This window comes from Pseudomonas sp. FG98 (assembly GCF_057808595.1).
The window spans coordinates 1-57,217 of the sequence record NZ_JBMDIJ010000029.1 but is presented as its reverse complement, the minus strand read 5'-3'; the positions used below and the strand labels follow the sequence as shown (position 1 = coordinate 57,217).

The following is a 57,217-nucleotide window of genomic DNA, read 5'->3' as shown; positions in this document are numbered from 1 at the left end:
CTTGGCCCTTCGGGCTTCCATCCTCACGCCTCCGGCCTTCGGCCTGCGCGCTCCGCTTGCCGGTCGTTCCATGGCAACCACTGCGGCTAGCTCAGCAACCATCGGTAGGAAGCGGACGCCCCAATGGCCTATCCGCCACCAGGCCTTGCCTGCAAGGGGCTTTCGCGGCATATCCTCACTCGCTGCGCTCCCTGCGGTATTCCACGGTCCCCTTGCACGCGGCCTGGCTCTGGATAGTCCTGGCTTACCGCGTCCTACCGAAGGCTGCCGAGCAGATCCACCCAGCGGTGGCGCGCTTCCATTCCCAAAGAGCAGGGCGGCATCCGCTTCGCGGCTGCTGCTTTGAAAAGCGTTTGTTTCCCGCGCCCAAACGCTCGGCATTAAAGCAGCTCGGTAGAGCCGTCAAGCGTACGGCGCAGAAAAAAGCATGATTTCTCGCACGCGAGAATGTGCGACAAGCGGTCAATTTAGATTTGACCAATAGTTGACTTTGGTTAGGCCCTTTGCGATACTAAACCTGTCGAAGCAATCCCGCTTCGATAGCCTGGAATCCAGCGGCGGCAACCGCTCCAGGGTAGTCGCGAAGGAGTTTCACACATGAATATCACCGCTCAGGCCCCCGCAGTCAGCGCCCACAATTGGCTCACTACCGGCGACTTTCTGAACTTCGCCAAAAAGATTTGGGCGCCGGTCGCGTCGAATAGCGAGGCGATGGAGCGCAAGGTTGATGACCTGTACGGCGCAGCATGCGAACGCTTCCCTACCTATGACACGATGGTGCATAACGCCTTCTGTGCGAGCATGGACGCAGAGTTCGGCGCCGATGACCAGGCCGAGGGAGTGGCAGAAATCTTTGCGTATGCCCGCGAGGCTTACGGCTATATGTCTGCCAGTGAAAACGAAGCACAACGCCAGGAAGACGCCGACAACGGCCTTTGCTGGCACGGCCTGGACAGCATGACCTGCCCTTGCGGTTGCTTCGAAAACGACTAATCCAGACGGAAAAGGAGATTCATCATGGCCCGTGGCGTAAATAAAGTGATCCTGGTTGGGACTTGCGGACAGGACCCCGAAGTCCGTTACCTGCCAAACGGCAACGCGGTAACTAACCTCAGCTTGGCCACCAGCGAGCAGTGGACCGACAAGCAAACCGGGCAGAAGGTCGAGCGTACCGAGTGGCACCGCGTCTCGCTGTTCGGCAAGGTGGCCGAGATCGCCGGCGAGTACCTGCGCAAAGGTTCCCAATGCTACATCGAAGGCAAGTTGCAAACCCGCGAGTGGGAGAAGGACGGCATCAAGCGTTACACCACCGAAATCATTGTCGACATTAACGGCACCATGCAGTTACTAGGCGGTCGCCCGCAGAACCAGCAGCAGGGCGGCGATCCGTACAACCAGGGCGGCGGCGACCAAGCACCCCGCCAGCAGGCGCCACGGCAGCAGCGCCCACAGCAGCGCCCGCCAGCTCAGCAGCAAGCGCCGCAACCTGCACCACAGCCAGCAGCCGACTTTGACAGCTTTGACGACGACATTCCGTTCATGGACCCGTACCGTTTCAGCTGGCAGCTTCAGTAAACACCCGCAAGACCAGGCCCGGCGCAATGTCGGGCTTTTTTCTGCGCGACAAACGGTCAAATTAGATTTGACCAATAGTTGACTTAGGTTCGAGCCTTTGCGATACTAACCCTGTCGAAGCAATTCCGCCTCGACAGCCTGGAACCAGCGGCGGCAACCGCTCCAGGCAAATCGCGAAGGAGATTCAAAAATGCGTCTATCCAGCAATTTCCGTAACCCTTGCATGGTCCGCAGCGACAGCCCACTGACCAATGACGATATCGCCCGCGTAGCGCCCTCGATCTTTGCCGAGGAAGCTCACGAAAGCCGCTCCGATCGTTACCGCTACATTCCCACCGTCGACGTACTGGAAGCACTGCGCAGCGAAGGGTTCATGCCGTTCATGGCCTGCCAAACCCGCGTGCGCAACACCGACAAACGCGACCACACCAAGCACATGATCCGCCTGCGCCACGCCGATACCATCGTGGCCAAGGAAGCCAACGAAATCATCCTGCTGAACAGCCACGACGGCACCAGCAGCTACCAGATGATGGGCGGTTGCTTCCGTTTCGTGTGCGCCAATGGCCTGGTGCTGGGCGATGCCGCGCTTGATCAAAAAGTGCGTCACAGTGGGCGTCAGGATGTCATCGGGGAGGTGATCGAGGGCGCCTATGAAGTCCTGAATCACTTCCAGCTGATCGAAGAACAGCGCGAAACCATGAAAAGCATCCAAGTGGGCGGCGACCTGCAGCACGCCTTTGCCGAGGCTGCACTTGCCTACCGTTACGACCCGGCAGACGGCCCGGCTCCGGTGACCGCTAGCCAGCTTCTGGCACCACGCCGCCGCGAAGACGCCACCAATGACCTCTGGTCGACCTTCAACCGCGTACAGGAAAACACCATCAAGGGAGGGCTGCGAGGCCGCAACAAACAAGGGCGCCGCACCAGCACCCGTGCCGTTTCCGGCATTGACCAGGACGTGAAATTGAATCGCGCCCTGTGGGTACTGGCCCAGCACCTGCGCCAAGCCGCCTAACAGCCCCAGGCCGGGCGCCCAGCGCGCCCGGTCTGCACCATGCAGGGAGATCGCAGCCATGCAAAAAGTTTTCTATGTACCCGGCCAAACCGCAATCATCGACTATGCCCGCCAGATCGGCCCCAATGCTTGGGCCGCTCGCGCAACCTGGCTGATGCTGCCAGAGATCCAGGTAAGGCACCCCGGCGCTGTGCTGGGCGATGAAGTAGGCTTTCTGCAAGCGCAGGAAGCCGCCCACGGCACCCAGCCGGCGCGCATCACCGAAACCCGGTATGACTTCGCGCTTAGCCGCGCTCAGGTGCTCGACTACAACGCCGGCGAGGCCGGCGATTCGTTCATACTGCAAGCCCCCGAGGTTGGCGACCTGGTGCGCGTGTACGCCCGTTCAAGCGGTCGTTACTGGACGTTCCTAGCGCTGCCGACCATCACGCATTGCGAGATCTGGCAGCGGATTCACCAGCAGGGGGCCGCGGCTGATTGACTACCGACACTAGGAGCTGATGAATGCAGCCGATGTACACCAAAGAAGAATGGAAGAAGGTTGCGCCCCTGTTTGCTTCCAAGCGCCTGGCCATCTCGACCGTCGAGGTGGCCAAGGCCGTTCTGGTCGATGGCCAGCGCATCACCGACGTAGCCGAGGCCAGGGGGATGACCAAGCAGACCGCGCACGCAGCGGTAAAGCGTGTGCGGAAAATCCTGGAAGAGCAGGGCGCCGGCGAGCTGGTCCCCGTCCTGGTGTGGCTGCCCCCCGAGTTGGCCGAACAGGTGCGGGAAATGGCCAAGCCATTCCCCCAGCCTGCCGCCCAAAAATCGAAGTGAAGAATCACAAGGAGAGACGAAATGTCGTCTGATGAACTCATTTTCCAGGCTGACCGGATTCACTCAGTTTCCATTCATAACGTCACCCTGGTTGCTAACCAGATCAATGAGGACGGGAAAACGGCTGACCTGGTTATCGAGTACCAGGGAAAGCAGCACACGTTGCGCGCCGCTCATTACGTGAATGAGAGTGACGTAGGCAAAGTGGGCTATGTACTGCCAGCGCATTTTGCGTCGTCGGCAGCAGGGAATGGCACCATGATTTTCCGGGCCTACCAGGATCAAAGCCTGCGCCGCGTGTACGAGCTGGACACCACGAACGATGAATTTCAGATGGTGCCGCTTAACCATGGGAAGTGGCCGCACCACCGCGCTCATTTGACATGCGGTTGGCGGTGCGACAGTCGACCTACCGGCTTTCTCGCACCGGCAGGGCTTGTGCCTGGTGCCAAAGGCGAGTTCGTGCCGGATGAAACAGAAGTTGTTTCCGTACGCATTCCGCCTGAATTCGAATGGGAAGCACGCCGGCATCAGATGAAACCTGCGGAACTGCTCGAAAGCTTTATTGGCGACCTGGCCGGCATCCAGAACTTTGGCAACAGGCCCCGGGCTGACCGCTTCGGCAGCAACGGCAGCGACGAACGCATGCTGGCTGATCACTGGCTGGAGCGGGCGCATGGTATGAAAGCTATAGACCCGGACCAGATGAATCAGCAGGCCGAGGAAGCAGAGGAATGGGATGCACAGCAGGACGAATGGTCGGAGCTGCTGGGCGAATACGCTGATCGAGGCGGTGATCCTCGCCAGTTGCTGGAAGCCGTTGACGGTGTGCTGACCAAGCTGGACGAGTTGGGGCCTGATTTTGTGCTGGATCTGCAGGCCGAGGTTGAAGCGACTCAAACCCTGCCCAAACTCACCGAGTTGAATCCCTCGCAGCTGGCGTACCTTGAGAAATGGCTGGCCAGCAACGGCCCGAACAACCTCCTAAAGTGGCCAGGTTGGCATGACGCCCGAGTTGGCCAGGCTCCGAAAGACGTTTGATTCTCCCTCTTGTGCGTGCCCCCTTCGGGGGGCGGCTGTCGTGAACCAAGCCCCGGCCAAAAGCACGCCGGGTCTTGGCCCTTCGGGCTTCCATCCTCACGCCTCCGGCCTTCGGCCTGCGCGCTCCGCTTGCCGTTTGTATCGTACGGCCGAGGGGGCAACTCCTTACCCGGCCTCACGGCCGGGATGGCCCATCCCACCTGGTAATCAAGATCGAGGGCGAGCCGGCCAGCAGGCCGGGCGCTGCAGCAGCTCGCGTGGGGAGCAAGTGCATGGCTCGGGAAATCGCCCTGCAGTTGCCCACCGCCCAGGCGATGATGCGCACCTGGTCCGTGGACAACTGCACCGTTCGCTCTGGCCCTTGTTGGGGCCCCGCTCACTGGACGATTTTTGTGTGTGGGCTGGGCGACTGCGCAAGAGCGGCCTTCGGCGACCAAGGGCTGCGCCCTTGGATCCGCAAGCCCAACGCGCCGGCCTCCGAATGGATGCCCTAACGCATATATGCGTTAGGGCTTGAACCGGCGATGTGCTACGCAGTCATCGAAGTCATCCCGGTAGCGGACCCGGATCTCTGTCATGGCCATGACCAGGGCTTGCACCATCGGCTCCAGAGTCGCCTCCAGCTGATCCAGGATCTCAGGACCGACCTTTGATTTGTTGGCGGCTGTGCGCCCTTCCGTTGCGAATTTCTCCAGCGCAATCCGTACGTCCACCCCTCTCCCGAGCAGCTTGGTGCAGAGGTTTTCTGCCAGGGTCGGAGTTATGTCCAGCCCGTTCAGCCGTTCCACCTGCAGGAATGAAAACACCAGGTCGCGCTTGCAGCGCTTGTGCGCTGCACCGAGTTCCGCGCCGCAGTGGCTGGCCATCTGGCGCAAGCTGCCTTCCCGATTTTCCAGGTATCGGCGGTAACCATCGAGCCGGTCGGCGTACGCCGATTTGGGGGGCATAGAGAAAACGGAAAAAATCGTACGATAAGCCCTGCTGACAGCCTGCAAGCCCTTAGGTTGTGTAGTCGGTGTCCGAATGGGGTATACCCTAACTTGATGTCAGGCAGGGCCGCGCCGCTTCGTCAGAATAGAGTCTGCTTTCCCATTTTTTGACACATGCCCGCGAAGGTTATAGATTTCAGCCTGACAGAAATGGGCTTTGAGGCACAACGGAACAGAAAGTGCACTTAAGCCGCCTTCAACCAAGGAGACATCGTGCAGGGGCACCGCATCGGCTACGTCCGGGTCAGCAGCTTTGACCAGAACCCGGAACGCCAGCTGGAACAAACCCAGGTGAGCAAGGTGTTCACCGACAAGGCATCGGGCAAGGACACCCAGCGCCCCCAGCTCGAAGCGCTGCTGAGCTTCGTCCGCGAAGGCGATACAGTGGTGGTGCACAGCATGGATCGGCTGGCCCGCAACCTCGATGACCTGCGTCGCTTGGTACAGAAGCTGACTCAGCGCGGCGTGCGCATCGAGTTCCTGAAGGAGGGCCTGGTGTTCACTGGCGAGGACTCGCCGATGGCCAACCTGATGCTGTCGGTGATGGGGGCCTTCGCTGAGTTCGAGCGCGCCCTGATCCGCGAGCGGCAGCGTGAGGGCATCGCCTTGGCCAAGCAGCGTGGCGCGTACCGGGGCCGCAAGAAAGCCCTGTCCGATGAGCAGGCTGCTACCCTGCGGCAGCGAGCGACGGCCGGCGAGCCCAAGGCGCAGCTTGCCCGCGAGTTCAACATCAGCCGGGAAACCCTCTACCAGTACCTCCGCACGGACGACTGACACATGCCGCGTCGCTTGATCCTCTCGGCCACGGAGCGGGACACCCTGCTTGCGCTGCCGGAAAGCCAGGATGACCTGATCCGCTACTACACCTTCAACGACTCCGACCTGTCGCTGATCCGCCAGCGACGCGGCGACGCCAACCGCCTCGGCTTCGCCGTGCAGCTCTGCCTGCTGCGCTACCCCGGTTACGCGCTGGGAACCGACAGCGAGCTGCCCGAGCCGGTCATCCTGTGGGTGGCGAAGCAAGTCCAGGCCGAGCCGGCGAGCTGGGCAAAGTACGGCGAGCGCGACGTGACCCGTCGCGAGCATGCCCAGGAACTGCGCACCTACCTGCAACTGGCCCCGTTCGGCCTGTCCGACTTCCGCGCCCTGGTGCGCGAGCTAACCGAGCTGGCCCAGCAGACCGACAAAGGCTTGCTGCTGGCCGGTCAGGCCCTGGAGAGCCTACGGCAGAAACGACGCATCCTGCCGGCGCTGAGCGTGATTGACCGGGCCTGCTCGGAAGCCATTGCGCGAGCCAATCGGCGGGTCTACCGCGCCCTGGTCGAACCACTCACGGACTCGCATCGGGCCAAGCTGGACGAGCTGTTGAAGCTCAAGGCCGGCAGCAGCATCACCTGGTTGACCTGGCTGCGCCAGGCACCGCTGAAACCCAACTCTCGGCACATGCTGGAACACATCGAGCGGCTGAAGACATTTCAGTTGGTGGACTTGCCCGAAGGCCTGGGCCGGCACATCCACCAGAACCGCCTGCTCAAGCTGGCCCGCGAGGGTGGGCAGATGACGCCCAAAGACCTCGGTAAGTTCGAGCCGCAGCGCCGCTACGCGACCCTGGCCGCCGTGGTGCTGGAGAGCACCGCGACCGTGATCGATGAGCTGGTCGATCTGCATGACCGCATCCTGGTCAAGCTGTTCAGCGGCGCGAAGCACAAGCATCAGCAGCAGTTCCAGAAGCAGGGCAAGGCGATCAACGACAAGGTGCGCCTGTACTCCAGGATCGGCCAGGCGCTGCTGGAAGCGAAGGAAAGCGGCAGCGACCCCTATGCCGCCATCGAGGCGGTGATTCCCTGGGACGAGTTCACCGAGAGCGTCAGCGAGGCCGAGCTGCTGGCCCGGCCGGAAGGCTTCGACCACCTGCACCTGGTCGGCGAGAACTTCGCCACCCTGCGCCGTTACACGCCGGCCTTGCTGGAGGTGCTGGAACTGCGCGCCGCGCCGGCCGCGCAAGGCGTGCTGGCAGCCGTGCAGACCCTGCGTGAGATGAACGCCGACAACCTGCGCAAGGTGCCGGCCGATGCACCCACGGCCTTCATCAAGCCGCGCTGGAAGCCGCTGGTGATCACCCCGGAAGGCCTCGACCGGAAATTCTACGAAATCTGCGCCCTGTCCGAGCTGAAGAACGCCCTGCGCTCCGGCGACATCTGGGTCAAGGGCTCGCGGCAGTTCCGCGACTTCGACGACTACCTGCTGCCGGCCGAGAAGTTCGCCGCACTCAAGCGCGAGCAGGCCCTGCCCCTGGCGATCAACCCGAACAGCGACCAGTACCTGGAAGAGCGTTTGCAGCTGCTGGACGAGCAGTTGGCCACCGTCACCCGCCTGGCCAAGGACAACGAGCTGCCCGATGCCATCCTCACCGAGTCAGGGCTGAAAATCACCCCGCTGGATGCGGCGGTGCCGGATCGGGCGCAGGCGCTGATCGACCAAACCAGCCAGTTACTGCCGCGCATCAAGATCACCGAACTGCTGATGGACGTGGACGACTGGACGGGCTTCAGCCGCCACTTCACCCACTTGAAGGACGGGGCCGAGGCCAAAGACAGGACGTTGCTGCTGTCCGCAATCCTCGGTGATGCGATCAACCTCGGGCTGACCAAGATGGCCGAGTCGAGCCCCGGCCTGACCTACGCCAAGCTGTCCTGGCTGCAAGCCTGGCACATCCGCGACGAAACCTATTCGGCGGCCTTGGCCGAGCTGGTCAACCACCAGTATCGCCACGCCTTTGCCGCCCACTGGGGCGACGGCACGACCTCATCCTCCGATGGCCAGCGCTTCCGCGCGGGTGGCCGGGGCGAGAGCACCGGGCACGTCAACCCGAAGTACGGTAGCGAGCCGGGACGGCTGTTCTATACCCATATCTCCGACCAGTACGCGCCGTTCAGCACCCGCGTGGTGAATGTCGGCGTCCGCGATTCCACCTATGTGCTCGACGGCCTGCTGTACCACGAGTCCGACCTGCGGATCGAGGAGCACTACACCGACACGGCCGGCTTCACCGATCACGTCTTTGCCCTGATGCACCTGCTAGGCTTCCGCTTCGCGCCGCGCATCCGCGACCTCGGCGAAACCAAGCTGTACGTGCCGCAGGGCGTGCAAGCCTACCCGACGTTGCGCCCGCTGATCGGCGGCACCCTGAACATCAAGCACGTGCGTGCCCACTGGGACGACATCCTGCGCCTGGCCAGCTCGATCAAGCAGGGCACCGTCACCGCCTCGCTGATGCTGCGCAAGCTCGGCAGCTACCCGCGCCAGAACGGACTGGCCGTGGCCCTGCGCGAGCTGGGCCGGATCGAGCGCACGCTGTTCATCCTGGACTGGCTGCAAAGTGTTGAACTGCGCCGCCGCGTGCATGCCGGCCTGAACAAAGGTGAGGCGCGCAACTCGCTGGCCAGGGCGGTGTTCTTCAACCGCCTTGGGGAAATCAGGGATCGGAGCTTCGAGCAGCAGCGCTACCGGGCCAGCGGCCTCAACCTGGTGACGGCGGCTATCGTGCTGTGGAACACGGTGTACCTGGAACGCGCCACCCAGGGGTTGGTCGAGGCCGGCAAGCCGGTGGACGGCGAGCTGCTGCAATTCCTGTCGCCGCTGGGCTGGGAGCACATCAACCTAACCGGCGATTACGTCTGGCGGCAGAGCCGCAGACTGGAAGACGGGAAGTTTCGGCCCTTACGGATGCCCGGAAAACCTTAGCGTACGATTTTTTCCGAATTCTGCGGGCTCCCCTATCTCATCTGCGCAAGGCAGAACGTGAAGACGGCCGCCCTGGACCTCGCCCGCGAGCGCCAGGCGCACGAGGCCGGCGCGCGGACCCGCGCCACGGCCCACGAGCGGACGCCGCAGCAGGAGCGCCAGAAGGCCGCCAGAGAGGCCGAGCGCGGCCGTGAGGCTTGGACGCTAGGGCAGGGCATGAAAAAGCCCGTAGCGGGCTGCTACGGGCGTCTGACGCGGTGGAAAGGGGGAGGGGATGTTGTCTACATGGCTCTGCTGTAGTGAGTGGGTTGCGCTCCGGCAGCGGTCCTGATCAATCGTCACCCTTTCTCGGTCCTTCAACGTTCCTGACAACGAGCCTCCTTTTCGCCAATCCATCGACAATCACCGCGAGTCCCTGCTCGAACGCTGCGTCCGGACCGGCTTCGTCGAAGGCGTCTATCGCGGCCCGCAACAGCGGCGAGAGCGGAGCCTGTTCAACGGTGCCGCCGCGCTCGCCGGCATCGCTGTCGCCGGCCTGCTCCTCAAGCACGGCCCCAACAGTGAAGTAGCTGATTGTCATCAGCGCATTGACGGCGTCCCCGGCCGAAAAACCCGCCTCGCAGAGGAAGCGAAGCTGCGCGTCGGCCGTTTCCATCTGCGGTGCGCCCGGTCGCGTGCCGGCATGGATGCGCGCGCCATCGCGGTAGGCGAGCAGCGCCTGCCTGAAGCTGCGGGCATTCCCGATCAGAAATGAGCGCCAGTCGTCGTCGGCTCTCGGCACCGAATGCGTATGATTCTCCGCCAGCATGGCTTCGGCCAGTGCGTCGAGCAGCGCCCGCTTGTTCCTGAAGTGCCAGTAAAGCGCCGGCTGCTGAACCCCCAACCGTTCCGCCAGTTTGCGTGTCGTCAGACCGTCTACGCCGACCTCGTTCAACAGGTCCAGGGCGGCACGGATCACTGTATTCGGCTGCAACTTTGTCATGCTTGACACTTTATCACTGATAAACATAATATGTCCACCAACTTATCAGTGATAAAGAATCCGCGCGTTCAATCGGACCAGCGGAGGCTGGTCCGGAGGCCAGACGTGAAACCCAACAGACCCCTGATCGTAATTCTGAGCACTGTCGCGCTCGACGCTGTCGGCATCGGCCTGATTATGCCGGTGCTGCCGGGCCTCCTGCGCGATCTGGTTCACTCGAACGACGTCACCGCCCACTATGGCATTCTGCTGGCGCTGTATGCGTTGATGCAATTTGCCTGCGCACCTGTGCTGGGCGCGCTGTCGGATCGTTTCGGGCGGCGGCCGGTCTTGCTCGTCTCGCTGGCCGGCGCTGCTGTCGACTACGCCATCATGGCGACGGCGCCTTTCCTTTGGGTTCTCTATATCGGGCGGATCGTGGCCGGCATCACCGGGGCGACTGGGGCGGTAGCCGGCGCTTATATTGCCGATATCACTGATGGCGATGAGCGCGCGCGGCACTTCGGCTTCATGAGCGCCTGTTTCGGGTTCGGGATGGTCGCGGGACCTGTGCTCGGTGGGCTGATGGGCGGTTTCTCCCCCCACGCTCCGTTCTTCGCCGCGGCAGCCTTGAACGGCCTCAATTTCCTGACGGGCTGTTTCCTTTTGCCGGAGTCGCACAAAGGCGAACGCCGGCCGTTACGCCGGGAGGCTCTCAACCCGCTCGCTTCGTTCCGGTGGGCCCGGGGCATGACCGTCGTCGCCGCCCTGATGGCGGTCTTCTTCATCATGCAACTTGTCGGACAGGTGCCGGCCGCGCTTTGGGTCATTTTCGGCGAGGATCGCTTTCACTGGGACGCGACCACGATCGGCATTTCGCTTGCCGCATTTGGCATTCTGCATTCACTCGCCCAGGCAATGATCACCGGCCCTGTAGCCGCCCGGCTCGGCGAAAGGCGGGCACTCATGCTCGGAATGATTGCCGACGGCACAGGCTACATCCTGCTTGCCTTCGCGACACGGGGATGGATGGCGTTCCCGATCATGGTCCTGCTTGCTTCGGGTGGCATCGGAATGCCGGCGCTGCAAGCAATGTTGTCCAGGCAGGTGGATGAGGAACGTCAGGGGCAGCTGCAAGGCTCACTGGCGGCGCTCACCAGCCTGACCTCGATCGTCGGACCCCTCCTCTTCACGGCGATCTATGCGGCTTCTATAACAACGTGGAACGGGTGGGCATGGATTGCAGGCGCTGCCCTCTACTTGCTCTGCCTGCCGGCGCTGCGTCGCGGGCTTTGGAGCGGCGCAGGGCAACGAGCCGATCGCTGATCGTGGAAACGATAGGCCTATGCCATGCGGGTCAAGGCGACTTCCGGCAAGCTATACGCGCCCTAGGAGTGCGGTTGGAACGTTGGCCCAGCCAGATACTCCCGATCACGAGCAGGACGCCGATGATTTGAAGCGCACTCAGCGTCTGATCCAAGAACAACCATCCTAGCAACACGGCGGTCCCCGGGCTGAGAAAGCCCAGTAAGGAAACAACTGTAGGTTCGAGTCGCGAGATCCCCCGGAACCAAAGGAAGTAGGTTAAACCCGCTCCGATCAGGCCGAGCCACGCCAGGCCGAGAACATTGGTTCCTGTAGGCATCGGGATTGGCGGATCAAACACTAAAGCTACTGGAACGAGCAGAAGTCCTCCGGCCGCCAGTTGCCAGGCGGTAAAGGTGAGCAGAGGCACGGGAGGTTGCCACTTGCGGGTCAGCACGGTTCCGAACGCCATGGAAACCGCCCCCGCCAGGCCCGCTGCGACGCCGACAGGATCTAGCGCTGCGTTTGGTGTCAACACCAACAGCGCCACGCCCGCAGTTCCGCAAATAGCCCCCAGGACCGCCATCAATCGTATCGGGCTACCTAGCAGAGCGGCAGAGATGAACACGACCATCAGCGGCTGCACAGCGCCTACCGTCGCCGCGACCCCGCCCGGCAGGCGGTAGACCGAAATAAACAACAAGCTCCAGAATAGCGAAATATTAAGTGCGCCGAGGATGAAGATGCGCATCCACCAGATTCCCGTTGGAATCTGTCGGACGATCAGGGGTCGTTTGCGGGAGGGGGCGGAATCCTACGCTAAGGCTTTGGCCAGCGATATTCTCCGGTGAGATTGATGTGTTCCCATCCGAGCGGCGAAACATGGGCCAAGAGATCGGGCGATAGCAGCTTTCCATCGCGTTTCTGGTTTGCAACGACCTCGCCGAGCTTCATGGTGTTCCAGAAGATGATGATGGCGGCGAGCAGATTCATGCCGGCGATGCGGTAATGCTGGCCTTCGGCGGAACGGTCGCGGATTTCACCGCGGCGGTGGAAGCTGATTGCCCGCTTCAGCGCATGATGAGCTTCGCCTTTGTTGAGCCCGATCTGGGCACGCCGTTGGAGTTCGGCATCCAGAATCCAGTCGATCATGAACAGGGTGCGCTCGACGCGACCGACTTCCCGCAGGGCTGTCGCGAGCTCGTTCTGCCGCGGATAGGAGGCGAGTTTCCGCAGAATCTGGCTTGGCGCGACGGTCCCGGCAGCAATGGTGGCGGCGATGCGCAGGATGTCGGGCCAATTGCGCTCGATCATGGCTTGGTTGACCTTTCCGCCGATCAACGCTCGCAGGTGCGCCGGGGCGGCCGACGGATTGAACGCGTAGAGCCGTTTGGATGGCAGGTCGCGGATGCGCGGAGCGAACCGGTAGCCGAGAATGGCACATGCGGCAAAGACGTGATCGGTGAAGCCGCCCGTGTCGGTGAACTGCTCGCGGATATGGCGTCCAGCATCGTTCATCAGCAGGCCATCGAGGATGTAAGGCGCTTCGCTTGCCGTTGCAGGAATCACCTGGGTTGCGAACGGCGCATATTGGTCGGAGACGTGGCTATAGGCTTTCAGGCCCGGGGTATTGCCATATTTCGCGTTGACCAGGTTCATGGCCTCACCTTGCTCTGTAGCGACGAAGAACTGTCCGTCGCTCGAAGCCGACGTGCCCATGCCCCAGAACCGGGCCATGGGTAACGCTGCCTGTGCCTCGACCACCATGGCCAGCGCCCGGTCATAGGCTTCGCCCTCGACATGCCACCGTCCAATGCGGATCAATTCCCAGAAGGTGTGGGTGTTTGTCGCATCCGCCATTTTGCGCAAGCCGAGGTTGATCCCTTCCGCCAAGATAACGTTCATTAGCCCGATCCGGTCAGCGCAGGGTGCTCCTGTGCGCAGATGGGTGAACGCTTCGGTGAAGCCGGTCGCCGCATCCACCTCCAGCAGGAGATCGGTGATGCGCGTGGGCGGGATCTGCTTGTAGAGATCGAGCACCAGATCTTCGGCGCCTGTCGGCGCGGCGGCTTCGAGTTTCTCGATATGCAGAACGCCGTTTTCAATCGACCCGCCCGGGATCGTGCCTGCGCGAGCGGCACGGCCAAGCTCGCGCAACCGCATGTCGAGGCGAGCTTGCCGGTCTGCCAGCCATTCCTCCGGCCGCAATGGCACAGCGAGACGACCGCCTTCCGCGATGGATTGTGCCGGAACGAGTGCGTGTTTCAGATCGCCATAGCGCCGGGACCTAGTAAGCCAGACATCTCCGGAGCGGAACGCATCGCGCAGATGGAACAGCACCGCGATCTCCCATAGGCGAGCGTCGCCAGCCCTCTGGGCCCGAAGGTGGCGATGCCATTTCGAGCTGGGCCGCAAGAAGCTGGTCATCGCGGCATCGTTCAAACCGGTACGAAGGGCCGTCACCGCTTCCAGAAGCGGCAGTGCAACGGGCGCAGCTCGCAGATCGAGCAGGCGCAACATGCGTGGAGCGTATCGGCGGAAGCGGTGATAACCGTCGAGCACATGATTGAGCGGATCGTCGGCCATGGTGGCGGTCAGCCTGGTTGCCATTGCAACAAGGGTTTTTAAGCCGTCCCACCCTGACCCACTCGCGATGACATCGCCCAGCGGCTGGCCATCATCCTGTGCATCGACCAGGGCGCCCCCGATCTCGGCGAAGGATTTCAGGGTGTCACGCACCACCCCCGCTTCGTCTGCGACCTTTGCATGGCAAATACGCTCCGAAGCACGGTAGAGACGGCCGACGATCCGGTCGTGGGTTTCGACCACTGCGTCGGCCAACATCGCCTGCCATTCCGAGACGCAAACAGCCAAGATCGCAAGCCGCCTGTCCTCCGGGAGATCGCGCATGCCGTCGGCATAATACCGTTCACCCTGCCTGCGCAGACGAGTCACCCGATGGGCAGGAACGCCGGCAAGCAGATCCTCGGGGAGATCGATGCGTTGCAGATATTCGAGCCGGTCGAGCAGCCGGTTGGCCGACGAAGAGTTCGAGCCAGGCTCGAACTGGCGCAGCCACACAAAACGGGTCACCCGATCATCAGCCGTCTCCTCGAGCAATGCCAGCAACTGTTCTCGGATCGACATAGGCAGCCGACTGGCGATCCTCGTCTCGATGCGTCGCTCGGCATCGACGAGAGCCGCGGCACAAAGCCGCTCGATCGTGGATGTCGCGGGAAGGACAGTGCGGGTGCGTCGGCACTCGGCTACGAAGCGACGGGCGATATCCTCGTTCGACACCGCCATCTCGGCTTCTCGGAACAACCATTCCTTCAGCTCGCTCGCACCACGTCCGGAGAAGGTGCGGAAGCCGTAGAGCCCCCGTAACTCGGCAAGATGCTCGTGCCGTGTTTCCTCGCGGGCAGCATAGTCTACGAGATCGTCGGCACCCAGGCCAAGCTGCGCTCCGATAAATTCGATGACCTCTGCAGGGATCAGTTCGCCTGGAGCCAGCACCCGGCCGGGATAGCGCAGGACACACAATTGCAGGGCGAAGCCGAACCTGTTGTGAGCGCGCCGACGCAGCCTGATATGCCCAAGGTCTTCATCACTCAGCGTATAGTGCTTGAGCAAATCCGTCTGTGAAGTCGGCAAGCGCAACAGCGCGTCTTTCTGCCGATCGGTTAGAGTGACGCGACGCGGCATACATGTTCCTTTTTCAAAATCTGATAGCGTTCAAGACGCTTTGTTTATGAAGCTGGTTGAGATACATTTCCAGAGGTCAATGCAATCGTGGCCGAAGCGCCGCCTCAAACCAACGTTTGTGATACATGCTGATCGGATATGCCCGCGTCTCCAAAGCCGATGGCTCGCAGTCTCTCGACCTGCAGCACGACGCCTTGCGCGCCGCAGGTGTCGAACGGGACAATATCTATGATGATCTTGCTTCCGGCGGTCGTGATGATCGCCCTGGCTTGACTGCCTGCCTCAAGTCATTGCGTGACGGCGATGTGCTGGTGGTCTGGAAGCTCGATCGCCTCGGACGATCGCTTGCCCATCTGGTCAACACGGTGAAGGAGCTGTCAGACCGCAAGATCGGCCTGCGGGTTCTGACTGGAAAGGGCGCTCAGATCGACACCACGACTGCGTCCGGTCGCATGGTGTTCGGAATCTTCGCCACCTTGGCCGAGTTCGAGCGGGATCTGATCCGAGAGCGCACCATGGCGGGTCTCGCCTCCGCGAGAGCGCGCGGTCGCAAGGGCGGACGAAAATTCGCGCTCACCAAAGCTCAGGTGCGTCTCGCGCAAGCCGCCATGGCCCAGCGCGATACTTCAGTTTCCGATCTCTGCAAGGAACTCGGCATCGAGCGCGTCACTCTCTACCGATATGTCGGTCCCAAAGGCGAGCTCAGAGACCATGGAAAGCATGTTCTCGGACTTACGTAGCAACTCGTTTCTTTTCGCAGGTTGAGCCACCTCCGCGCTTCATCAGAAAACTGAAGGAACCTCCATTGAATCGAACTAATATTTTTTTTGGTGAATCGCATTCTGACTGGTTGCCTGTCAGAGGCGGAGAATCTGGTGATTTTGTTTTTCGACGTGGTGACGGGCATGCCTTCGCGAAAATCGCACCTGCTTCCCGCCGCGGTGAGCTCGCTGGAGAGCGTGACCGCCTCATTTGGCTCAAAGGTCGAGGTGTGGCTTGCCCCGAGGTGATCAACTGGCAGGAGGAACAGGAGGGTGCATGCTTGGTGATAACGGCAATTCCGGGAGTACCGGCGGCTGATCTGTCTGGAGCGGATTTGCTCAAAGCGTGGCCGTCAATGGGGCAGCAACTTGGCGCTGTTCACAGCCTATCGGTTGATCAATGTCCGTTTGAGCGCAGGCTGTCGCGAATGTTCGGACGCGCCGTTGATGTGGTGTCCCGCAATGCCGTCAATCCCGACTTCTTACCGGACGAGGACAAGAGTACGCCGCAGCTCGATCTTTTGGCTCGTGTCGAACGAGAGCTACCGGTGCGGCTCGACCAAGAGCGCACCGATATGGTTGTTTGCCATGGTGATCCCTGCATGCCGAACTTCATGGTGGACCCTAAAACTCTTCAATGCACGGGTCTGATCGACCTTGGGCGGCTCGGAACAGCAGATCGCTATGCCGATTTGGCACTCATGATTGCTAACGCCGAAGAGAACTGGGCAGCGCCAGATGAAGCAGAGCGCGCCTTCGCTGTCCTATTCAATGTATTGGGGATCGAAGCCCCCGACCGCGAACGCCTTGCCTTCTATCTGCGATTGGACCCTCTGACTTGGGGTTGATGTTCATGCCGCCTGTTTTTCCTGCTCATTGGCACGTTTCGCAACCTGTTCTCATTGCGGACACCTTTTCCAGCCTCGTTTGGAAAGTTTCATTGCCAGACGGGACTCCTGCAATCGTCAAGGGATTGAAACCTATAGAAGACATTGCTGATGAACTGCGCGGGGCCGACTATCTGGTATGGCGCAATGGGAGGGGAGCAGTCCGGTTGCTCGGTCGTGAGAACAATCTGATGTTGCTCGAATATGCCGGGGAGCGAATGCTCTCTCACATCGTTGCCGAGCACGGCGACTACCAGGCGACCGAAATTGCAGCGGAACTAATGGCGAAGCTGTATGCCGCATCTGAGGAACCCCTGCCTTCTGCCCTTCTCCCGATCCGGGATCGCTTTGCAGCTTTGTTTCAGCGGGCGCGCGATGATCAAAACGCAGGTTGTCAAACTGACTACGTCCACGCGGCGATTATAGCCGATCAAATGATGAGCAATGCCTCGGAACTGCGTGGGCTACATGGCGATCTGCATCATGAAAACATCATGTTCTCCAGTCGCGGCTGGCTGGTGATAGATCCCGTCGGTCTGGTCGGTGAAGTGGGCTTTGGCGCCGCCAATATGTTCTACGATCCGGCTGACAGAGACGACCTTTGTCTCGATCCTAGACGCATTGCACAGATGGCGGACGCATTCTCTCGTGCGCTGGACGTCGATCCGCGTCGCCTGCTCGACCAGGCGTACGCTTATGGGTGCCTTTCCGCAGCTTGGAACGCGGATGGAGAAGAGGAGCAACGCGATCTAGCTATCGCGGCCGCGATCAAGCAGGTGCGACAGACGTCATACTAGATATCAAGCGACTTCTCCTATCCCCTGGGAACACATCAATCTTACCGGAGAATATCGTTGGCCAAAGCCTTAGCGTAGGATTTCGCCCTCTCCCGCAAACGACCCCTATATCAGGATTGGCTGACAGCTCCCGCTGAGATCAGCAGTGAATTCATGACCCAGTATCCAGCCGATAGGCTCGTTGCCGATCCCCAGCCTTGAGTTAACGGCATGGTGTCCACCTATCTGGTAGACACCGTTTCCGGTCGTGTTTGCACACTTTGTCCCGGTGCCGCTCGGACATCCTGTCCTTCCTCCGCTGAGCCGCCCTGCTAATAATCCAGAGCTGGCAGATTATTAACAATTTTTTGGGTTTCGAGGCTCACGGTGACCACGCGCTGGAACAGCTCCAGTGGGTACTTGGGGTTGCCCATGGTTTCGACGGCCCAGTCGTTGGCGTCGTTGACGATGCCGCTGGCCTTGTCGGTGCGCACGGCCTGGCGTTCCATCACCCAGTCCAGCGCGGCCTTGCCGTTCACCACATAGTCCCAGGCTGCCTCGGGGATGCCCCGGAGGGTGATGCGGGGGTTGTAGATGACAGTGCTCTTGTCGCCCTTTTTGGCGAACTTCATCTTTTCCACGCGATAGTCAGCATCCGTCAGTGTGCCCTTGGCCTCGATGGTCAGCGGGTACGGCTCAACGGTTTCGTAGTTCAGGTGAAGATCAGCCAGGTCGCGGCCAGCTTTGCTGAAGGCCCAGAAGTCGGCAGCCCTCTTCACAGCCGGAATGCGTGGCAGCTCCTTGCTGAGGTTGTCGGCAAAGCGCTCACGGTAGTCCGGGGAATGTAGGATGCCGTAGACGTAGTAGAACAGGTCTTCTTTGCTGATGGCCTCGCCCGGATAGGCGCTGGCAAAGTGCGCCAGACCAGCATCGGTAATGGCGGCGCGGCGGCGCAAACCACCTTCAACTGGCTCTGCAAAAAGGTCGTCTTTGGACGCTTGGGCGGTTTCGTCGTAGAGATAGAGTGGGAAGCATTGCGTACCTCCATCTGTCTGTAGCTCTGGCGGGCAATTCACCATCAACGCAAGTTGGCCAACCTCGGCGGGGCGTTGCTTAACCATGATGAGCAGATTTTCTGCCTTGGCATCCGGGAAGATTCGCGGCATCTGACCAACACGGTGGACTACGTTCGAATCATAAGTGAAGGCTTGCTTTGTAAATGGCCGGTAGACCATGGTTCCAATACAATCTGGACGAAGCCTAAGCGGGGCGCCATCAGCGGCATTAGCAAATAAACTGCTAGTCCAACTAATGCGTGTCGCATCGCTGGATAACAGTGGCCTTACCTGGTCGATTCGCTCCTTTTTCGATCCTTGGAGTGATGCCGCACCAACGCGCTGAATCTCTGCGTTATAGAAATCCAGCATTGATACGACGTTGAGCTTCACCTTCGACACACTGGAGTTGATGACCCAGGCATCGCGTCCGGTCTCTAGCCCTCTGGAGTAGTTTTCAAAAAGCACTTCAGAACCTGTGTCGTCCTTGGCCCCCAGGACGATGAACTGACCAAAGCTATCATCACGCTGCTTTAACCAGTCACCATGCTCGTCCGGGATTACATGCTGCCAGCTTGGTATTCCGGCTACGCTGGCATAGCTGACGATCTTCTCCAGCTTTTCTTCGCGGCTGAGATAGTCGCCAATATCATGGAAGTGGATCTGCCCATGAGCCTTCGCTTCTGGGTTCTTTACCAACAGCGAGATAGCAATCGGGGCCCGGCTGCCGCTGCCGAAAATCTTGCCACCTTCCTTCCGAGAGGTTTCGCCGCTGGTACGTTGGTTGCCACGCAGATGGAACACATACAGGCTGGAGAATTCGTCTACCAGGCACTTTCGAAGACCGTCAGCAGTATTGGCCTCTACAAAACCAGCGTTGGTCACGAACCCGATGATGCCGGCATTACCAATACGATCACTGGCCCAGCGAATTGAGCGAATGTAGCTGTCATAGAGTGCGTTCTTATTGTTCGCGTCTGAACGAGCGGCATAGGTTGTTCGGATGCGTTCATCAAGGCTGGGGTAAGGTACATTCGCGTTGTTGGCATTGGCATCCCCTTGCCCCACAGAATAAGGGGGGTTCCCCACTATCACCCGAATATCCAACGCCTTCTGACGCTTGCGCCGGGCACTGTTGTCCTCCAGCAGCGCATCCACCAAATCGTCCTTCTCGTACATCTGGAAGGTGTCAGTCAGACAGATGCCTTCAAACGGCGTGTACTCGTCGATCACTTCGCCGTGGTAGGCCGCCTCGATGTTGATCGCTGCAATGTAGTAAGCCAGCAGCACCAGCTCGTTGGCGTGGATTTCGTGCTTGTACTTGTGTGGCAGCTCCTCCGGTTTGATCAGGCCCGACTGAATCAGGCGGGTGATAAAGGTGCCAGTGCCGGTGAAGGGGTCAATGATATGGACGCCCTTGCTGCCCAGGGTCTGGCCGAACTCCTGTTGCAACAGGTGATTGACGCTGTGGAGGATGAAGTCCACCACCTCGACCGGGGTGTAAACGATGCCCAGGCGCTCGGTCATTTTTGGGAAGGCGTTGCGGAAGAACTTGTCGTACAGCTCGACGATGATCTTCTGCTTGCCCTGGGCGCTGGTGATGCCGGCAGCCCGTTGGCGGACGCTGGCGTAGAACTTCTCCAGGGTGTCGGCTTCCTTGGCCAGGTGATGTTCGTGGAGTGCGTCCAGCACGCCTTGCATGGCCTTGGACATGGGGTTGTGGCTGGCGAAGCTGTATTCATCGAACAGCGCATCGAACACCGGCTTGGTTACCAGGTGCTGGGCGAGCATTTCGATAATCTCGCCATCGCTGATGCTGTCGTTGAGGTCGTCGCGCAGCTCGGCGGCGAAGGCGTTGAAGGCTGCTAGTTCCTGGGTGTTGGCCGGGTTCTCCAGAATGCCCTGAATGCGGTCGATGTGGGTGCGGGCGATCTTGGCAATGTCGTTGGCCCAGTCTTCCCAGTGATGGCGGTTGCCGCACTTCTCAACGATCTTGGCGTAGATGGCCTTTTCGATTTCACCCACTTCGTAGGTCAGCTCGGCCTGCTGGGTGAGCTGGCCTTCAGCATCGTGCTTGCTGCGTTTTTCGCCGATGCCGTACTGACCTTTGCCGGCCTTGCCGTTGCTGGTTCCGCTGGACTTCTTGGCCTTCTTGTCCACCTTATCGGTGATGGCGATGACTTCCATCTTGCGCGGGTCGGAGCCGATCAGATCGAGCTTGTTGACCATGGCGTCGAAGCTGTCGTCGTGCGAGCGCAGCGCCTGGAGCACCTGCCAGACCACCTTGTAGGTCTGGTTATCGTTGAGCGCTTCGTGAGGCTCCATGCCTGCCGGGATGACCACAGGTAGTACGACATAGCCACGCTTCTTGCCGGGTGCGTTGCGCATCACCCGGCCAACGGATTGCACTACGTCCACCTGGGAGTTGCGCGGGGTGAGGAACAGCACGGCATCCAGTGCCGGAACGTCCACGCCCTCGGACAGGCAACGGACGTTGCTGAGGATGCGACAGGTATTGGCGGGCGGCTCATCCTTCAGCCACTTGAGTTTGGCTTCCTTCTGGCTGGCATTCATGCCGCCGTCAACGTGCTCGGCCTCGCAGATCAGGCGCGAGGCTGCGTCGATGTTCTCGGACTCCTGGTAAGCCTCCACCACCGACTGGAACATGCTGGCGATGTTGATGGAGCTGACCTTGTGCTTGGTGCCTTTGTAGTTGGGCGAGATGACCTGGCAGAAGGCAACGGCGCGTTTCATCGGCTCATCATCGCCAATCAGCTGTTCGTGTAGCCCCTGCTTGGCTAGGGCCTTCCAGCAACCGACGATCTTGGCGGCGTCATCCACCTTGAGCTGGTTGTCTTCGTCCCTCAGTAGTTCTTGGAGGCGGCGACTCACGACGCTTTCTTCAACGGTGAGTACCAGTACCTTGTAGTCGGTGAGCAGGCCGCGCTGAACAGCCTCGGAGAAGTTGATGACAAACAGCTCTTTTCCATACAGGGCTTCGTCATCCATCGAGCAGAGCGTAACCTCGCCGCTCTCTGCCTTGATCTTCGCGTTGTCGCCGTAGATGCGCGGCGTGGCGGTCATGTACAGGCGTTTCGCGGCACGGATGTAATCCGCATCATGGATACGTACAAAATTGCTTTCGTCATCGTCGCCAAAGGTGGCACCCGTGGTGCGGTGCGCCTCGTCGCATATCACGAGGTCGAAGGCATCCAGGCCGTGATCATGTTGGGCGCGGCTGATCACGTCGATGGAGTGGTAGGTGGAGAACACCACACTCATGTGCTCGGCGTCGTGGCGCTTGGGCATCTCCGCTGCGAGCCGATCAGCCTTAGTGGTGGCCGGGTAGCGCAGCTCGTGGGTGAACACCTGTACAGCGTCATCTTCCACCTTGCGCTTCTTCCCAACGTCGCTGTCGGAGCACACGGCGAAGCTGTGAAGCGGGGTTTCGCTTTCCTGCGTCCATTCGGTGAGCGTCTGCGACAGCAGCGACAGGCTGGGCACGAGGAACAGTACGCGCTTGCCCTTGCCGGCGAGGCGCTCGGCAATCTTTAGGCTGGTGAACGTCTTGCCGGTGCCGCAGGCCATGATCAACTTGCCGCGCTCGGCATCCTTGAGACCTGCGGCCACCGCGTTCAGCGCGGTTTGCTGGTGCTCTCGCAACTGCTTCTTGGCTTTGAGTGCAACGGCTTGATTGGGCTGGTACTTCGCCCAATCGATTTGGCTGTCCTCCAAGGCTTGCAGGTCGATCTTACTGACCGGGGGCTGCTGGCCCTGCAAGGCATCCTCGGCGTGCTCGCTCCAGTTATTGGTGGTAGTAACAATGACGCGGTGCGAGAACGGCGCCTTGCCCGAGGCAGTGAAGAAACTGTCGATGTCCTTCTTCTGGACGCGGTAGTTCTCGGCGTACAGCTTGCACTGGATGGCGTGGTACTCGCCGGTTCCCTGGGTGCGCGCCACCAGGTCGATACCCGCGTCCTTGCCGCTGAGACCCTGCTCCTTAGCCCAATCGGCGTATGTCCAAACCTTATCGTACAGGTCACGGTAGGTGGCTTCGTTGCGCAGGTAGGCGCAGATCAGCTCTTCGAAGTAAGTGCCTTTTTCGCGTTCGGTGACAGAGGCGTCGCGGTAGGTGTCGAGCAGAGTAGAGAGGGCGGACATTCGGAATTCCCTTTGGGATACGGCTGGCGCGATGCTTGCGCCAAATGGCGCGAGTTTATCACCGGGCCAACTCGAATAAGGGTTCTAGCCCGCCAGCCATGCGTAATAGCGGTTAACAAAAAGGTGTGTTAACAGCTCATGCTACGTAACCTCGGCAGCCTTCGCTGCCCTGCTTCTCTCGATATCTGGATTGGCTGTCCTTTGTGACTTCCCCCGTGGAGCATATGAGGCTGCTGGCTGGCAGTTTGGAAGCCTCATCCTTTGCGCTGGGTTGGTCCTGCAGCTCCTAATCAAGGTTCGCCAGGACAATCCATGGCGACGACCTTAATCGAGGAGCTGGCCATGTGGGATGTAGAGCTTGAGCAGCTGACCTCCGCCGGCGACATGGCGTTTCGTTATGGGGGACGATAGAGAAAACGGACAAAATCGTACGCTAAGCATGCGACCTGTCAGGTTGAGGCCATAGAGGCTGGCGGCGAGCTGTCAGGAAATGCCGAATCCAGCTCTAGCTTGACGTTGTGCAGGCTGCCGGCCTGACGCCCGGTTAGGGTATACCCCATTCGGACACCGACTACACAACCTAAGGGCTTGCAGGCTGTCAGCAGGGCTTATCGTACGATTTTTTCCGTTTTCTCTATGCCCCCCGATTTAATGTCGTTCTCGTACAGCTGCAGCAAGTCGTCGCGTGACGGTATGTACATGGGAGGTGATCTCCAGCTGGTTCTTAGCCCTAACGCATATATACGTTAGGGCCTCACCGGCAGCAAGTCGCCTCGCCGGCAGCGGCCAGGCGGGGGCAACTGACGCCCTCCGGTTATCAGTCGTCCCCGCCCGGCTGGGCATCAGCGTCGGGCGGCACTTCCACCAGCTCGCCGGCCTCAAGGAAACGTACGTCGCAGTCCACACAGAGCAGCCGCCCGCTAAGGCCTGGCTTGCCCCACACGTTCAACTTGCAGCTGGGACAGGTGTACTTGCGCTTGTTCTTCGGATCCTCAGCCGGCGTTGCCGGCTGGATCAGACCCGCAACAGTCAGTGCCGGTATGTCGATGGTCGGATCCTCGGGCTGGGGTAAAGGCTCCCCACCTGGCCCGTACAGCTGCGTTGCGGACATTGGCACCCGCTGGGTGACGATATCGATCCAGGAAATCATGGCGCCGGTTGCGAGTAATTCGTCGCATGCCACATCGAAGGGACCGCCCTCGATGATGTAGTGCGTCATCTGCTGCCCGCACCGGCGCCCGCCAGGCTCACCCGTGTGCGAAGGCATCAGCCCGATGGCCTCCATTTTGTCGGCCCACTCGCGGTTGTGGTACCCGCCGCGAGACTTCTTCCCGAAGCAGTCCTGCCACTGGTGCGCCTGTTCATGCACCAGCGTGGACAGCGTTTGCTTGATGCTGCGATGCGCGAAGTAGGCGCAGTTCAGCGCGATTTCATCGCTCTTACCCGAGCCATTCCGGCGCAGGAAGCGCGATGGCGAGTAATAGCCGAAAGTGTTGGCCTTGCGCTGCAGGGTGAAGATGCAGCCGGGCAGCTGGCCACCGTATAACCGATCATTGAACCAGTCGTACGCCCCCTCGATTTCGTCATAGAGCAACTGGCTTGGGGTTGCGGACATGCGGCCTCCATTTCTCGCACGCGAGAATCCCCCCTGCTGATCACTCGGCGTCAGGGGGGTGAACGTTACAGACATTGTAACCTGTATCGTACGATACAGGTTACACATCAAAAAAAGGGGGCAAGCCCCCTCACCGTCCTACTAAGTAGGCGACATACACGATGGCGGCGCCAAGCGCCGCACCAATCGATAGCAGAGCTACCGAGTACCCAACCGCCCGGCGCTCAGCCTGTGCTGTCACCAGGCTGGCCGCACTGCGGTTGATCTCATTCCCAATCCGCGCTGCCGCTTCGCGTCCTGCCTGCACCAGTGCGTTGCGCTGTTCTTCCATCATCGACTCGAAGTTCAGCTGCGTCTGCAGCAGGACTTTGCCTGCTGCATCGCGTACGGCTTCGGAAGTCTTCGCCGCCAGGTCGGCGTCGACCTGTTCCAGGCGCCGCACGATGGCATCAAAGTCCTCCATCATTTGCGCGACCATCGCTTCGCGGGCCGTGGTTGGGTCCTTGGCCATCGATCACTTCCCCTTGCCGAACAGCGAGGCATATACCTGGTCAAGGTTGCGCGATGCCGACTTGGCCAGGCGCTGCGCGGAGATCATGCGCAGGGCGTGATCCTTTTCGGTTTCGTCCTTGGCATCGCGCAACTGGGCGCGATAGTCCGTGGAGTCCTCCAGTACCTGCGTGACGTTCATTTTCAGCGGGCGCAGGCGCTCGAAAATTTCGTTCGCGTACACCACAGCATCGCGCTTGAGGGTGAATTTCTTCTCGACTTCGTGGAAGCCGAACAGCGCCGCGAACGTCTGCGGGATATCGTCGGCATCATCGATCTGGACTTTGTTGAAGACGACCAAGATCTTTTTCGCCGGCACGCCGAGCGCGGCCAGGGTCTTGATGGTGTTGATGGTATCGACCTGCTGCTTTTTCTCCGGCACTGCCGGCACCAGGAAGTAATCGATATCTTCGTGGGAGCCGTCGTACTGGCCCATGAACTTGAAGAAGTCTTCAACGTTGGATGCGCCAACGTCGACCACAACCTTGTCCTCGGTCAGCAGTACCTCGGACAGTTCGCCAAACTGTTTGCCCTTGAGGCGTTCAATTTCGGCTGCGGTGTCCGACGCACCGGCGTTGATGGTTTCAATTGCAAACCGCAGACCGCCGATACGGGGCCAAAGCAGGTTATCGGAGAGTGTGGTTTTTCCGGAGTTGCCGGTGAAATTCACGGTGACGGTTCTCATGTGCGTTTCCTTCTGCTGCGCGCTGCGCTTTCATATCGATCCAAGTCCGAGGCGTTTTGATCGTCCCCGGGATTCATGAGCCTGCTCAACTCAGCCGGCCCCAAATGGGGCCGTTCGTCCGCGTCATGGCTCGGTTCTGTATCGTACGATACACCTCCTTCCTGTTCCGGCTCGACCTGCCGCGCTGGTTCCTCAAAATGTTGCGGCACTGGTGCTGGGCTTGCAGTCTTTGCCTGGTTTCCACGTTGGGCCTTGCGGTATCGGTACAGGTAGCTCTTGAGCGTATCCATACTGACCTCGATACCTTGCTCCTTGAGCACATCCAGAATCGCCTGGCGTCGTACACCTGCCCTCAGCTGCTTCTCGATCACTGGCATGACCTTGCGTATTTTCGCTGCCTTTGTCACTGGCTCAACCGCCATCAGTGCCTTCTCGATATCCTTGCCTGCCATTTTGCACCCTACCTGCACCCATATTGCATTTACCCTGTATCCTACTCACCCCCTACCTGTAGTCAAGCTATACCCCTTCTGCACTCAATCTACAGCCATACAGCACCCTTTCTGCCTACCCTTGTCCTCCGCTCGCTACGGCCTTCGGCCTAGGCACTAAAAACGCCCTTAACAAGAGCATCAATTTCGACCCTTAACAGGGTCAAAATCTCAATACACAACACGCACCTCCCTGGCGGGAGGTGGAAGCCGCGTCAGCCTTGAGCCTGAGCCGCTTTTCCAGAATTTACTACGTGATACGTTTGTATTACAAAGTATGCTTGCAGTGCAGATAAATCAAGGTTTTTGTGTGATACATTTGCATTACAGCGAATGTGCGTTACCTTTGGGCATGTCAAACCCCAATTTTCAAGGTGCATTTGAGGGAGCAACGTGGGCAAAACAGTACCCATTCGATTCAACGACGAGCAGCTGTCCAGGGTTGAAGAAGCGGCGGCACTCGCTGGCTATAAGCACCTATCGAGCTACATCCGCGACCGGGTGCTGGCCACAGACAAAGGTGGCCGGCAGGTGGATATGGACAGCTGGGCCGAGCAGCAACAGATCCTTGGCTTGCTCGAAACCATCACCCAGGAACAGGCACGGAGCAGAACCATTCAGGCCATCGTGGTCTATCTGCTGCGTCAAGGAACGGCACAGGGCAAGGTCAATGAGCTGCGCGCTCATCTCAAGCACCTGGTCAGCAGCGAGGATGCACTCGCAGCACTTTTGCCCGACCTGGCCGAGGACATTGAACGTCTATCAGGAGAGGACTGATGCACAAACAAGAGGTTGATTCCGCCGCTATGACAGCGGGCTTTGGTTTGCCGATCGCTGGCTGGTTGGCCGGCACCCAGCTGGCTCAGCTGCCACTGGCGCCGTTCCCTGCAGCGTTCAAAGAAACACTGCACAACGGCTGGCACGAACCTCTAGTGCTGGGTGCCACCATTGCCACCTCGGTTGTTGCTGCAGGCTTGTGTTACTACCTGTACGAATACTGCGACGACGGGTTCAGAGGCGAACGGTTCCAGCAATGGCTGCGTGGTTCTCGGATTCGTAACTGGCATTTCGTGGAGCGCAAGGTCAACGCTCGCAATGCCAAGACCAACCGTGAGCGCCGCAAAAAGGGGTTGGAGAATGCCAAGCCAATCATGGTCGGCAAGCTGCCGATGCCGCTGCACCTAGAAGACCGCAACACCATGATCTGCGCGTCCATCGGTGCCGGTAAGTCCGTGACCATGGAAGGCATGATCGCATCGGCATTACGGCGCAACGACCGCATGGCCGTGGTCGATCCCAACGGGACCTTTTACTCCAAGTTCAGTTTCAAGGGCGACTACATTCTCAATCCCTTTGATGCGCGCTCTGCAGGCTGGACCATCTTCAACGAGATCCGTGGCGTTCACGATTTCAACCGCATGGCTAAATCGATCATTCCGCCGCAGGTAGACCCCAGCGACGAGCAGTGGTGTGCCTACGCTCGGGACGTACTGTCCGACACCATGCGCAAGCTGATGGAAACGAACAACGCCAACCAAGATACGCTGGTCAACCTTCTGGTTCGCGAAGATGGCGACACCATCCGGGCGTTCTTGGCGAACACCGACTCCGAAGGCTATTTCCGTGACAACGCGGAGAAAGCCATCGCAAGCATCCAGTTCATGATGAACAAGTACATCCGCCCTCTTCGCTACATGGGTAAAGGTGACTTTTCGATTTATCGCTGGGTGAATGATCCCGACGCCGGCAACCTGTTCATTACCTGGCGGGAGGATATGCGCGACACCATGCGCCCGCTGGTGGCCACCTGGATCGATACCATCTGCGCAACCATCCTCAGCTCCGAGCCAATGACCGGTAAACGTCTGTGGCTGTTTCTCGATGAGCTGCAATCGCTCGGTAAATTGGAGAGTTTCGTTCCCGCTGCGACCAAGGGCCGGAAACATGGCCTGCGCATGGTCGGCAGTCTGCAAGACTGGTCCCAGCTCAACGCAAGTTATGGCCGGGACGACGCGGACACGCTGCTGTCGTGCTTTCGTAACTACGTCATTCTGGCGGCGGCAAACGCCAAGAACGCCGAAATGGCCAAGGAAATCTTGGGCAATCAGGAGGTCAAGCGCTTCCGCAAGTCTTGGACTGCAGGGCGCATGACGAGGGCCGAGGAAATCAAGCTGGAACCGGTCGTGATGGATTCGGAGATCTCGAACCTCAATGACTTGGAAGCCTACGTCAAGTTTGCCGAGGACTTCCCCATTACCAAGATCAAGACGCCTTACGTCGATTACAAAGAGCGGGCGCCGGCAATCGTCATTGGCCAAGCAGCTTGACGAGGTAAGCGATGTTCAACGTGACGCTGATCAAGGGTGACAACCAGTACGCGGCGGCAGGCTACTTTTCCAACGCCGATGACTACTACGCCAAGGAAGCCCCCGGCGAGTGGCAAGGTATCGGTGCCGAGTTGCTGGGTTTGGAGGGGCCTATCGACCAGAAGGAGCTGGCCCGTCTGTTCGATGGAAAGCTCCCGAATGGCGAACGAATGGCTAAGACCTTCGACAAGGAAACAGGCTCCCGTCGCATGGGCTTAGACCTAACGTTCTCGGCTCCTAAGTCCGTCTCAATGCAGGCGCTGATCGCCGGCGACAAGGATGTGATGGCAGCACACGACCGCGCAGTGACCAAGAGCATGGAGGAAGTCGAGCGCCTGGCCCAAACACGATTGAAGGTGAACGGCAAAACCATGCTCGAGCGCTCGGGCAACTTGGTGATAGGCAAGTTTCGTCATGAAATGAGCCGGGCCAAGGATCCGCAGATGCACACGCATGCCGTGGTCATGAACATGACCAGGCGGTCGGATGGCAAATGGCGCGCTTTGCGCAACGACGATATCTACAAGATCCAGCCGCAAGTCGATGCCATGTACAAGGGCATCCTTGCCCAGGAACTGCGTGCGCTGGGATATGAGATCCGGGTTCTGGATAACCAGGGCAACTTCGAGCTGGCCCACATATCGCGTGACCAGATCGAGGCGTTTTCCAGTCGTTCCAAAGTGATCGAGGACGCGCTGGCCAAGGACGGAAAAACCCGCGCCGATGCCACCCCGCTCGAAAAGCAGATCATTGCGATGGCCACACGGCCACGCAAGGACGAGCGCGACCGCCACCTGGTCAAAGAATATTGGGTAACCAAAGCTCGCGAGCTGGGCATTGATTTTGGCGCTCGCAGCCACCTGGACAATCGCGAATACGCGCCTCGCAAGGGCAGCCCTGCAGAATACAGCCTGCCCGAGGGCATCACGCCAGGGCAGGCCGTTGTCCAGTACGCCATCAATCACCTGACCGAACGTGAGCAAGTGGTAGGGGAAAATGACCTGCGCACCGTCGCCTTGCGACGTGCGGTCGGCCTTGCTACCCCTGATCAGGTAAACGAGGAAATCAAGCGCCTGGTCAAGCAAGGGACGCTTATCGAATCTCCGCCGACCTACCGCATGCCCAACGGCGACTTAGATTCGCCGGTACTGTCGCCTGCTGGCTGGCGGGCACACCTGCAGGAGCTGAAAGGCTGGAGTGAGAAACAGGCCCGTCAGTATGTAGACAAGGCTATCAAGCGCGGTTCGCTAGAGCCTGCAGAAAAGCGCTATACGACGCAGAAGGCCTTGAAGCGCGAGAAAGCCATTCTGGCTATCGAGCGGACAGGCCGTGGCCAGGTCACCCCGTTGATGACCAAGGAACAGGTGGCCAAGGCGCTGGAAGGGTCCACCTTGTCGGCTGGCCAATACCAAGCCGTTGAGGTGATCGTCAGCACCAACAATCGATTTGTAGGCATCCAGGGTGATGCCGGTACCGGCAAAACCTACTCGGTAGACCGTGCCGTCAAACTGATCGATTCCGTGAACGCCGCGATGGCCAGCCGGGATTCCCAACCGGGATCAGGGTACAGAGTTGTTGCCCTGGCACCGTACGGCAACCAGGTCACCGCCTTGAAGAACGAAGGGTTGGATGCGCACACGCTGGCCAGCTTCTTCCACACCAAGAACAAGGGATTGGATGCCAAGACCATCGTTATTCTCGATGAGGCCGGCGTGGTGGGCGCCCGCCAGATGGAACGGCTGATGCGGGAGATCGAGCAATCCGGCGCCCGCTTGATCCAGCTGGGTGACACCAAGCAAACCGAGGCCATCGAGGCAGGCAAGCCATTTGCTCAGCTGCAGCAAAACGGCATGCAGACCGCACGTATCAAGGAGATCCAGCGGCAGAAGGATCCCGAGTTGAAACTGGCAGTGCAGCATGCGGCCGAGGGGAAGCCCACCAAGTCCCTGGATCACCTGAAACACGTTGAAGAATTGCGAACGGCCACTGAGCGGCACCAGGCCATTGTCCGCGACTACATGGCACTGACGCCCGACCAACGCAAAGAGGTATTGATCGTTGCCGGCACCAACAAGGACCGGAAGGAAATCAACCAGATGGCCCGCCAGGCACTCGGGCTGCTGGGGAAGGGTAAACAGTTCGAAACGTTGAACCGTGTCGATTCCACCGACGCAGAACGTCGGTACGCCCCCAGCTACAAGCAGGGCATGATCATTCAGCCGGAAAAGGACTATAAACGGGCTGGCCTGGTACGAGGTGAGCTGTATGTGGTCGACCAGGCGCTGCCGGGTAATGTGCTTGTGGTCAAGGACCGTAGCGGCAACCGATACGAGTTCAACCCGAGACAGGCCACCAAGCTCAGTGTCTACAAGCTGGAGAAACCCGAGCTGTCTGTGGGTGACCTCATTCGCATCAACCGCCAGGATCCCAAGCTGGACCTCACCAACGGCGACCGCATGCGCGTAGTCAGCATCGAGGGCGGCGTGGTGCAGCTGGCTTCGCTCAAGGAGATCAACGGCCAGCCCGAACGCACCGTGAGCTTGCCGACCAACAAGCCGTTGCACCTGGAACATGCCTATTCCGCGACCGTCCACAGCGCTCAGGGTCTGACCAATGATCGCGTCATGATCTCGCTCAACACCAAGAGCCGCACCACCTCGCAGAACCTTTGGTATGTGGCCATCAGCCGGGCACGGCATGAAGCCCGCGTCTATGCAGACTCAATCAAAGGTCTGCCGGCAGCAATCGCCAAGCGCTACGACAAAACCACGGCGTTGTCGCTGCAGCAGGAACGCGAGCGGCAGCGTAGGGAGTCGATTCAACCGCGGAATGTTGCGGACGGCCAGGCGCTGGAGCGCAAGCAACGTACTCGCTTGGAAGGCCCGAGCAGCGGGCATCCCAGGATGTGAGTCAAACGCTTTTGGTGGTGCTGGCCAGCTTCCCACTATGCCCCGCCTTGTGCGGGGTTTTCAGTGGCGGGGTATCGGAACGTGGACGGTACGTGGTGATTCCAAGTTTACGCCGGCGCTTGAGGACTGCACTTGGACTTCTGCCGGCGAGTTGAGCAATCGCTGCATCGCTCAACACCCCTAGCAGGGGATCGAACACTTCGAGCGGATTGGTCTGCTGGTCACGGTGCGACGGAATGCCCAGGGATGACCGCCTGACCGTTATCGTTTGCTTGGCCACCCCTGCCAGCTGGGCCACATGCTCATCCGTGAACAGACCCAAGATGGAGTCATAGGCCTGCAGATGGCTCCCAATGCCAAGGCGTCGGCGCCGTCCTGCCACCGCGTGGATGCTAACACCCGCTGCAGTGGCGATCTGTGCGTCCGACCAGCGACCGAATAGCGGCTCGAATGGCCACAGCAGCTGATCGATTTCGTCATGAGTCATATCGAATATCGGGCAAAAAGAAAGGAGCCTACCCAGATTGTGTGAAAACACACTGATAGGTCCTAGACCAAACGCCCCGACTTGTTCGGGGCGTTTGTTTTTGTGCTGAAAAAAGGCTCCTCAGCCCATCAACTGCATCATTTTCTTGGTACCCAGTACGCTGATCGCCCGCTTGAGGTTGTATGCGGTCACGGCCAAGGCCATTTCGGCTCTCGTCCCTTCGAGTTGCCGTAGCAAGAACCGTCCGTTCCCAAATAGCCATTGTTTGAGATTACCAAACGGGTGCTCCACGATGGATCTGCGTCGTTCCATCATCTCTGGATGCAGTTGCATCCGCTTCGTCATTCGTTCAAAGGCTTCTTCTTGTGCGTGACGCGAGACGTAGCGGCGCTTGGCCGTCGTACATTGGGCTTTCAGCGCACATCCAGCGCAGTCGCTGATTGCTGCCTGGTAGATCCGGTCGCCTTTGTAACGCTGCTTCAGGGTTAGCCACTGGCCTGCTGGACATTGGTACCGATCGTGGTCAGAGTCGTAGGTAAAGTCTTGGCGTTCGAACAATGCCTCTCCGCCTGGGTTCGAGGTTCGGTTTGGCGGCACGTAAGCGGTAATGGAGGCTTCCTCACACGCCTGGAACTGTTGGCCGTTTGAGTAGCCCATGTCCGCAGTCACGGTCAGAGCGTCTTGCCCAAGTTCGGCTTTGGCTGCTTTAGCCATGGGTTCGAGCTGCTTACGGTCATCACCCTCTTGCGTCACCTCGTGATGCAAAATCAGGCAGTGTTCTGCGTCGACGGCAGTCTGCACGTTATAGGCAACACGCGCCCCCTTGGGCGTGCGCATCATCCGGGCATCGTTTTCGTGCGTGTTGAACTGCTCCAGCCCCATCGATTTCATCAAGGCTTGGCAACTGCGATTGTCTTGCTGCTTGGCCTCAAGTTTCGCCAGGGCCGCCTTGATCGCAGTGCGATCTATCACTTGCTCGCCCTCAGACTTGTCTGCGGCATCCAGGTCCGCCAGGTATTGGGCAATCCGCTTCTCCAGCTTCTCGTCCTGACGCTTGAGCTGGTTCAAGTTCAGGTGGCGTCGCGCGGAAGCGACTGCCTGAAACTTGCTCCCGTCGATGGCAACCAAGTCACCGGCAATCAAACCGGCAGCTCGGCAGAACTGTACAAAGGCTCGGCATGTCGCGACGAACGCAGCTTTGTTGTTCTTGCGGAAGTCGGCGATGGTTTTGAAGTCGGGTTTGAGCCGATTGATCAGCCACATCACTTCGATGTTGCGCTGGCATTCGGCTTCCAGGCGCCGGGACGAGCGAATGCGCTGGAAGTAACCATAAAGGTAGAGCTTTAGGTGATCGGCGGGGTCGTACGCGGGGCGCCCGGTGGCCTTGGGCTGAGTTTTCTCAAAGCCGAGTTGACCCAGATCCAGCTTGGCGACATACAGATCAATGACCCGTACGAGGTGATCTTCAGGGATCAATTCCTCCAACGAGACCGGGAACAGGCTGGTCTGGCTGCGGGACTCTCCTTGTATGTAGGCCATAACGAAAAATGCTCCATATCTTTCGATACGGAGCATTCTCTTAAAGGGCCGGGCAGATTGCTAGGTTTTCACACAATCTGTACCGGCTCCTTTCTCCTTTTTCAGCTACTACTCAAAAACCTTTGCCGCCGTAGCCTTTCGGTTGGTGTGAGGGGGTTTTTAGTTCGTGCTGCAGCTGGCGTTCTTGCACGATGCCAACGCCCGAGAACGGGTAACGGATCGACAGATCCTTGCCCTGGTGCAACAACCCAGCCTTGGCACTGCTCAAGGCCGCTCGCTCATGGGCAATATGGATAGTCTTCTGTCCGTCACTGACGGCCTGAATCACCTGGTTATTGTGGAAGGCGACTATCTTGCCGTCGTAGGTCTTGCCCTGCTCAGCTGCCTTGATGGCCGGCATATCCATTGGCTTGGCCATTGCCATCGCTTCACCGGGTTTACCAGAGGCCGCGCCGGATTGCTCAGCCTTGCGCAGCTCCAGCGCATCCTTGAACGAGGCTTTGAAGTCTGCAGCGCCTGGCATATTGTCGAACGGCAGATCCTTGTAATACTGCGTGCCCTCCTTGCCAACCTGCGCAAAGACACGAGCGGCTTGCCCGCCCTGTTGAACAGTCATCACGGATTTGTCGGAAAGCTCGGCCTTGAACCAGGCTGCGCCCGCCAGCTTTGCGTCGGTGAACGTTTCCGGTTCCCTGCCCTTTTGGAACAGCTGGTAAGTGGTGGTCTGATCAGTTTGCTTGTCCATGTGCGTGCCCTCTCAGTAGCTTGGTTTGAATGCTTGGCCCTTCTCCCACCGGCTCTGCCAGTGGTTCAGGTACTGCTCAGCGAGATCGGCGTCGTTCCAGACGACCAGTGCGTTCTCACTATTGTTTCTGGCAGCTGCAGCGGTGTAGTTGTAGCTGCCGGTTTCAACTGCCTTGCCGTCAATCACCATGAACTTGTCATGGTGGATCGCGTAGGCCTTCACCGTACGGGTTGGGATGCCGGCACGGGCCAGCAATGTCAGCGCATGTTGGCCAGCGCGGGCAGCGCCACCTTGCAGATTGCCTTGATGGTCAGCCACCACCGCCACATCGACACCGCGCTGTTTGGCCGAGATCAAGGCCTTGGTCACATCGGGGCTGGTCAGCATGTACGCCGAAAGGCGAATCGAGCTTTTGGCCGCGCCAATGGTGCGCAGTACTAGATCCTGTGCCGAGCCTTCTGGCGAGAAGCCGACTTCAATGCGGCGCGCGCCATCGACCAATAGCGGTGCGGCTGCAGGCTCCGACGAAGCAGGCGCCTGGTCAGCCCAAACCAGGGAGCTGGCCACCATCGCTACGGCCAAGGAAAGGGACCTTACTGCAGTGAACTTAGAAGCCACGTTGTACGGTCCCCCATTTGTCATTGGCCGCTTTAGCACGGTCCTGGTCCTCAGCGCACTGGGCAACAAAGTCACCCCGAGCTTCGGCAGTTCTGGACGGGCTGAATTTTCCTTTTTTCGTTCGAATGATGCTGAAGTACTTGGTGACGTACTTGTCACAATCACCGTCGCGGATCATGCCCAGCAGACACAGGGTGGCCCCACAAGCTTCTGAATCGCTTTTAGAGCCGTAGTCGTAATTAGTTGGTGGCTGCGGCAATTCATTCGCCTGCACGGTACCGGCAAATGCCAGCGCAGCGAGGAAAGTCATGATTGGGGTGCGCATACGAACTCCTTTTCTCGCGTGCGAGAAATCAATTGATGATCTGGACAAATGACGGGGTGGCTTGCTGCTGTTCGGCAACAGGCTGCGCCTCGGCTTGTTCAAAGTGTTGTGGCGCAGGCTGATCGAAGCGCTTGAATTCCCGCTTCGGAATATCAGCCTCGGCATCGGTGTTGAGGTGGACTTGGATCTGCGGCTTGCTGGCAGTCTCAGTCTTCGCGGCAGCAACGGCTTGGCCATTGTCGTCAGTGAAGGTCAGCCATGGACCTTCCTGCTGTTCAGAGGCCCTACGAGCGCGCTGCGGCGCTTTTCGGGCAGGGGAGCTAGCTGCAACCACGGAAATCGGCTCAGCGCCTTCTGCACCCTCTACAGCCGGCACAATCGGATCCTCAGCAGTGGGGTTCAGGGCGCGGTGAACCACTTTCTCGACGTAAGACATTTCGCCAGGTCGATCCGGGCGGAAGCCACGCAGCTCGTTGCCGCTGTAGTACATCGAAAAGGCCTTCAACAGCGCCTCTTGCTTGTCACTACTGGTCGTAAGCGCCTGCTTGTAATACTCCACCAGCAAGTTGCTGATGGCCTGCAGGTTGCGGCATGGCTCGAACACATCCTGATAGCTCAGCCCGCGTGCACGCATGTTGGTGACTAGCAACTGGCCAAGGCCCATGGCATAACGCTTGCCGTCCCGTTCCAACTGCTCGGCAGTGGCGATGGCTTCGCTCAAGGACTGAGGTTGCCGCTGCAGGTGAGTGCCAACCACGCCGATTGCGTAAGGGTTGAAGGTAGACTCGTTGCCGATCAACGCCTTGAGCGTGGACGGGTGAACGGTCGGCGCGCACTTGGCGGCAAGTTCGGAAAACCGGGTCGGCTGTGCATCTTCGGCATGAACCATGGCAGACGCGCAGACACTGGCCAGCAGCGCCAGGGTGAACTTAGGCAGCTTTCGCATAGTGAACCTCCGTGATGATGCGTCGGCCATCGAAGCCGTATTCCCACTGGATAACGACATCGATCAGATGCCGGGAGAACTCGATCAGCTGGTTTTTGCTCATGTCAGCACCGCCACGCGATGCCATTGATGCCAGGCGGTCGAACATGAGATCCGGCGAGTCGGCGTGGATAGAACTCATCGTGCCGCTGTGACCGGTGTTCATCAGTTCAAGGAAGGGGAACGCCTCGCCGCCACGCAGCTCGCCCATAATTGCCCGGTCAGGGGTCAGACGAAGAATCGATTCCAGGTGATCGAATGGCGTGACACGGGCCTTGCCCTGGCCACCTCGCGAATAGATCAGGTTCACCACGTTCCCGCCCGCTGGGCGCAGTTCGCGGGTGTCCTCAATGGTGATTACTCGCTCGCCATTGTTGCCGTCCACATGCTGCAGCAACTCGTTGAGGAAAGTGGTTTTGCCGGCATTGGTACCGGCAGAAACCATGATGTTCTTGCGCGCCTTGACGATGCCCTTGAAGAACTCTTTCCAGCGCTTGGCCCGATACAGTTCAACCAGGTGATCATCGCTGTACTGGCCATGATCACGTGGCTGGTTGATGAAGTCGAAAGCACCGGAAGCCTCGTATTGATCGAGGGTAATTTGCTTCCGCCCTGGTTTACGGATACAGACGATACCGCCGATGTGCTGCTCAACAGCCGGGGCCAGGACGATCTGGACGCGGTAGTCGCCCCGCTCGTTGTCCGGGACGTTGTCGTCCAGATTGATTGGGATACGCCCCGACAGGATTGGCGTGTAGGCGCTCACTTCCTGGTCAGTGTGGGCGGCAATCAGGCTGGCCAGCGATTTGATCAGGGGGAGCGTTACACCTTGAACCGGAACCGGACGCATGAACCGGCTACTGCGGTAGCCGGCCCATACGTTGTCTGGACCGTTGATAGCGATCTCTGTCACTTCCGGGTCATCCAACATGCCAGCAAGCGGACCCAGTTTTGTGCGAAAGGATGCAATCTCAGACATATCCGGTCCTCAGTTGATGAAGGTAACGCCGCCGCTTTCGGCGCGTTCGGCCTGCTTGGCGAATGCCTTGGTAAAGTCCAGGTCGCGCTGCAGATAAATCACGACACGCGAGCCATGCGGGACAGTCACGGTCGGCTGAATGTTGGCGTAGCGGCCCAAAATGGTCTGTGCCGAATCGGCGGCGGCTTCCTGTACTTCGCTGCGGTAGCGGGACGAGGAATTCTCCTGATCGCTCGACGAAACACCGCTGTTCGAGGCCCCGGCGCCGATGATCGATACCGCAGCCGCGACACCGAAAATCTGCGCCCAGTGGTTGTCGACCACGCCACCCTGGCCAGCGGTACCCAACTGGTCGGTACCGGCACTGTTGAGCGGGATTTCCATCGGAGGGCGCCCGTCCAGGCGCGGGATTCGCACAAAGTTCCAGATGGTAAACAAGCGCTCTTGGCCCGGCTTCAAGCTGGCGTTGTAGCTCCCACACACCAAGGAACCCCACGGGAGCATTACCCGGCGCCCTTCGGCGGCGTATACATCCTGTGCAATCGACGCGCAGATTTGACCAGGCAGTTGGCTTTGAGCGCGGGGCTGCAGGGTTGCCTCGATGACAGCCCCCTGCAGCACTTTGTATCCCAGGTTCTCCATCACACGGGCTTCGGTGAACGGCACGCTATCGCTGTAGGTAGACGCGGCGAAAGCATCGTTTGCATTCATCGGGCCTTGTGAAGAACGACCACCGCCACCCAGTAGAGAGCCACCGTTGGCCTGCTGGCCATCGGCGCCCTGCCCTGCCCCTTGGTCAAAACCTTCGTCTTTGGCCGTCGCGAAAATGGCCGAGCGCTGCCGTGCCGCGAGCATTTTCTCCCGCTCCAGTTGGGCCTGCATTTCCAGCTGCTGCCGGCGTCGTTCTTCATCGCTCACGGCGCCTTGCTGCTGCCGGTCAACGACCGAACGTGGCGTATCTGCCGGCGCGCCCGGCTCATTGCTCACCGGCGCGACCTTCGCAGCCTCCCGACGAGGTGGCGGATCCATCACTTTGCGCGGGCTGGCCGCGACCAGTTCTTCTTTTTTCAGCGTGTCTTTATTTTCGGTTTCGTCATCGCCATGGGTAACCATGTACGCGAAGCCACAGGCGACCACTGCGGCTACCGCAATGGCAATACCACTGCGCTTGCTGTTGCCTGCCTTGCCCTTGAGCATCGAGTTGGACTCGTTCCACTCGCGGATCTCTTCGTCACGGGTCTTTTCTTGAGGTTGAGTAGGTTCGGTGGCCATCTTTATGCCCCCCCGCCGTCACGGGCACCACGGGTTACGGTGCGCTTGTAGGGATTGGCCAGGTTTTCAACGCAGACGTAGGCATTACCACTGCGCAAGACGAACATGCTGGCCAGGCGCTTGACGACCATGTACTCACCTTCACGGCGAGCATCGACCATCGCCTCGGTACCATCCGGCAGTACGCGGTAGAACTGCGGCAGATCGGCGCCTTTCTTGATCAGGAACTTGGTGAACTGACCGTCGTCCATCACGCCCTGCACGCCGATGGCTTCCTTGTCCCCCGAGTAGCCGTAATTGATGTTCGGCGATGCCGGAGTGCCCGAGCTGGTGACCGGGGTACTGCCAGCAGGGGTTTCCCCCTCGGGGTTGTACGAGGTGATGCGAGCGTTCGGGTAAACGAATCGCACCAGGTACGACTGGCCCGACTTGACCTTGGTGCTGTTCAGCTGGAAGTAGTAGGTACGCTTGGAGGTGATCACCGTCATGTTGGTGTCGGCGTTGTCTTCTACCGGCTTGAGAAACACACGGTTGCGAAATGGCATGCTCTGCCAGGCGATGGTGTCGCCCAGGGCCACGACCTTCACCATTTCATCAGCTTCAAACTCGATGGAAGTCTGGTAGCCATAAGTGCCCACCAACTCATAAACCTGGTTGGGATCGTACGGCACTTGTTTTACGCGATTATCACTGGAAAGCGGCTTCGGCAACTTTGCGGCATGGGTGCTAAATGCGCAAAGAGACAAACTCAAAGCAATAGCAGTCGGCAAAACAAACTGTTTTTTCATGATTAGTTTCCTTGTCAGTTCAGCGAATTACCGGCGGCTCAGTTCTTCGCTCTTGCGATACACAGTGGCCAGCGTGCCAAAAGGGTTTTCCCAGCGATCCCCAAGGGCACGGGGTACCAAAGTATGCGCAATCTTGATGGTTGCAAGGTAACGACGTTCAACCGGTTCCTTGTCACCCCATTTATGGGTAATTGACTTGAAGGAAACTTGGTATTCATCGCCAACTTTATTCATCAAGTACGGCTGCCCTTCGATCCAATCGTTTTCACCCAGCAGAACATAGGGGTTCTGCGGGTTTTCCGGGTTGGTGACTTCCTCATACTCCCGGGCAACTTGCTGCGTCTGGTAGGTATGGCAGGTATCGGACAACTGCTGCTTACGTTTGGGGTCAAAGGTTTCACATGCGCGGATCATGTCGAATAGGGTTTTCTCGATGATCGCTTGTTCCTGATCAACGTTGTCCTGGTCGATGACGCGCTGTTTCAGGACCTCGCCGTCAGCTCCTAGTACCGTGACGACCGGAATGTAGGTCTTGGAATTCGCCAAGCTTGCCACGGCGAATCCAAGGCCCAAGATCACAGCTGCCTGCACCCCCTGGAAAAACAGCGAACGGTTACGCTCTTGGCGAGTCTTGTTGCCCTCGACTTCACGCTTACGACGGGCTTTTTCAGCCTTATCAAATTGCTTGTCTTGTTTGTCCATTATTTACGAACCCCTAAAGTACGCAGTGCCATCAGCACCAGCGATGAACCACCAACAGCCGCGCCCGATGACAATGCTGCTGCCCAACCGCGCACCTGCAGCATGCAAATGATCATGACACCCTCAACAATCACCAACTGGCCCCATTGCTGCGCAGTGATCAGGGCGGCATCTGTAACAGTTGCCGTTGCGGCCACTTCTTTGATTGCATCCCCGAACACGGAATAACCAAAACGGACAACAGCAATCGACAGGATGTAGATCAATGAGAAGTTCAGCATCTTGCTAAACCAGTTCATTGCCCACTGGCGCACCGCATCAAAGAAGATAAAGCCAATCATGATCGGTAGTATCGCCATGACGATTGCTGCACCAAACTTGGCAATCAGCATGTTCAGCACAGCCGCGATAAACAGGATGCAGTTCAGCACAAACAGGCCGGTCCCCATCAAGATCATCGCTGCCTGCCGCCAGCTGACATTCATCAGCGTACTGGCGACCTTGCCAATATCGACGTAAAGCGCATCGAGCATGGAGTTCGTGCTTACGCCGCCGCTCATGATCTTTGACGCGATACTTTCGGTCCAAGCGCCCCAGGCCTGATAAAGAACCGTCCCGCCTGCGGACCAGTTCAGGCAGGTAAACACCAGGGCGGTCAACATGGCCCGCTTGACGATATCCCAGCCTTTGACTGAAACATGGCCGTTGTACATCTGCAGACCCAAAGCGACCCAGTAGCCCACCGCCAGAGTCCATACCAGCGGCTCTACCATGCTGGCCAGGTTGGGGAAGACCTCACTGACAAAGGAAGTGGTTACTTCATCAGTGGCCCCAACCAGGCCTTGTAACGTCAGCTGCGCCATGGATTCCCGGCCCCGTATACGGTCTTGAAGTGGGAGATCACTTCGGGCGACCGGAAGTCCTCAGCACTCAAGGCAGCTCCGGTTTGGGCCTTGATCTCCTGCGCGGTTTTGTCGATGCAGCCTTTCACCAGACCGCCGTTGTACGACGGGTTTTGCATGTAGATCTCGGCAAAGCAGGTGCCAGGGAACCAGCCTGCTACATCGTCTTTGGTTGCTTTCAGCAAAGGATTGCCGGTTTGCACCTCGACTACCGGCGCCGCTTCGTCCTCCGGCGTAGAGCTGAAATTGATGTTGGTGACATTGACGTAGATGATCGACGCCGCCGCAAAGCCGACCACGCCCACGCAGATGATGTTGGTCAGGGTGAAGAACTTACGCATTGCGGGACTCCTTGTGCTGGATGACAAATGGGGTGAATTCACAGGCGCATGGCGACTTGTCGATGGTGCCGCTGTTGGTAACGCAACCCGAGGCGGCAGACACCAGCACCAGGACCAGCAGGAACTTGCCAAGCTTCCAGGTCAGCCAGAGCGGCCCCCAAGCCGGGAAGGTGATTACCTTGAGGATCAGCCAGAGCGCATTCATAGGGTTCTCCTTTCTCGCATGCGAGAATCAGTTTTCGTCTTTCCAGCGGAAGAACTGTTCGTTCTGTGCCGTAGCCTGGTTTTCCTGGTTGGCCAGGTTCGCTTGCAGGTTCATGTTCAGGGCCTGCAGCTTCGATTGGGCCGAGGTCAACATGCCGTTTTCAGTGGCGATGCGGTTCTGCAGGTCGGCAGCATCCTTGGCGTTGGTCGTCAGGTCCACTTGCTGGGACAGGGTGGCCAAGTTGTTCAGATGGACCTGCACTTCGCTGTAAAGCGCATCACCTGCGGACAGCGCAGCCACAACCGAGTTAGAACTGAGCTGGTAGTCCTTGGCACGATTGCTTTCCGGTGCGGTGAACAGCTCCTGCGGCAACGTGTTGATCAACTGCTCGTAGTAGCTCTGCTTGCTTCCGTAAGCGCCGCTGTTCTGCCGAGACACCACCTCTTGCCAAGAGCCAGGTACGACCGAGGCCGAGTTAATCGACTCGTTCAGGCCAATCGCGCCACGACCGTAAGCACCCTGCAGGTTGTTCAGGATGTTGCCCTGCGTCTCGTACTGGTCTTTCAGCGTCTGGTACTGCTGCTGCAGCACAGCCAGGTTCTGCGCCAGAGCCGCCCAGGTGCCGGCGTCACCAGTCGGCACACCGACTGCGTGCGCTTGGCCACTAATGGCCATGGATACGGCGACTGCCAAGCCGAGTTTCTTGATAGTTGTCATCATCGAACCGCCTTCAAGTTGTGGGTGTTTTTGGCCTTGGCTTCCTGCATGAACACAGGTACCCAGACCGCTGGATCGTCGGTGCCAAGGCGCTCGATGATCTGATCCATCAGGGCGACACCAACGTCATTCGAGGACAGGACCGGGATAAAGTCGGACAGGTCCTCATCAGGGTTATCCGACGAGAGATCGAAACAAGCCCGCACCGATTCCCGACCACGACGGATCAAGAATTTGTGTTCCTTCGGGTTGAGCTTGCGTAGCCATTCCCGCTCGGCCACCGTCAGGTTTTCATGGTCTTCATCTTTCACCTGGTCGCTGGCCAGGTAGATCTTGGTGACGGTCTGCTTATCGATGGAGTCCGTTTCGCTGCGGAAATACTTGGCATCCGGCGTCACGAAGATAATCAGCCCGTTCTTACGGCGGATCTGCATGATGAAGTTGTCGATTTTCTTGCGCCAAAACTCGTTCTTGACCAGGTTCTGGCCTTCTTCCAGCACCAGGATGAACGGGCGGCCATTCATGGCCTGCTCGATCCGATGCAGCGGGTAGCTCATCACGACAGGCAGCTCGGGACGGGCTTCCCCCCCCTTGAGCAGCTCCATCATTTCAAAGCAGTAGTGCCGCGCTTGCGAGAAGTCGATGGAGTCCTCGGCATTGTCGAACACACCCGCATTAGCGCCGGTAACACCTTTGGCGCCATGCCAGATGGCCATAATGTCGGCCAGCTCGCCCTGGCCGTAGGTCCAGACCACATTACGCAGGCGGCGATCAGCAAGCGGCAGACCGTAGTTCTCCTCCACTGCTGCCTTGAACCGGGTAATGTCTTCGGCACTGGTCGGCGTCGAGGCGTAGCACTCGCGCATCTGTACTTGCCAATCAACCAGGTACGCACGGTTCTCCGGCGTATCGGGCAGCTTGAGCGGGTTCCAGCGCATGTTGCTGTGCGGGGAAAGTGTGGTGTGAACGCCGCCCATAGCCTTCATGAACACCTTTGCCCCAAAGCGGTTGTCGAACCAGAACACCAGCGGCTCAGCCTTGTCTGCCTCGGAAACCAGCAGGGTCAGCAGCGTGGTTTTACCCATGCCGGTATCAGCCGCCATGCCTAAGTGGCCCGCTACCATGCCTTCCATTTCACGGTGGAAATTGAAGTTGTATTGCGTGTAGCTCTCCGTCTCAAAGGCGGTGATCGCAGGCCCCCACAGGTTGCCATCGCGACGGCCCCGGGCGTAGTTGTGCAAGGATGCAAACCCGGCGAAGTTGCTGGACTTGATCTTGCCGCGTCGACCGATCAGCGCTTCTTTCTGGCCCGGTAGTTGCGACCAGAAGAAGGTTTCCAGAGCGAACCATTCACGCACTGGCTTGACCAGCATTTCAACGAAGCAACCTTCCACCAGGCCAACCGCATGATCCAGGCGCTTGCGGTTGATCTCCCGGTTTGCCTCGGTAGTCATCGGCAGCGATGGCACATGCACGAAAATGGTCAGGTGATGCGCACCATTGACCGCATTGCCACGGCGGAGGTCGCTGATACCTTGTTTCAGTTCCTTCTGGTCGTCCTCAGAAATGTTGTGCTTGTCGTCCACGGTCATGCGACGGGTTTCATCCAGCATCCCCTGCTCAGCCTCAATCCGGTTCTGGAAGGTGAACGACTGGGTGATGATGAACTCCACCGGCTGCTGCAGGAACTTGTCGAGCATGCGCGACGGTGTACGGCGCGGCCATTCGCCCATGCTTAGCATCGCGCCGATTTTCGACTCGGTGCTGCCACGGATCTCGCACATGTTGGCCAGGACCCGGAAATTCAGCCGGGCGTATGGCAGCGACTCTCTGATCAGCAGGTCCGATACGGGCACCTTGCGGTTGTCGAGGTTGATCAGGTAGTTGAAGAAACTGCTCAGCTCGCAGAATTCCTCACCCAGGAAGTCATGCACGGCTTCCGCTTCGTAGACTTCGTGATCACCAACCGTTGCCTTGAAGTCATGCCACTGCAGCTGGAAACGCTGCACGGCGTTGAACGCAGTTTCACGATCAATACGGCCCATACGCGGCTCAGGATGACGCTGCACCCGTAGCCGGCGAGTACCGTAGTCAGCCAGGCTACGCAGCACCAGGTTGGAGGCCTTGTAGAGCGAGTCGGCCATCGCATCCAGCGATTCCGCTTCATTCTTAGTGGCCTCGGTACCGGTCATCAGCGCGATAGCCCGATCCATCAGACCTGGCATACCCGCACGAAAACGCCTTCTTACCAACGAAATGTAGATGTCGTTGATGTAGAAACCACGGCTCTCGTAGCGCTGGCGAAGACGCTTGTTGAACTGCTGGGAGAACCAGGTACCGCCTACGCCATCAGGAAAGTCGGTCACCTTGCGGCGCACGAACGTGACGTAGACAGTCAGGTCACTGCTTGCGATGGTGCGGAACACAGTGTTGCGCTGCTGCTCGAAGCGCTTGATCTGCTCGGCGGAAAGCGAGTCGAACAAGAGGCCGTCCACTTTGATGACTTGAACCAGCGCTTCCTCGCTGGTGATAACGGTTTCGTCATCGTAGTGAACGTCATACGGCACCATTGCGCTCACCAGCATTTCATCATCATCCAATGCCGCAGCTTCTGGATGCTGAACGCCAAGCGAAAGATCCATATTTCGCGTCAGCTTTTTGAATGCTTTATCAACGAGGCGCATAACTGCGATACCCCCAAAGTTTGCGTAACCGCGATGCCTTCAAGTTACTTGCTGCCTGTAGAACTCCGAATAGATATACGTCTTTACTGCATATCCAATACGAAATGACAAACAAGACTGGGATAAGACCCAACGGGTACAGTGATCGAATCAACAGTGCTAACAGCACGGGTGCTATCAGACTTATAAGAATGCTCGACAATGTGAATGGTCCGACCATTGAAGGCCGGGCCATTGCCAATACGAGCACTTCACCTTCTTCAAGGTCGTCGTACTCGGCCATCGCTTACCTCACTTCAGTGCGGTTTGCGCACCGGTTTTGATGGTATCGACCAGGTTTGGCGAGAAGAACACCAGGAACACGCCGGCAACAGCCCAGCCGAACTGGCCCCACGACATGCGCCCCGACTTGGCCTGGAAGCCGCAGAACGCAATGGCTGCGATGCCCAGGTAGTAGCCGATATCAAAGATGAGGAAGGACACTACGTCCTTGGCCAGGTTTTTCAGGCCGCTGAAATCCATTGCCGCGTTGGCGATTTCAGGGAGGATTGCGAAGGAGAACAGCGACCCCAACACTGCGATCTTGGTGGCCTTGGCCATCCAGTCATCGCGCATCAATGCCTTGTGCGATGGAGTCTTTTGCGAGAGAACTTGTTTCAGAGTTGCAGTGGCTTTGTCCTTGAGCCAGGTCCGCCAGGTTTGTTTGTCGTTGATACCTACGTTGCGTTGAGTTTTGCGAGCAGAGAGTTGCATACCATTGCCTCTTTGATCATGACGGGGAACCCCCGTACGTTACGGTTATTGCCTTATTAGGATTGTTAGGGCAGGTATCCTTTATGAAGTCGATAGCAGTATCGGCATTCTTAAATAACCGTGTTTTCCCTAACGAGGTTACTACGTTGAAGCGTTGTCCCGTTGAAGGGCTCTCAATGATTAATTCCCATTTCCGACCGTCGCTATCCTGCCTTTCATTAAGGATCACTCGGTAATCCGGCTGGGCGACGGCGAAAACCGCCAGATCTTTCTTCTCTAGGCTCTGCATCTCTTCCCCTGGGCAGCTCTTGGCCAAATACAGGGGCGATACTGGAGTCCTCTTCGATTTTGTTCTAGATCCCACCTCGCATTTCTTCCCTCTTTCGAGTTTTGATCCATGAAATCCGTGTTTCGTGGTTTAAGATATGCCTTTCATTTCACGAAATCAAGGTTTCACTGTGAGAAATATCGGATCCATCACATTCGGCGACGAACGGCCAAGCCCCTGGCTAACGCCTGGTAAGGGTGTGATTTGAATAGGTCTTTGATTTGAAAAGGAAATATCCATATTTCTGGCATCTGCAATGCACGGACGCCGGCTTCGTGCCGGGTAACAAGGTGTTTCGGGGATGAGACACCTCGCGCAGAAGACAACGAGAAATAGGTTTTGCTCAGATTGCCCGACGAACGGTCTAGGACGAGCTTTGGAGGGTGGTCAGGTGGCAGCTGGGAGCCGCCCCGAACTGCCACCCTGGCCAACAGGATCTGTACGCAAGGAAACCATCCCGTACGACACATGTTGACGTGCGCGCAGTGTAGCAACTCCCTTCCCTACCTTTCTCGCATGCGAGAAAGCCACAGCGCTGATCCGTGACCCTTATCAATTTCCCGCATGCGAGAAAATCTAGTAAACCCTTTTTAGGGGTTGACTATGGGGTTTACTGATGCAAGCATGATCCCACGTTCAATCCACTGCTCCACCGGAGATCATAGGAAGGTCACCATGAAACGCACTGCCGTTGCGAACCAAAAGGGTGGCGTTGGCAAAACCACCCTTGAAGCCCACCTGGCCTGCTATGCAGCAGAACAAGGTAAACGTGTGCTTGTACTCGACCTGGACGAAAGCGACCTGTCGCAGTTCTTCCCCCCTATCGAGGATGGCGACGATACGCCCTACCTCATGGCCAGTCAGCTTTTCACTGACGAGCACGCCGGCTTCGTCCCCCGCCAGGTTGCGCCCAACATCTGGCTTATCGAGGCCGACGTAGCGCTGCTGGATGTGGATGATATGGAGCTGGACGTTGTAACCAATCTCGCCAAGGCTCTGGACCGCTTCAATGACGAGTTCGACCTTTGCTTGATCGATACTCCGCCGAACCTGCAGCGCCGCATGATTGCCGCCCTAGCGGCTTCTGATTCAGTTGTCACTCCGTTCAACATCAGCGCATTCACCCTGGCTCGCATGCCGAAGCTGATGGCCACAATTGAAACTGTGCAGGATCAATACAACCCGGGCCTGCGTTTCCTAGGTTTCTTGCCGAACCTCATCAATAGCCGCTCAAGCGAAGAACTGGAGATCTTGCCGAGCCTTCGCGAGGAACACGGCGAGGCCATGTTCAACGAACAAATCACCCACCGCCCCTGCATCAACAAATCTCTGGCAGCCGGCAACCCTGTGTGGCGTAAAGCTCGCAGCGGGAGTCAGCGGGATGCGGGTAAAGAAATGAAACGGGCCTGCGCAGCGGTGCTTAGCAAGGTCTTTGCGGAGTGAGGATTGAATCATGACGGAGAAGAAAAACTCCTTTGGTCGTGCAGTTGCGGCGACGGCCAAAAAGCTTTCTGACTTTCAAAAGCGCCCGGCCAATGAAGGTGCGCTGATTGAAAAGGTCAACCCTGGCGAAATCGAGTGTGTGAAGCAGATCCGTAGCCAAGACAACCCAGGATTCTCTGACGAATCGCTACGGGAACTGGCGGACGACATTCTGGTAAACGGCCAGATCGAACCCTGCGTAATACGACCGCACCCAAACCCTGAGTCAGGCTTCAAGTACCTGATGGTTGCCGGTGAACGCCGTTATAGGGCGTGCATCATTGCGGGTGTGCTGGTCGAAGTGACGGTGAAAGACCTTACCGATGCTCAAGCGAAGCGCATTCAGCGGTCCGAAAACGTTCACAGCGAAAACCTCACTCAGCTGGAACTGGCACTTGCCCTGCAGGAAGACAAGGACAGGCTCGGCACCCTGGAGAAGGTCGCTGCTGAATGGTCCAAAGGGATCAACTGGGTGGCTGAACGCCTTTCCTATCTGGTGAACGTCACCAAGGAAGGCGCAGGCCGCGAGGCGGTCGCTCGTGGCATCACTGCGGATATCTCGACGGTCAACGATATCAGCCGCCTCGATAAACTGGACCCGCAAGCTGCTGCGGATCTATTGGAGCGCGCAGAGGGCAATGAAGACCTGAATCTCCGCCAGGAGGTCCGCACCACATTGCGCAACACCAAAGCCCTCCGCGTACATAACGGCGGATCCAAGAAAGGATCCGAAAAAGGCGCACCGGGGAACTCGACCCAGCAAACCCTGCTCGATGACCAGTTGGGCAAACTGCGCGAGGCAAACGCTGTGCTTTCAGCACAGGTGGAAACGCTCACCTCGGAAAACACCTACCTCAAGGCCGAGTTGGAGAAAGCCCGTGCGCAGCTGGCCGAGCGATGGAAAGGCTCTGAATGACCGCCCGGCATCCTGACCAGGACCTGCGGATCCCCCGAGAGGAATTCGAGCGGATCCGCACCAAGTCGAAAATGCACTCACGCAGCCTCGACGTAGCCTTCGAGATCCTGGTCGAAGGCAAGGGCCTTGTCGCGGTCGCCAATGCGCACGGACTTACCAAGCAGCGCGCCTTGGCCATCCGCGACAAGATCTATTCCAGTTACCTGACACAGACCCCGGAGGGCTGGCGGTGCGCGCAGATCTGCGCACCTGCCGAAATGATTGATCGCTTCGTGCTGGAGGCCGACGCCGAACGGCTTCGGTACTGGCAGACACATTCCATGACCACCAAGGACGTTGAACCATGACCACCCCAACCGATAAGGATCTCGCCCAGCTGCTGCAGCCATTGCAGGAAAGCTTGGCGGGTATCAACCGTTCACTGCGTACGTTGGCCGATACCCGGCTGCTCGAAATCTTCGGCCCTGAGCTGTCAGACCGAAAGAAATGGACTGAGCAGTTGAAGCACGCGCACCAAGAGGATGACCAGGCGCTGTTTGATCTGCGTCAGGCCGGAGAACAGGGCCGATACCCAGGCGGATATGACCAATGGGTCAAAGACTTCGGCGAGGAAGAAGCCAAGAAGCTGGCAGCACCCGTGGTAAGCGCTTTGGAACATCGAAAAGTTACCTCGGCAGAACTGGCCGAGTTGGAAGCCGCTCAACCTCTCTTGGCGCGGTTGTATCGCGAATTCAGCAAACTGCAAGGCTGATCCAGGTCCCTGGAGTGACGAATGGACCGGTCCCTAAAGTGACGAATTGACTGACATTGCGCCCACGGGCTAGGCGGCTGGCCAGGCGCCCAACCCTCGCATTCGTCACTTCGGGGACCGGGAAACTATATCGTCACAAATGGGTATACCCCATATGGCACAGATATGCCCTGCCCTACCCCTTCGGCGCAGAAACAAAAAAAACACCCATTCTGATACACTGATTTGAGTACACCCATACTGATACGGTATCCCCAATGTTCATCCGCGCTTACCTACGAGCTTCGACCGATGATCAAGACGCTAGCCGCGCCCGTGATCAGCTGGAAGCATTCGTCGCCGGCTTCGGCCTCGCCATTGCAGCCAGTTACATGGAGAACGCCAGCGGCTCGCATGCCAACCGACCCGAGCTGATCCGGCTATTGAAAGATTCAAGGCGGGGCGATGTGTTGCTGGTGGAGAGTATCGATCGACTATCGCGCATGGGTGATCAGGATTGGCGGGAACTCAAGGGCGCGATAGACCAGCGAGGTTTGCGTATCGTCGCCATCGATCTGCCGACCAGCCATCAGGGCATGACATTGCCCACCAACGATGAATTCACAGATCGCATGCTGTCGGCCATCAACTACATGATGATCGACATGATGGCGGCAATTGCCCGTAAGGACTATCAGCAGCGCCGGGAGCGACAGCACCAGGGCATCGTCAAAGCAAAGGCGGCAGGTGTGTACAAGGGCCGGCCCGTGGACGAGGATCTGCGTAAGCGTGTGCGCGAGCTGCTGGGTGCCAACCTCGGGATCCGCGCCACGGCCCGCCATGCCAACTGTTCAACCACAACTGTCATGCGTATTCGTGACGAGCTTTCAGTCGAGCCGGTCGGGAATGGTTGACTAGCGCAGGCGAAGCCGGAGTCTGTCAGCCATTCACGACTGGCCGCCGCCGGCCAGGCGACTTTGAGGCCCTAACAGCCAATGCAAATGGAGCAAGCGTTAGGAGATCATAAGAACCACGACTACAAGCCCTTGTAATACGCGGCCTGCAGGGCAGCACCTCGCTCATAGTATGCACGAACCTCCGATCATGATCCGTGAGCGACCATCGCTCACTATCTATGACCTACCCCTAGCTCATTATCCGTGAGCTAGGTTAGCTCACCGTATGAGCTACCCCCCCTCCATGAGCTACCCCTAGCTCATTGGTGAGAGATATCGCACAAGATTTGAGAGATAACGTGCAAGTATGAGCTACCCATCGCTCACCATATGAGCTAGGGTATGCGTGACTCATGAACGATATCTGACAAATTTGCTCGATATCGATCAAGCAACAGCACTGTAGGAGGCCCAATGGCCAGTGACAATAACGAGATCCGCGCCTATGCGCAGCCTGCCCAGCGCGGCACTTGGGTGCAGACTGAACGCGCTGGCCACGAAGCATGGGCCGCGTTGACAGCGCAGGCGCCCCGCGCCGCCCAGTTGATGCACATCCTGGTGCAGCACATGGACAAGCAAGGCGCGCTCATTATCAGCCAGGCCACGCTGGCCAAACTGATGGAAACATCGGTGGCCACCACAAAACGCGCTATCGCCATTCTGACCAAGCACAACTGGATCCAGACCATCAGCGTAGGTGGCCAACGGGGTGGCACGCTCGCTTATGTGGTGAACAGCCGCATCGCTTGGGCCGACAAGCGGGACAATCTGCAGTACGCCCTATTCAACGCACGGGTGCTGGTTTCGACAGAGGACCAGGCCGATTTGGGCGATGCCAAGCTCAAGCAGCTGCCAACGATGGAAGACGGCGACATTCAATTGCCTGCAGGCCCTGGCATGGACCCACCCGCCCAGGAATCGCTGGACGGCATGTTGCCTGATATGCCGTCGATTCCACACAGCAACAGCTAACCGCGATCATCATTCAGGGAGATTCACGATGCCACAGCCAAGCAACAGGACTTTCGAAGAACAGGAGCTGCACGCCAAGGCCCAATGCTTCGACTGGAACAGCGATTACCCACATGGCGCCTTGGTCAGCTACGAAGAACTGTATGGCCAGGGTGAAACGCACCGCGACGAAACGCGAGGCAAAGCGTGGGTGATGTGTGGCCAAGCCGTGATTTTTGTTGCCGGTTTGTCCGGTGCGGTATCGCTCGACCACTGCACCGTCGTTGCGGCCCTGGAGGCCAAGCAAGAACCGGCAGCTGGGGAAGTCGATCATGTCTGACGAGCGCTATGCACAGCTGCAGCGGACGCTGATCGAATCCGCCAAGCAGCACCTGGTCGAGCTGACCGGTGCCTTGGCGCTGCCCAACGGCGTGGACCGCAATGAGGGTGTTTCTTCGGCCTGGTGGCAACTGACCGCCCTCACCCAGCTGACCAACTTCGACAGCGGACTGGACGAGGCGACCAAGCATGAACTGCGTGCCATCGATCAGTTAGCCATCCAGGCGACAACTCAGCCGGTAGACAAGGCACTGGTGGCCAGCGAGGCAGACAGTGAAATTGCAGCTGCGTTGGCTGATCCCACCAGCTCGCACTGGTTTAGGCACAGCTTGCAGCAAGCGTTACCGCGTGATCCGGTGGATGCGGTCAATGATGCCGAGTGGCTTTTCGAGTTGTTGAACAAGCGCTGCGTGGCCCAGCTGCAGGACGATCCTGCACCGCCAATGAACATGGCGTTTCGTACGGCTGATGGTCGCACCACGCAGATCGACATTGCACAGGCTACGCCAGTCATCGAGCTTGGCGACTTCAAGGCCTGATTTAGCCAGGCCCCAAAAAGACGAAACCCGCAGCACGGCAATGCTTGCGGGTTTCTAGGTTTTTGCGAAGGAGCAAAAATCCACCTGCTCATTGTACATCGAGCACGGGAGATTTCACAGCGACACGGAGGAAGCAGCTATGGCAGATCAACGGTATGCGGTAAGCATCGGGCTTGGCGAAAAGGCCGAGCAGTATTCGGAGGCTTACCAGACCCAGCCAAGCTATGCGGTGCAGTGGAAAGGCGTGCTGCAGAAGGCACACGGCCATGCCCTGGTCCGCTGCCTGTGCCCAGGCAAAGGCACGCGGAGGTTGGCCGTACGGCACAGGTCAGATAAGGATTCTTTCCACCTATCCCGCTATCCCCACACCGGCGCCGAGCATGCGCTTGATTGCCTGTACTACTCGCCCGACCCCGACAAGTCGGGCTTAGGCGCCTACAGCAAAGGCGTGGTCGAGGAAACCAAGGACGGTGACCTCAAGGTCAAACTCACCCTATCGCTGCGCAAGAAGGATCCGGCAGAAGTTCAGCCGATGGAGGGCACCGCCCCTGCCCCATCAAGCGGAAAGCCCACGAAGCCGGCGATGACCTTGGGTGGCCTGCTGCATCTGCTATGGAGCGAAGCGGGCCTCAATCAGTGGGTGCCAGGCATGGCCGGCAAGCGCGGCCTCGGGCTGATTCACAGTCGGCTGCAGCAAGCTGCCGACCGCATGCTGGCTTCGCGCATGAGGATTGGCGATGCCCTGGTCATTGCGACGAACTCAGCTGGCCAGCAGGCCGACGCCAACAGCCTCAAGGTGGCCAGCGCAATGAGGAACAGCCGCCGCTTGGTCGTCATTGCCCCGCTGGCCGGCTACTCCGAGGAACGCGAGCAGACCATGGACCGGTACATCACCATCACCGGCTTCAACGGCATTCCGCGTCTGTTCACTGACGGCGATCTTTGGCAGAGAACCGCCCGGAGCTACGAGGCTGCGTTGCGCGGTTGGCGTGAAGGGCGGCGCGTCATCGCTATTGTTCAGACCGATCAGCCCACCTCAGCCAGCAAAGCCCAAGCGCTCAACGTCGCCCTGATGGTCGTCAGTGATGAATGGATCCCCATTGAATCTGGCTACGAGGGTGTGATCGAGGCGCTGTTGCGCGAGCAAGGGCGCCGGTTCATCAAGCCCATGCGTTTCGATGCTGGGCAGGAGCAGGTCTTTCCCGATTTCTGGCTGATGGACGTCGGCGCCGGCAGAGAGGTGCCGATGGAAGTGTATGGCCGTCAGGATCCGAAGTACCTGGCCCGCAAGCAGGTCAAGTGCGCCTACTACGCCCAGCACTACGGGCCGACCGGGTGGTGGTCTTGGGATGCCAGTTCAGACCCGCGTGGCCTGAACATTCCAGCCTTCCCACCAGCTCGGCATCCGTAGCATGGCGACCGTCGACTGGGAGCTTGTGGGGCAAGCCCGGTGGTACGACTGCAAACTGGGCAAGCTCAAGGATGTTGAGCTTGCCCGTTTGATCGGGTCCACCCCGCACAGGATCCGGCGCCGCCGTGAGCAACTTGGGATTGCGCCCTGGTCGGTCGGCCAGATGATAGAACCCTACAAGAATCTGCTGGGATTTGCCCCCGACAGTGCAATCGCTGCGCGTTGTGGCGTCACCAACAAAAGTGTCAAAGCCTACCGCGAGTCGCTGGGCATTCTGCCGGTGTTCCGGCCCGCACCCCGCAAACAGGTGTTGCCGCTCAGTCATGACCTGCGGCCCTACAAATCGCTCTTTGGCTATGTCAGTGACCAGGAGATTGCCCGGTTGGCCAGCGTCGATCTGGCCATGGTTCAGGAAGTCCGCGAAGGACTGGGCTTTGAACCTGTGCAACCAATACCTGGTGACAGCCCCCCTACTCCCATTCCCGACTACCACGGCCCCTGGTTGGGTTATGAGTCACTGTTGGCGACCATGACCCCGACTGAAATTTGCCGGCAGGTTGGCGTGCCGTACCCAGTGATTGTGCAGCGCTGCGCTTTCTTGGGTATTCAACCCTATAAGCGTGTGTCTGTAGCGTCCCGCTACGACCACCTGTTAGGGAAGGTGCCAGATGCGTTGGTGGCCAAGCTTGCCGGAGTATCCCGTGCGAGCATTGGCGTACGCCGCAAGCGGCTGGCCAGCCGCAAAAGCTGATTCTCGCACGCGAGAATTACCGGCATTGTACCTTCCACAGCTGGTCCCAGCTGGTCATGTAACTGGGGCTTAGCAATGCTCGCCGCATGCCCCAATCCGGCGTCAGCGGGACAGCGGCAGTCCGCAAACAGTCGTGGCCCCATCGGCGGTTGATCTTGTCCATGGTAGCCATCAGAGCGTCCGAGCGCTCGGGTTGGCTCGGGCTGAACAGGTCCTGCGTGTACTCCCCCCGCTTGCGCAGATCCATCAGCAGCACCTCGGCCTTGCTGTAAGCAAAGCCGGGCCGATAGATCTCCCCTACCGCCTGCAGCGCGTATTTGGTCAGCTGCCGAACGTCATCCGTTGGGTATGCGGGTATGCAGGAGGCCGCGTTGGCGTACTTCGGCCCGTCGCCATGGAATGAAGTCTGGATGCCGATGCGCAGGGCACCGCACAGCGAGCGCTGCCGGCGCAGCTTCTCCGCGGCGCGGTGAATGTAGGTCGCCAGCGCCTCCTGCAGGCCCTGGAGCGTATGCACACGCTGGCCAAACATCCTGCTTGAGCAGATCGATTGCTTGGCAGGCGTGGACTGTTCAAGGTCCATGCAGGATTCGCCCTGCAGCTCCCTGATGGTCCGTTCAAGCACAACGCTGTACTTGCGGCCCATCGCTCGCGCTTCGGCCTGCGACAGCTCCCAGGCCGTGCTTATTCCGTCGCGGGCCAGGTTGTCACGCATACGGCGACCGATCCCCCACACTTCATCAACCGGCATTCGCCGGAGCAGCCATTCGACCGCCTCGGGCTTGCGCAGGTCGACCACGCCGCCTGTTTTCTCTCGCCACACTTTCGAGGCGTGCTGCGCCGCCTTTGCCAGGGTCTTCGTGTGGCCGATGCCTACTCCTACCGGTAGGGCAGTCCACTGCAGCACTCGGGCTTGAATCGCCCGGCCTACATCAATGATCGGCTCAGGTAGCCCGTCGAGTCGCACGAACAGTTCGTCAATCGAATACCGTTCCCAGTCCGGTACCAGGGATTCGATGGCCACACCCACGCGATGACTCAGCTCGCCATACAAGGTGTAATTGCTGCTGAAAACGGCGACGCCGTTCTGCTCCAAGAAGCCGCGCACCTTGAAGTAGGGGTCCCCCATCTTCAACCCAAGGGCTTTCGCCTCGTTCGTACGAGCCACGATGCAACCGTCCGAGTTGCTCAAAACAACGACTGGGCGTTGCCGCAGCTCCGGTCTGAAAATGCGCTCACAGCTGCAGTAGAACGAGTTCACATCCACCAGGCCGAAGACGGGCCGAGGTTCACTGTGCATGCTGCGTGAGATCCCAAGTCACGACCCCGAACACCTCGATGGTGCCGTACTCGCTGGGCGCGATGCTCTTGTACGCGGGGTTAGCCGATTCAAGAATCCAGCCTGCCGGCGACCTGGCCAGCCGCTTCACCAGCGGCTGGTTGTCGACGTAGGCCAGCACGATATGCCCAGCGCTGGGCGTGATCGAGCGGTCGACCACCAGGCGGCTCCCGTCGAAGATGCCGGCATCGCGCATGCTGTCGCCTTCTACCTGGACGATCCAGACATGCGGGGCGCGGATGTTCATCAGTTCATCCAGGGAAAGTGGTGGCTCGTAATAGTCAGCTGCTGGACTCGGAAAGCCGCCTGCAGCACAGCCGGCAAGCACCTGCAGCAGCTGATCGGAAGCCGCGAGGGGGAGGGGAGTAAGCGCGTTCATAAGGCACCGTGAATTACTGTATCCATATACAGTAATTCAGGTCGAGCGATGCGGCTAGAGCCGCTGGTATAAAAGGCTCAGCCCGCACCAGCGAAGGTATAGTCGTTCTCGGTCATGGTGTTCGTGCAAACCTGGTAACGAACTGCCTATGATAGGCGCTGCTACGCACCGAACGCCGAATTCACCGGCGAAGTCGGCGGCGAATTTCGGGCACAAAAAAACCGCCTGGACGGGCGGTTCGTTTGTGCGAATCGAATGGACGTTCGTTTCGCGGTTCGCTGATAGCGTCAACAAGGCCGATAGTAAATACAGTGGTACTGGTTGCGCAATAGCCGAACAGCGACCGGCGCAATGATCAAAATTGATCATCGGAAGATTCACCGAAGCGCCGAGTAAAGCGATCATCATTTTGGCTAACGCAATTTTTTTGGGAGTTTGAGCGAATATGCCCAGTTTATCAGCCTGTTGCCGCCACCTAGCGGCATTGCTGGGCATCGTCAAGCCCCCGTCGTCATTCGGAAAAATAAACTTCACAAACGCGTAAAAAGGCTTTTTTCGGTCATGGTTTTTGCGGTATGAAGTAGAGCACCGGGCGGCTTGCTGCCTTGGGGGGCCTTTCCACCGCGTCTGGACAACGCGCCGGGAATGGAGAGGGCCGATGAACACTCTGGTTCGCTGATAGCGTCAACACCCTTACGGGGCTGATCAGTGAAACCGTTGCACTGTCCGGTAAGTGCGGCGGGCCAGGGACCTACCTTTTTGGGGGTTCTATGAAAACGCTAAAGCGTCTCATAGAGGTGGTCAACGTGGCTGATTTCCTGGCCAAGCTGACAAACGTGTACAGGGCCTGGCTCTGGATTCGTGACCACCTTGATTGATTAGTAACACAGCTGTAGGCCCCGCTACTCGATGGCGGGGCTTTTTTTTGCCCGCTGGGGGGCCGATGCCGGCGAGCGAGCCGGATCACAGGCAAAAGAAAACCCGCGTTGGCCAGGCCGCAGCGGGTTCCTCCGTCAGTCAGGTGTTAGCCGTTCCAACTATCGCGGATCCACTCAACCAGGAGCTTTGCAACAACCTGGATGGTGAGATCTTTAAGGAATTTATGCATTCCAAGGACCCTCACGGTGCGGGCCTCTGTCTCTATCGCAGCTTTTCCGGAACACAGGCCGACGACGAGATAGCAAGTCAGATGATCTCTGCGAGACGCGGGCGGGGCTGATGTTAACCAGGGATCAAATCCGCGCGGATTCCTAGGCCCGCGTCCCCAGCAGTGTTTTGAATCTTTAGAACGGGGGCACCCCACCCGGTACAAACATGCCACAAACGACTGCCCGCGATATTACCGGCTCCGCTGTCGCTGTGCCATCACAAAAGGGGGCTGACCAGGCTTTTTTTGGGCGAAAAAAAACCGCCGTAGGAGGGCGGTTTTCTTCGGCATCGCGGTTAGGAGCCGCTTTGCCAGGTCTCGCAAAGATCATCTGACTGGGTTAATAGTCGCAAGAGTTGACAGGTATGGCAACTATTTTTTGAGCAATCCACCAGTAAACGCTGGGGGAAACGAGCCAGCGCGCCACGGGCGTGCCCCCATCCGGGGGGCGGCTGTCGTGAACCAAGCCCCGGCCAGAAGCACGCCGGGTCTTGG

Annotated in this window: 53 protein-coding genes; 25 read left to right on the top strand and 28 right to left on the bottom strand. The window is 58.9% G+C overall.

Annotated elements, in window-relative coordinates:
* Positions 1-597: 597 nt before the first annotated feature.
* From ACODSK_RS17875 to ACODSK_RS17850, 6 genes are all read left to right on the top strand, one after another.
* Entirely contained in the window at positions 598-993 is a 396-nt protein-coding gene (locus tag ACODSK_RS17875) for a hypothetical protein (RefSeq protein WP_051555729.1), read from the top strand.
* A gap of 24 nt (positions 994-1,017) precedes the next feature.
* Positions 1,018-1,575 (top strand): single-stranded DNA-binding protein, encoded by a 558-nt coding sequence (locus ACODSK_RS17870; protein ID WP_028691958.1) that lies wholly within the window; start codon positions 1,018-1,020, stop codon positions 1,573-1,575.
* Positions 1,576-1,765: 190 nt separating this feature from the next.
* Positions 1,766-2,593 (top strand): DUF932 domain-containing protein, encoded by an 828-nt coding sequence (locus tag ACODSK_RS17865; RefSeq protein WP_028691957.1) that lies wholly within the window; start codon positions 1,766-1,768, stop codon positions 2,591-2,593.
* A 58-nt stretch (positions 2,594-2,651) separates the two neighbouring features.
* The gene (locus ACODSK_RS17860) at positions 2,652-3,074 is read left to right on the top strand and encodes a hypothetical protein (RefSeq protein ID WP_028691956.1); all 423 of its coding nucleotides are present in this window, start codon (positions 2,652-2,654) and stop codon (positions 3,072-3,074) included.
* A 23-nt stretch (positions 3,075-3,097) separates the two neighbouring features.
* The gene (locus ACODSK_RS17855; protein WP_028691955.1) at positions 3,098-3,412 is read left to right on the top strand and encodes a TrfB-related DNA-binding protein; all 315 of its coding nucleotides are present in this window, start codon (positions 3,098-3,100) and stop codon (positions 3,410-3,412) included.
* A gap of 21 nt (positions 3,413-3,433) precedes the next feature.
* On the top strand, positions 3,434-4,453 hold the full coding sequence (locus tag ACODSK_RS17850) for a hypothetical protein (RefSeq protein ID WP_051555728.1): 1,020 nt from the start codon (positions 3,434-3,436) through the stop codon (positions 4,451-4,453).
* Positions 4,454-4,959: 506 nt separating this feature from the next.
* On the opposite strand, the gene ACODSK_RS17845 is transcribed toward ACODSK_RS17850, so the two are convergent.
* Positions 4,960-5,328, bottom strand: a complete 369-nt coding sequence (locus ACODSK_RS17845) for a hypothetical protein (RefSeq protein WP_137188492.1) — start codon at positions 5,326-5,328, stop codon at positions 4,960-4,962.
* A 327-nt stretch (positions 5,329-5,655) separates the two neighbouring features.
* Here ACODSK_RS17845 and ACODSK_RS17840 point away from each other — a divergent pair, with 327 nt between their 5' ends.
* Together ACODSK_RS17840 and ACODSK_RS17835 are read left to right on the top strand one after the other, a co-directional pair.
* A complete protein-coding gene (locus ACODSK_RS17840) occupies positions 5,656-6,216 on the top strand; it encodes a recombinase family protein (RefSeq protein WP_001161490.1) in 561 nt (186 codons plus the stop codon).
* 3 nt (positions 6,217-6,219) lie between these two features.
* Positions 6,220-9,186 carry a Tn3-like element TnAs1 family transposase gene (locus ACODSK_RS17835; protein ID WP_001138014.1) on the top strand — a complete coding sequence of 989 codons (2,967 nt, stop codon included), beginning with the start codon at positions 6,220-6,222 and terminating at the stop codon, positions 9,184-9,186.
* 331 nt (positions 9,187-9,517) lie between these two features.
* Here the strand turns inward: ACODSK_RS17835 and tetR(A) are convergent, their stop codons facing one another.
* On the bottom strand, positions 9,518-10,168 hold the full coding sequence (tetR(A), locus tag ACODSK_RS17830; protein ID WP_000164043.1) for a tetracycline resistance transcriptional repressor TetR(A): 651 nt from the start codon (positions 10,166-10,168) through the stop codon (positions 9,518-9,520).
* Positions 10,169-10,273: 105 nt separating this feature from the next.
* Between tetR(A) and tet(A) the strand changes: the two genes are divergently transcribed.
* The gene (tet(A), locus tag ACODSK_RS17825) at positions 10,274-11,473 is read left to right on the top strand and encodes a tetracycline efflux MFS transporter Tet(A) (RefSeq protein ID WP_000804064.1); all 1,200 of its coding nucleotides are present in this window, start codon (positions 10,274-10,276) and stop codon (positions 11,471-11,473) included.
* A gap of 31 nt (positions 11,474-11,504) precedes the next feature.
* Here tet(A) and ACODSK_RS17820 read toward each other — a convergent pair whose 3' ends face one another.
* Together ACODSK_RS17820 and ACODSK_RS17815 are read right to left on the bottom strand one after the other, a co-directional pair.
* The gene (locus ACODSK_RS17820) at positions 11,505-12,212 is read right to left on the bottom strand and encodes an EamA family transporter (protein WP_368753982.1); all 708 of its coding nucleotides are present in this window, start codon (positions 12,210-12,212) and stop codon (positions 11,505-11,507) included.
* A 59-nt stretch (positions 12,213-12,271) separates the two neighbouring features.
* Positions 12,272-15,157, bottom strand: coding sequence for a Tn3 family transposase (locus tag ACODSK_RS17815; RefSeq protein ID WP_001138082.1), 2,886 nt, complete (start codon positions 15,155-15,157; stop codon positions 12,272-12,274).
* Positions 15,158-15,282: 125 nt separating this feature from the next.
* Between ACODSK_RS17815 and ACODSK_RS17810 the strand changes: the two genes are divergently transcribed.
* The 3 genes from ACODSK_RS17810 to ACODSK_RS17800 all read left to right on the top strand — a co-directional run bounded on the left by ACODSK_RS17810 (position 15,283) and on the right by ACODSK_RS17800 (position 17,602).
* On the top strand, positions 15,283-15,897 hold the full coding sequence (locus tag ACODSK_RS17810) for a recombinase family protein (RefSeq protein ID WP_000904906.1): 615 nt from the start codon (positions 15,283-15,285) through the stop codon (positions 15,895-15,897).
* Between the two features lie 65 nt (positions 15,898-15,962).
* Positions 15,963-16,766: an aminoglycoside O-phosphotransferase APH(3'')-Ib gene (gene aph(3'')-Ib / locus ACODSK_RS17805; RefSeq protein ID WP_001082319.1), complete on the top strand. Its 804-nt coding sequence runs from the start codon at positions 15,963-15,965 to the stop codon at positions 16,764-16,766.
* Positions 16,766-17,602 (top strand): aminoglycoside O-phosphotransferase APH(6)-Id, encoded by an 837-nt coding sequence (locus ACODSK_RS17800; RefSeq protein ID WP_000480968.1) that lies wholly within the window; start codon positions 16,766-16,768, stop codon positions 17,600-17,602. The genes aph(3'')-Ib and ACODSK_RS17800 overlap by 1 nt, the downstream gene beginning before the upstream one ends.
* Before the next feature lie 311 nt (positions 17,603-17,913).
* Here the strand turns inward: ACODSK_RS17800 and ACODSK_RS17795 are convergent, their stop codons facing one another.
* From ACODSK_RS17795 to ACODSK_RS17775, 5 genes are all read right to left on the bottom strand, one after another.
* Positions 17,914-22,797: a DEAD/DEAH box helicase gene (locus tag ACODSK_RS17795; RefSeq protein ID WP_128652637.1), complete on the bottom strand. Its 4,884-nt coding sequence runs from the start codon at positions 22,795-22,797 to the stop codon at positions 17,914-17,916.
* Between the two features lie 817 nt (positions 22,798-23,614).
* Entirely contained in the window at positions 23,615-24,412 is a 798-nt protein-coding gene (locus tag ACODSK_RS17790; protein WP_028691952.1) for a SprT-like domain-containing protein, read from the bottom strand.
* A gap of 130 nt (positions 24,413-24,542) precedes the next feature.
* Positions 24,543-24,923, bottom strand: coding sequence for a hypothetical protein (locus ACODSK_RS17785; RefSeq protein ID WP_028691951.1), 381 nt, complete (start codon positions 24,921-24,923; stop codon positions 24,543-24,545).
* 3 nt (positions 24,924-24,926) lie between these two features.
* Entirely contained in the window at positions 24,927-25,646 is a 720-nt protein-coding gene (stbB, locus tag ACODSK_RS17780) for a StbB family protein (protein ID WP_028691950.1), read from the bottom strand.
* Positions 25,643-26,098 (bottom strand): hypothetical protein, encoded by a 456-nt coding sequence (locus ACODSK_RS17775; RefSeq protein ID WP_028691949.1) that lies wholly within the window; start codon positions 26,096-26,098, stop codon positions 25,643-25,645. The genes stbB and ACODSK_RS17775 overlap by 4 nt, the downstream gene beginning before the upstream one ends.
* Positions 26,099-26,530: 432 nt before the next feature.
* On the opposite strand from ACODSK_RS17775, the gene ACODSK_RS17770 reads away from it, so the two are divergent.
* The 3 genes from ACODSK_RS17770 to mobF are packed head-to-tail and all read left to right on the top strand — an operon-like array spanning position 26,531 to position 31,412.
* Positions 26,531-26,914, top strand: coding sequence for a hypothetical protein (locus ACODSK_RS17770; RefSeq protein ID WP_028691948.1), 384 nt, complete (start codon positions 26,531-26,533; stop codon positions 26,912-26,914).
* Positions 26,914-28,464 carry a type IV secretion system DNA-binding domain-containing protein gene (locus ACODSK_RS17765; protein WP_028691947.1) on the top strand — a complete coding sequence of 517 codons (1,551 nt, stop codon included), beginning with the start codon at positions 26,914-26,916 and terminating at the stop codon, positions 28,462-28,464. Before ACODSK_RS17770 ends, ACODSK_RS17765 begins: the two co-directional genes overlap by 1 nt.
* 11 nt (positions 28,465-28,475) lie before the next feature.
* A complete protein-coding gene (gene mobF / locus ACODSK_RS17760) occupies positions 28,476-31,412 on the top strand; it encodes a MobF family relaxase (RefSeq protein WP_028691946.1) in 2,937 nt (978 codons plus the stop codon).
* Position 31,413: 1 nt separating this feature from the next.
* On the opposite strand, the gene ACODSK_RS17755 is transcribed toward mobF, so the two are convergent.
* The 17 genes from ACODSK_RS17755 to ACODSK_RS17675 form a co-directional block, all read right to left on the bottom strand.
* The gene (locus ACODSK_RS17755; protein ID WP_028691945.1) at positions 31,414-31,899 is read right to left on the bottom strand and encodes a hypothetical protein; all 486 of its coding nucleotides are present in this window, start codon (positions 31,897-31,899) and stop codon (positions 31,414-31,416) included.
* A 120-nt stretch (positions 31,900-32,019) separates the two neighbouring features.
* Positions 32,020-33,438 carry an IS1182 family transposase gene (locus ACODSK_RS17750; RefSeq protein ID WP_181726247.1) on the bottom strand — a complete coding sequence of 473 codons (1,419 nt, stop codon included), beginning with the start codon at positions 33,436-33,438 and terminating at the stop codon, positions 32,020-32,022.
* A gap of 112 nt (positions 33,439-33,550) precedes the next feature.
* Entirely contained in the window at positions 33,551-34,183 is a 633-nt protein-coding gene (locus ACODSK_RS17745; RefSeq protein ID WP_028691944.1) for a KfrB domain-containing protein, read from the bottom strand.
* A 12-nt stretch (positions 34,184-34,195) separates the two neighbouring features.
* Positions 34,196-34,765: a phospholipase D family nuclease gene (locus ACODSK_RS17740; RefSeq protein ID WP_231115633.1), complete on the bottom strand. Its 570-nt coding sequence runs from the start codon at positions 34,763-34,765 to the stop codon at positions 34,196-34,198.
* Positions 34,766-34,790: 25 nt separating this feature from the next.
* The gene (locus ACODSK_RS17735) at positions 34,791-35,126 is read right to left on the bottom strand and encodes a TrbM/KikA/MpfK family conjugal transfer protein (protein ID WP_028691942.1); all 336 of its coding nucleotides are present in this window, start codon (positions 35,124-35,126) and stop codon (positions 34,791-34,793) included.
* Between the two features lie 28 nt (positions 35,127-35,154).
* Positions 35,155-36,072: a lytic transglycosylase domain-containing protein gene (locus ACODSK_RS17730; protein WP_028691941.1), complete on the bottom strand. Its 918-nt coding sequence runs from the start codon at positions 36,070-36,072 to the stop codon at positions 35,155-35,157.
* Positions 36,056-37,090, bottom strand: coding sequence for a P-type DNA transfer ATPase VirB11 (gene virB11, locus ACODSK_RS17725; protein WP_028691940.1), 1,035 nt, complete (start codon positions 37,088-37,090; stop codon positions 36,056-36,058). The genes ACODSK_RS17730 and virB11 overlap by 17 nt, the downstream gene beginning before the upstream one ends.
* 9 nt (positions 37,091-37,099) lie before the next feature.
* Positions 37,100-38,362: a TraB/TrbI/VirB10 family type IV secretion system protein gene (locus tag ACODSK_RS17720; protein WP_028691939.1), complete on the bottom strand. Its 1,263-nt coding sequence runs from the start codon at positions 38,360-38,362 to the stop codon at positions 37,100-37,102.
* Positions 38,363-38,364: 2 nt separating this feature from the next.
* Positions 38,365-39,150, bottom strand: a complete 786-nt coding sequence (locus ACODSK_RS17715) for a TrbG/VirB9 family P-type conjugative transfer protein (protein WP_028691938.1) — start codon at positions 39,148-39,150, stop codon at positions 38,365-38,367.
* 27 nt (positions 39,151-39,177) lie between these two features.
* A complete protein-coding gene (locus ACODSK_RS17710; protein ID WP_028691937.1) occupies positions 39,178-39,852 on the bottom strand; it encodes a VirB8 family type IV secretion system protein in 675 nt (224 codons plus the stop codon).
* Positions 39,852-40,715, bottom strand: a complete 864-nt coding sequence (locus ACODSK_RS17705) for a TrbL/VirB6 family protein (RefSeq protein ID WP_028691936.1) — start codon at positions 40,713-40,715, stop codon at positions 39,852-39,854. Before ACODSK_RS17705 ends, ACODSK_RS17710 begins: the two co-directional genes overlap by 1 nt.
* Entirely contained in the window at positions 40,703-41,095 is a 393-nt protein-coding gene (locus ACODSK_RS17700) for a hypothetical protein (protein WP_028691935.1), read from the bottom strand. The genes ACODSK_RS17705 and ACODSK_RS17700 overlap by 13 nt, the downstream gene beginning before the upstream one ends.
* A complete protein-coding gene (locus ACODSK_RS17695) occupies positions 41,088-41,300 on the bottom strand; it encodes a hypothetical protein (RefSeq protein ID WP_028691934.1) in 213 nt (70 codons plus the stop codon). The genes ACODSK_RS17700 and ACODSK_RS17695 overlap by 8 nt, the downstream gene beginning before the upstream one ends.
* A 27-nt stretch (positions 41,301-41,327) precedes the next feature.
* Positions 41,328-42,017 (bottom strand): TrbJ/VirB5 family protein, encoded by a 690-nt coding sequence (locus ACODSK_RS17690; RefSeq protein ID WP_077563720.1) that lies wholly within the window; start codon positions 42,015-42,017, stop codon positions 41,328-41,330.
* The gene (locus ACODSK_RS17685; RefSeq protein ID WP_054890149.1) at positions 42,017-44,701 is read right to left on the bottom strand and encodes a VirB4 family type IV secretion/conjugal transfer ATPase; all 2,685 of its coding nucleotides are present in this window, start codon (positions 44,699-44,701) and stop codon (positions 42,017-42,019) included. Before ACODSK_RS17685 ends, ACODSK_RS17690 begins: the two co-directional genes overlap by 1 nt.
* The gene (locus ACODSK_RS17680; RefSeq protein ID WP_011005967.1) at positions 44,688-44,984 is read right to left on the bottom strand and encodes a VirB3 family type IV secretion system protein; all 297 of its coding nucleotides are present in this window, start codon (positions 44,982-44,984) and stop codon (positions 44,688-44,690) included. Before ACODSK_RS17680 ends, ACODSK_RS17685 begins: the two co-directional genes overlap by 14 nt.
* Positions 44,985-44,992: 8 nt before the next feature.
* The gene (locus ACODSK_RS17675) at positions 44,993-45,454 is read right to left on the bottom strand and encodes a TrbC/VirB2 family protein (RefSeq protein ID WP_047710201.1); all 462 of its coding nucleotides are present in this window, start codon (positions 45,452-45,454) and stop codon (positions 44,993-44,995) included.
* Positions 45,455-46,457: 1,003 nt separating this feature from the next.
* Between ACODSK_RS17675 and ACODSK_RS17670 the strand changes: the two genes are divergently transcribed.
* The 10 genes from ACODSK_RS17670 (at position 46,458) to ACODSK_RS17625 (ending at position 53,857) form a co-directional block, all read left to right on the top strand.
* Entirely contained in the window at positions 46,458-47,225 is a 768-nt protein-coding gene (locus ACODSK_RS17670; RefSeq protein ID WP_028691931.1) for a ParA family protein, read from the top strand.
* Between the two features lie 10 nt (positions 47,226-47,235).
* Positions 47,236-48,180 carry a ParB/RepB/Spo0J family partition protein gene (locus ACODSK_RS17665; RefSeq protein ID WP_028691930.1) on the top strand — a complete coding sequence of 315 codons (945 nt, stop codon included), beginning with the start codon at positions 47,236-47,238 and terminating at the stop codon, positions 48,178-48,180.
* Complete coding sequence (locus ACODSK_RS17660; protein WP_028691929.1) at positions 48,177-48,527, top strand: TrfB-related DNA-binding protein; 351 nt, start codon at positions 48,177-48,179, stop codon at positions 48,525-48,527. The genes ACODSK_RS17665 and ACODSK_RS17660 overlap by 4 nt, the downstream gene beginning before the upstream one ends.
* Positions 48,524-48,931, top strand: a complete 408-nt coding sequence (locus ACODSK_RS17655) for a hypothetical protein (protein WP_028691928.1) — start codon at positions 48,524-48,526, stop codon at positions 48,929-48,931. The genes ACODSK_RS17660 and ACODSK_RS17655 overlap by 4 nt, the downstream gene beginning before the upstream one ends.
* Positions 48,932-49,188: 257 nt before the next feature.
* Positions 49,189-49,824: a recombinase family protein gene (locus tag ACODSK_RS17650; RefSeq protein WP_028691927.1), complete on the top strand. Its 636-nt coding sequence runs from the start codon at positions 49,189-49,191 to the stop codon at positions 49,822-49,824.
* 456 nt (positions 49,825-50,280) lie between these two features.
* Entirely contained in the window at positions 50,281-50,838 is a 558-nt protein-coding gene (locus ACODSK_RS17645; RefSeq protein ID WP_051555726.1) for a helix-turn-helix domain-containing protein, read from the top strand.
* A gap of 28 nt (positions 50,839-50,866) precedes the next feature.
* Positions 50,867-51,157 carry a hypothetical protein gene (locus ACODSK_RS17640; protein WP_051555725.1) on the top strand — a complete coding sequence of 97 codons (291 nt, stop codon included), beginning with the start codon at positions 50,867-50,869 and terminating at the stop codon, positions 51,155-51,157.
* Positions 51,150-51,695 carry a hypothetical protein gene (locus ACODSK_RS17635; RefSeq protein ID WP_036986388.1) on the top strand — a complete coding sequence of 182 codons (546 nt, stop codon included), beginning with the start codon at positions 51,150-51,152 and terminating at the stop codon, positions 51,693-51,695. The genes ACODSK_RS17640 and ACODSK_RS17635 overlap by 8 nt, the downstream gene beginning before the upstream one ends.
* A 139-nt stretch (positions 51,696-51,834) precedes the next feature.
* Positions 51,835-53,106 (top strand): DUF1173 family protein, encoded by a 1,272-nt coding sequence (locus ACODSK_RS17630; RefSeq protein ID WP_028691925.1) that lies wholly within the window; start codon positions 51,835-51,837, stop codon positions 53,104-53,106.
* 1 nt (position 53,107) lies between these two features.
* Positions 53,108-53,857, top strand: a complete 750-nt coding sequence (locus ACODSK_RS17625; protein ID WP_226342966.1) for a hypothetical protein — start codon at positions 53,108-53,110, stop codon at positions 53,855-53,857.
* A gap of 16 nt (positions 53,858-53,873) precedes the next feature.
* Here the strand turns inward: ACODSK_RS17625 and ACODSK_RS17620 are convergent, their stop codons facing one another.
* Both ACODSK_RS17620 and ACODSK_RS17615 read right to left on the bottom strand, forming a co-directional pair.
* On the bottom strand, positions 53,874-55,157 hold the full coding sequence (locus tag ACODSK_RS17620; RefSeq protein ID WP_028691924.1) for a Y-family DNA polymerase: 1,284 nt from the start codon (positions 55,155-55,157) through the stop codon (positions 53,874-53,876).
* Positions 55,147-55,575: a LexA family protein gene (locus ACODSK_RS17615; protein ID WP_028691923.1), complete on the bottom strand. Its 429-nt coding sequence runs from the start codon at positions 55,573-55,575 to the stop codon at positions 55,147-55,149. The genes ACODSK_RS17620 and ACODSK_RS17615 overlap by 11 nt, the downstream gene beginning before the upstream one ends.
* Positions 55,576-57,217: the final 1,642 nt, after the last annotated feature.

Bases quoted from the DNA above. Each gene is read 5' to 3' on its own strand.
- ACODSK_RS17875 (WP_051555729.1), top strand. From the start codon at position 598: ATGAATATCACCGCTCAGGCCCCCGCAGTCAGCGCCCACAATTGGCTC.
- ACODSK_RS17870 (WP_028691958.1), top strand. From the start codon at position 1,018: ATGGCCCGTGGCGTAAATAAAGTGATCCTGGTTGGGACTTGCGGACAG.
- ACODSK_RS17865 (WP_028691957.1), top strand. From the start codon at position 1,766: ATGCGTCTATCCAGCAATTTCCGTAACCCTTGCATGGTCCGCAGCGAC.
- ACODSK_RS17860 (WP_028691956.1), top strand. From the start codon at position 2,652: ATGCAAAAAGTTTTCTATGTACCCGGCCAAACCGCAATCATCGACTAT.
- ACODSK_RS17855 (WP_028691955.1), top strand. From the start codon at position 3,098: ATGCAGCCGATGTACACCAAAGAAGAATGGAAGAAGGTTGCGCCCCTG.
- ACODSK_RS17850 (WP_051555728.1), top strand. From the start codon at position 3,434: ATGTCGTCTGATGAACTCATTTTCCAGGCTGACCGGATTCACTCAGTT.
- ACODSK_RS17835 (WP_001138014.1), top strand. From the start codon at position 6,220: ATGCCGCGTCGCTTGATCCTCTCGGCCACGGAGCGGGACACCCTGCTT.
- ACODSK_RS17815 (WP_001138082.1), bottom strand. From the start codon at position 15,157: ATGCCGCGTCGCGTCACTCTAACCGATCGGCAGAAAGACGCGCTGTTG.
- ACODSK_RS17810 (WP_000904906.1), top strand. From the start codon at position 15,283: ATGCTGATCGGATATGCCCGCGTCTCCAAAGCCGATGGCTCGCAGTCT.
- ACODSK_RS17800 (WP_000480968.1), top strand. From the start codon at position 16,766: ATGTTCATGCCGCCTGTTTTTCCTGCTCATTGGCACGTTTCGCAACCT.
- ACODSK_RS17795 (WP_128652637.1), bottom strand. From the start codon at position 22,797: ATGTCCGCCCTCTCTACTCTGCTCGACACCTACCGCGACGCCTCTGTC.
- ACODSK_RS17790 (WP_028691952.1), bottom strand. From the start codon at position 24,412: ATGTCCGCAACCCCAAGCCAGTTGCTCTATGACGAAATCGAGGGGGCG.
- ACODSK_RS17785 (WP_028691951.1), bottom strand. From the start codon at position 24,923: ATGGCCAAGGACCCAACCACGGCCCGCGAAGCGATGGTCGCGCAAATG.
- stbB (WP_028691950.1), bottom strand. From the start codon at position 25,646: ATGAGAACCGTCACCGTGAATTTCACCGGCAACTCCGGAAAAACCACA.
- ACODSK_RS17775 (WP_028691949.1), bottom strand. From the start codon at position 26,098: ATGGCAGGCAAGGATATCGAGAAGGCACTGATGGCGGTTGAGCCAGTG.
- ACODSK_RS17765 (WP_028691947.1), top strand. From the start codon at position 26,914: ATGCACAAACAAGAGGTTGATTCCGCCGCTATGACAGCGGGCTTTGGT.
- mobF (WP_028691946.1), top strand. From the start codon at position 28,476: ATGTTCAACGTGACGCTGATCAAGGGTGACAACCAGTACGCGGCGGCA.
- ACODSK_RS17755 (WP_028691945.1), bottom strand. From the start codon at position 31,899: ATGACTCATGACGAAATCGATCAGCTGCTGTGGCCATTCGAGCCGCTA.
- ACODSK_RS17750 (WP_181726247.1), bottom strand. From the start codon at position 33,438: ATGGCCTACATACAAGGAGAGTCCCGCAGCCAGACCAGCCTGTTCCCG.
- ACODSK_RS17745 (WP_028691944.1), bottom strand. From the start codon at position 34,183: ATGGACAAGCAAACTGATCAGACCACCACTTACCAGCTGTTCCAAAAG.
- ACODSK_RS17735 (WP_028691942.1), bottom strand. From the start codon at position 35,126: ATGCGCACCCCAATCATGACTTTCCTCGCTGCGCTGGCATTTGCCGGT.
- ACODSK_RS17730 (WP_028691941.1), bottom strand. From the start codon at position 36,072: ATGCGAAAGCTGCCTAAGTTCACCCTGGCGCTGCTGGCCAGTGTCTGC.
- virB11 (WP_028691940.1), bottom strand. From the start codon at position 37,090: ATGTCTGAGATTGCATCCTTTCGCACAAAACTGGGTCCGCTTGCTGGC.
- ACODSK_RS17720 (WP_028691939.1), bottom strand. From the start codon at position 38,362: ATGGCCACCGAACCTACTCAACCTCAAGAAAAGACCCGTGACGAAGAG.
- ACODSK_RS17715 (WP_028691938.1), bottom strand. From the start codon at position 39,150: ATGAAAAAACAGTTTGTTTTGCCGACTGCTATTGCTTTGAGTTTGTCT.
- ACODSK_RS17710 (WP_028691937.1), bottom strand. From the start codon at position 39,852: ATGGACAAACAAGACAAGCAATTTGATAAGGCTGAAAAAGCCCGTCGT.
- ACODSK_RS17705 (WP_028691936.1), bottom strand. From the start codon at position 40,715: ATGGCGCAGCTGACGTTACAAGGCCTGGTTGGGGCCACTGATGAAGTA.
- ACODSK_RS17700 (WP_028691935.1), bottom strand. From the start codon at position 41,095: ATGCGTAAGTTCTTCACCCTGACCAACATCATCTGCGTGGGCGTGGTC.
- ACODSK_RS17695 (WP_028691934.1), bottom strand. From the start codon at position 41,300: ATGAATGCGCTCTGGCTGATCCTCAAGGTAATCACCTTCCCGGCTTGG.
- ACODSK_RS17690 (WP_077563720.1), bottom strand. From the start codon at position 42,017: ATGACAACTATCAAGAAACTCGGCTTGGCAGTCGCCGTATCCATGGCC.
- ACODSK_RS17685 (WP_054890149.1), bottom strand. From the start codon at position 44,701: ATGCGCCTCGTTGATAAAGCATTCAAAAAGCTGACGCGAAATATGGAT.
- ACODSK_RS17680 (WP_011005967.1), bottom strand. From the start codon at position 44,984: ATGGCCGAGTACGACGACCTTGAAGAAGGTGAAGTGCTCGTATTGGCA.
- ACODSK_RS17675 (WP_047710201.1), bottom strand. From the start codon at position 45,454: ATGCAACTCTCTGCTCGCAAAACTCAACGCAACGTAGGTATCAACGAC.
- ACODSK_RS17670 (WP_028691931.1), top strand. From the start codon at position 46,458: ATGAAACGCACTGCCGTTGCGAACCAAAAGGGTGGCGTTGGCAAAACC.
- ACODSK_RS17665 (WP_028691930.1), top strand. From the start codon at position 47,236: ATGACGGAGAAGAAAAACTCCTTTGGTCGTGCAGTTGCGGCGACGGCC.
- ACODSK_RS17660 (WP_028691929.1), top strand. From the start codon at position 48,177: ATGACCGCCCGGCATCCTGACCAGGACCTGCGGATCCCCCGAGAGGAA.
- ACODSK_RS17655 (WP_028691928.1), top strand. From the start codon at position 48,524: ATGACCACCCCAACCGATAAGGATCTCGCCCAGCTGCTGCAGCCATTG.
- ACODSK_RS17650 (WP_028691927.1), top strand. From the start codon at position 49,189: ATGTTCATCCGCGCTTACCTACGAGCTTCGACCGATGATCAAGACGCT.
- ACODSK_RS17645 (WP_051555726.1), top strand. From the start codon at position 50,281: ATGGCCAGTGACAATAACGAGATCCGCGCCTATGCGCAGCCTGCCCAG.
- ACODSK_RS17640 (WP_051555725.1), top strand. From the start codon at position 50,867: ATGCCACAGCCAAGCAACAGGACTTTCGAAGAACAGGAGCTGCACGCC.
- ACODSK_RS17635 (WP_036986388.1), top strand. From the start codon at position 51,150: ATGTCTGACGAGCGCTATGCACAGCTGCAGCGGACGCTGATCGAATCC.
- ACODSK_RS17630 (WP_028691925.1), top strand. From the start codon at position 51,835: ATGGCAGATCAACGGTATGCGGTAAGCATCGGGCTTGGCGAAAAGGCC.
- ACODSK_RS17625 (WP_226342966.1), top strand. From the start codon at position 53,108: ATGGCGACCGTCGACTGGGAGCTTGTGGGGCAAGCCCGGTGGTACGAC.
- ACODSK_RS17620 (WP_028691924.1), bottom strand. From the start codon at position 55,157: ATGCACAGTGAACCTCGGCCCGTCTTCGGCCTGGTGGATGTGAACTCG.
- ACODSK_RS17615 (WP_028691923.1), bottom strand. From the start codon at position 55,575: ATGAACGCGCTTACTCCCCTCCCCCTCGCGGCTTCCGATCAGCTGCTG.